This is a genomic window from Agrobacterium rubi TR3 = NBRC 13261, from assembly GCF_000739935.1.
Classification (GTDB): Bacteria; Pseudomonadota; Alphaproteobacteria; order Rhizobiales; family Rhizobiaceae; genus Agrobacterium; species Agrobacterium rubi.
This window is the reverse complement of sequence record NZ_BBJU01000028.1, coordinates 57,100-114,770: the sequence shown is the minus strand read 5'-3', so window position 1 is coordinate 114,770 and position 57,671 is coordinate 57,100. Positions and strand designations below refer to the sequence as shown.

Below are 57,671 nucleotides of genomic sequence, written 5' to 3'. Positions count from 1 at the left end.
AACATCGACGGGTGGACCATCGCTGGGAACACGCAGAAGGCCGATCTGGCCCGCAAGTTCATTGAATGGTGCCTGGATGCCAAGCGCCAGGCCGCCTATACGGACATCCTTGCATGCGGTCCGACGAACATGAAGGCTTATGAACACCTGAGCGCTGAAAAGGCGCAGCTGCTGCCGACGGCTCCGGATAACATCAAGGGTCTCGCAGTTCTGAACGCTGGCTACTGGTCAGAAAACCAGGATGCTCTGACCCAGCGCTTCGAGCAGTGGATTTTGAGCTGATTTCCAGCGGGACCAACCATCTGAGCTTAAGCCCCGCTTTTCGGCGGGACTGCATGTCTGACAATGGATGGCTCGGTTCTGCCCTATGCAGAACGGGTCATTTCAACAAACGGGATTTTCATGGCTGAATTTGCCGCCCAAGATACCTTCTCACGGAAGCGCCTTCGGGCGGATAGCCTCTGGCTGACCCTGCCGGGGCTCGCCTACATGGCTCTCTTGCTGATCCTGCCGGCTGGCGCGCTGATCTGGCAATCGTTCGTCGATCCGAAGTCCGGCGCTTTCGACCTGAGCGTTTATCGGCAAATGTTTTCCGCTGGCGTTTACGTGAAGGTGCTTGCCAATACCTTTTCCATCTCGGCGCAGGTAACCTTCGTCTGCCTACTGGTCGGCTACCCGATCGCCGTCTGGCTCGCCGGCATGGACGAGCGTCGTCGGCGTTTGGCCATGTGGCTCGTGCTGCTGCCCTTCTGGGTCAGCCCGCTCCTAAAGAATTTCGCCTGGATAGTCCTGCTTGCGCGTAAGGGCATCGTTGCGCAGATGCTGACTGGCATGGGTTTTGATACCCAACTCGACCTCCTCTACGGCCGCGGCGCGGTCATCTTCGGCATGGCCCATGCCATGCTGCCTATTGCGATCCTCACCATGCTGCCCACAATGTTGTCGATTGATGGTCGCCTGATTCCTGCCGCCATGACCATGGGTGCCAGCCGAAGCCAGTCCTTCTGGCGGATCTTCGTGCCACTCTCGATGCCGGGCGTTGCGGCCGCTGGCCTGTTGATCTTCGTGATGGGACTCGGCTTCTTTATTACCCCGGCTCTTCTGGGGTCGCCACGAGAAACTGTCATCGGCCAGATGATGATTACCCAGGTTCAGCAGCTGTTCAACCTGCGGCTTGGCGGCGCCCTTGCAGCTCTTCTCCTTGGCGTGACACTGATCACCATAGCCGTCTATGATCGCTTCTTCGGCATGTCGGCCGCTTCAGGCCATGGGGTGGCAACCAGGCGCGGCGGCGTTATCGGCGCCATTGGCGGCGCGGTCATCGAGATCGGTGCTGTTGTCAGTGATTTCGTCGCCAACCTGTTTCCCGCCCGCCTTGGACGTGGCGTCTTCACGACGTTCGTCTGGATCGTTATCGCGATCCTGATCGTGCCAGTGCTGGCATTTCCACCCATGGCTTTCTCAGGCTCGAGTTTCCTCGAATTTCCCCCGAAGAGCTTCTCGCTTCGCTGGTTCCAGACCTATCTGAGCTCCGACCAATGGATGGGAGCAACCACCCGTTCAGCCGTGATCGCAATCATCACCGGTGTCGTCGCCACCATAATCTCGGGCATGGCAGCCTACGGGCTGGCACGCACGCAGCGAAAGGCTGGCGGCCTGATCTTCCTGTCGTTTATGCTGCCGATGATTGTTCCCAATATCGTTATTGGTGTGTCGCTGTTCTACGTGCTGGCAAAGGTCGGCCTGATCGCGAGCAATACCGGCATCATTCTCGGTCACACGCTTTCGGCCATGCCGATCGTCTTCGTCATACTGTTGACCACGTTCCGCAGTTTCGACTGGCGTCTTCTGCAGGCGGCGGGAACGCTCGGCGCGAACGGCTGGCAGCAGATCCGTCTCATCCTCTTGCCACTTATCAAAGGTGGAGCCATCGCAGCCTTTCTGTTTGGCCTGCTGCACTCGTTCGAAGAGCTCACCATCGCGCTATTCGTCGGTGCTGGCGTCAAGCAGACGCTGCCCAAGCAGATGTGGGACGATATCATTCTCAGCATTTCCCCGACCCTTGCTGCGGCTTCGGTCTTCATCGTGGCGGTGGTGACAGTACTCTTCGTCATCGCTGAAAAGGCGAGGCCGCGCTGACATGCGCAACGCCTCCGATCCCAACACGACAAAAGGAACCACATTCAACATGTCAGCTGCCCTTGCCAACACTTCGGAACTCAAGCTTCAGGTCAACGGCCTTGCCAAGCTCTACGGCCAGACTATCGCGCTCGATCATGTCGATCTTGACGTCCGCAAGGGTGAGCTGCTCACCCTGCTCGGTCCATCCGGCTCAGGGAAGACCACGCTTTTGCAGTTGATTTGCGGCCTGCAGGAGCCCACATCGGGCACCGTTATAATCGATGGGAAGGACCAGACCCACGCACCGGTCAACAAGCGTGACATCGGCGTCGTCTTCCAGAATTACGCGCTCTTCCCGCATATGACGGTCGCCGAAAATGTCGGTTTTGCTTTGAAAATGCGCAGCCTGCCGAAGGCCGAAATCGACGCCAAGGTGACCAAGGCGCTGGAAACCGTAGGCCTCGCGCATGCTGCGGCGCGGTCACCCTCGCAACTCTCCGGTGGCCAGCAGCAGCGCGTCGCGCTTGCCCGCTGCCTCGTCTACGATCCCGCAATCATCCTCATGGACGAGCCGCTGGGCGCACTTGATGCCAAGTTACGCGAGGTGATGCAGATTGAGATTAAGCGGATTCACCGTGAGACGGGTGCGACGATCATATTCGTAACACACGACCAGCAGGAGGCTTTGGCGCTTTCGGACCGCATCTGCCTGATGAACGACGGCAAGATCGCGCAGCTTGGCACGCCGCGGCAGATGTATGACGAGCCCCAGAACCTGTTCGTTGCGGATTTCATCGGCGTGTCGTCGATCATCCGCGGCACGGTAAAGGCAGGTGTGTTGGAAACGACCATCGGCAAGCTGCCGATCGTAGGCGAGTTGCCTGCCGATGGTACGAAAGGTGCGATCGTCGTTCGGCCGGAAGTCATCACCCTTGGTGAAGGCTTCTGCGAAGGCCTGGTCCGTGAAACCGTCTATGGTGGTTCGGAACTGCGTGTCATCATCAACGCCGGCGAACAGGAAATCATTGCCCGCGCGCCTGCGACGGCAGCCGACGTGGCTGTCGGTTCTACCGTGCGTTTCGGCTGGGCACCAGACGCCGCCCGGTTCCTCGTCGATGGTAGCTGAGGACCATGAGAGATGGCGGCCCTGTGTTTCTTTTACGATTGCGACCCTGGCGCTGACGATGCGCTGACCATGTTGCTTGCACTGAGCCGGCCAGACGCGCTCCACCGAATCTAGCCCCATTGCGGTTAATGCGTATAACCAACCGTGGCTGTTTATCTTCTTAGAATAAACTCACTTCTACCGCAGCCGCACTTCGCGAGATCTTTCTGTTTTGTTCTGATCGTATAGCTGGAGTGATGGCTCGCTTACCAATTGAAAAATAGAGGGAGGGTGCGAACTCTGCTCAGCGGAGATTAAGTGTAAATTCTGCCTGACCTCGGCCTAGACGCCGTGAAATCCGGACCAACCCTTCACCGGCAGACGTCCCATCGAGCCTGCTTTGACGCGCTAGAATTAGTAACGATCGCGACATAAACAACGAGGAATTTGGCGTGGCGAAATGCCGCAAACTGTTCAGGCAAACACAGCCAACTTTGCTGGCATGCCTTCGTTACCCTATCATAAGCCAACTAATTTCTGAAAAAATATGCTGCCGCCATCGTCTCACTTGCTGTTTACGCAGTTTAATCTAGTGGCCTACAAATTATAGAGATTGCCATTTGAAGCTATCGCGCGGGGCATCGCGTTTCTGTGATGCTTTCATATCATTTTATGTAAGGAACAGATTCCACATCTGTTAGTATCGAGCAAGTCCCATCCAAATATTCGAAAGGTGACGGACGGCTAAAAGACCAGCAGTACTTCCTATGTGCAGACTAACAGTTTCGTGGCATGTTCTCCTCCACCGCAAATACCCTACGTCAAGGCTTAGGCTTTCGGGCCGGAAAACCCGACCGGCAGCTCTCCACCAGAGCACTTGTTTCGCGCGCGAGTATCCATGTGTCCGCGCCTACAGCGACAAAACCCGCTCCCTGGCCAATGGCTCTAGTCGTCGCCGCGTGGCCGTAGGCGAGCACGCCAGAACCTTTGCCTGCGTTGTTTATGCGCGTTATCGCTTCGCCGATCGCGCGCTGGACGGGCTCTGCATTAGTCTGACCGAGATAGCCCATTGATGCAGCCAAATCGCCGGGTCCGATGAAGATCGCGTCAATTCCCTCAACCGCAGCAATCTCCTCAATGTTTTCCAAGGCCAGCGGCGTCTCAGCCTGCACTATCACGCATATTTCGGTAGATGTACGCCCGACATAGCCCGTGTCTCGACCATAATTTGAGGCTCGGACCACACTCGATATGCCCCTTTTCCCTTCCGGAGGATATCGAGTCCAACTTACCGCTGCACGGGCCTGCGCTGCGGTATCTATCATAGGAAACATCAACGTTTTAACGCCGATATCTAACAAACGCTTTGTAATTACCGGTTCTGAGGTCGGTGGGCGAACTATGACAGAGGCGGCTTCACCAACTGCTCGTAACTGATCCGCAACAGTCGAGATCTCGTTCGGCGCGTGCTCCATATCAACTAGAAGCCAGTCTGCCCCGGAACCGGCCGCGATTTCCGCCGAGGCTGCGTTGCACAGGCTTACCCACAGGCCTAGTTGCGGATCACTCCTGCTAAGTCCTTCTTTAAAACGGTTACCAATCATCCTAAAACACTCACTTGCAGTCTATGGCACCCTACATACGCCGACGCACGTAAATCGTAAATCTTCTCATTTGCTGACTTCGAGAAAGCGGACACCTTACTACGCAATCTCGGTAGCCTGTTTCTCGACACGACGGATTTGTTAGAAACGAAAAACTGCGGTAGATTTGCGCGGTATTCAACGCAGGTCGCACTTCAAGCTTGAACCCATCCTTCAGGCGTTTTGCGCGCCCATAACTGGCGGTGAAAGCAGCGTCTTTCACCATTTAGCGAACAGCAACTTAGGGATCGAAGATCAGTCAACCAAGAAGCGACGGCTGGTCGAAGTAGCCGATCATGCGGTCGTCTGGCGCAGTCCAATATCCGTCAATGCGGCCCCAAACCCCACGTTCGCCTCCGTGACTTAGACCAGTCGCTGACGATGTTTCATATTACTGTTTTTGTGAGATAATTTTTGGTTGAGCGAAGCGACCGTAGCCGGGTCGCCGGTTCGATTCCTCTCCAGGCGGAAGAACGCGCACAATTACCCGTTTCCTTCTCATAGCACGACTTGAAAATGCTATCATTTCCGTGGTAGTGATATCACAACAAAAATATAGATAGGATCGGATAAATGGCGGCGGTGACCATACGAAACCTCTCTGATGAAACTCATCGAGCGTTACGCGCAAGAGCAGCTTACCACGGTCGTAGTACCGAGGCCGAAATTCGTGACATTCTCGAAGCCGCTGTTCGTCCATATGGACGCGTGAAACTCGGCTCGCTTCTCGCGGCCATTGGCCGTGACGCCGAAATGTCAAACAGCGACGTCGAAGCGCTGCAACAACAGCGCGACAGCACCCCGGCAGTCCCGATGACTTTCGAATGATCTTGCTCGACACTAATGTAATATCTGAGCCTTGGAAGCCGGCTCCTGATACCGCTGTGCTGACTTGGCTGGATGCACAGGCCATCGAAACGCTATTCATTTCCGCGATTTCAATTGCCGAACTTCGTTTCGGGATTGCCTCAATGCCATCGGGAAAGCGTCAGACAATTCTCCACGATCGCCTTGAAGGTGAAGTTCTACCAATTTTCGAAGGGCGCATTCTGCCCTTTAATGTAGGTACCGCCCAATTCTACGCGGACCTGATGGCCAGCGGGCGAACATCCGGAAAGGCGATCGGGAAGGCTGATGGATATATTGCTGCTACGGCTGCAGAAAACCATCTCGCGGTCGCAACCCGAGATACAAGCCCATTTGAAGCTGCCGGATTGATAGTTATCAATCCCTGGTCCGCCTAAGTCTTTAGAATTACAGGTCGCTGGTTCGAGTGTCATCAAGAGCTTAGCTAAACACAATTGGTTTGCAGTCGCCCCGAAGCAGTCATCCAGTACCGCCCCTTTGCCCAGGCCACTCTCACGTCGCCATGTGCCGATCCCATATCTGCATCAATGCTGTCACAGCTTCGTTGATATCGCCGCCATCAGCACCGTCCCGTGCTTCAAATGCGATACCCATCAGGAAGGTATGAAACAGGGTCGCCAACCCACGTACATTCGTGGTGCTGACAAGCTCTCCTCCATCGACTGCACGCCTGATGCAGGTTTCGATGCCCCCACGATTTCGCATCCGATCCGCTGCGAGCACATCATCTACGTGACGATTTTCGGGCGCACAGTTGTTGGCCCCCAGGAGCATTAAGCATCCTGGCGGATGCGTCTTGTCGGTTTGCATCCTTGCGGAAAGCCTCAGAGCCGTCTCGATAGCTTCGCGTGGTGGCAGAGCCTCATTCTTTAGGCTTGCAGTTACGCGCCCGTAGGAGGCCTGATAGCGCAGGACGACCTCGTCGAAGAGGGCTTCCTTAGACCCGAAGGCCGCATAAAAACTTGCCGGAGAAATGTCTCCCATCGCGGCTTTCAGTTGATTGAGAGAGGTCGGCTCATAGCCCTGCTCCCAGAATAGGATCATCGCGGCATCCAGTGCCTTGTCTCTGTCAAACGCCCTTGGCCGCCCAGTTCGAGCCATATCGTGCCTCCGTGATTGATTCTGTACTATTCGATCCAGAATATCTTGCCAAGGGTGCTTGATGTCGATATCTGGATCGTCCGATCCATATATCGAGGTCCATGAAATCAATGAAAACTACCGAATCTGAAAAGGACACCCAACGATTGCCTGTTGCTGGGTTGCTGGCACTGGCGATGACTGGCTTTATTTGTATTCTTACAGAGACCCTACCCGCGGGGCTTCTGCCGCAGATCACTGAGGGTTTAGCCGTTTCTCCATCCCTTGCTGGCCAGATGGTGACTGTCTACGCCCTCGGTTCGCTGCTCGCGGCGATTCCTTTGACCATTGCCACAAGCAGTTGGCGGCGCAGGACAGTCCTGCTGTCCACCATCATTGGGTTTCTGATCTTCAACACTGTGACTGCGATTTCGTCCAACTACACACTCACATTGCTCGCACGTTTCTTTGCTGGCGTTGCCGCTGGTTTGGCTTGGAGCCTTTTGGCAGGCTATGCACGACGCATGGTCCCTGCACATCAACAGGGGAAGGCGATGGCGATCGCTATGGTAGGAACGCCGATCGCGCTGTCGCTTGGCGTGCCGATGGGGACATGGCTTGGTGCGCAGGTCGGCTGGCGAACCGCCTTTTGGATCATGTCGATATTGACATTGATCCTGATCGGCTGGGTCATAATGAAAGTGCCGGACTATCCAGGCCAGAAGAAGGGCGATCGACTGCCCCTGCTTCGGGTATTTTCTACCCCCGGCGTTCGATCGGTCCTTTCCGTTGTCGTTGCATGGATGCTCGCTCACAACATTCTTTACACCTATATCGCACCCTTCGTTCAGTCGGCCGGGATGCGGGATCGGGTCGACCTTGTTCTCCTGGTATTTGGATTGGCCGCGCTCATCGGCATCTGGATGGCGGGAAAGCTGGTCGACCGTCACCTGCGAGCAACCGTGCTGACCAGTCTAGCCGTCTTTGCACTGGTATCCCTGCTTTTCGGGATCGTTTCGATGTTGCCTTGGGTGGTATATGGTGGCGTTGCCATTTGGGGCCTGACATTCGGCGGCGCCGCAACGCTCTTGCAAACCGCCCTGGCCGACACCGCGGGTGATGGTGCGGACGTTGCACTGTCGATGAACGTCGTCGCCTGGAATGGCGCCATCGCAGGTGGCGGAATCATTGGCGGTATCCTTTTGGATGCGTATGGGCCCACGGCGTTTCCCTGGGCGCTGACCGTTTTGCTGATCATCGCCCTTCTGATCGCTTGGTCCGGGCGGGTGCGCGGATTTACTCCAGGTGCACGGACCTCCAACGCAAAGGTGGGGGGCCACTGACGCTTCACGAAGACATGGATCGGTCCTATCGTTGCAGCGATGGGGCCGACACGACCGCGACCGAAATGCGGAGCCATGTCTCCCATTGGCGCGTAGTAACAACGGGTCAGCGGTTCGATTCCGTTCAAGGCGAATGCACTATTGGATGCCAAATCGTTGAACATCAGAGCACAGCAGTACCCCTGAATGACTAAAGGCGCAGTCTTTGAAGACCACGCCTAGCCAAATTCCGTTTAGACTCTCCAAGTGCCATGGTAAGGCCATGGGCTCGCAACACCATTGTGCCACCACTCAGCGAGTAGCTATGTTATAGGGAAAACAGACTCGCATTGCAAGGGGAAGCAAGTGTCCAGCATCACCAAGCGGCATGTGCCGACATCACAGCTACTGGGTGAATACCTGACATTCGTCCCCACCCCGCAGCAGGTGGATCACTTCAAGGCTGATATGCGCACCCTCAACCCCACCCTGTTGCGCGATAGTATCCGCGAAGGGGTTCAGGTCCAAGCTCTACAGCAGATACCCATACCTGAGCAGAGGCTGGTGATCCACAGGATCTATACCCGCAAGGTGAAAGAGTTTTCGTCGATCTATCCCTTCGTGTTCGCGGTGGAGAACGCTCTGCGCTCGGTGCTTGCCGATTATTTAGAAGAACGCTTCGGGCGGATGGACTGGTGGACGCTAATCCGCAATGCTCGGCAGAACGGCCAGACCTATACTGCCTTTCCCAACATTCTAGGTACGCCCGTCAATCCAGCTTTCGTGAAAGCTGTCTGGCGAGTTTTCGACAATATGGTCAATCAGCAGCATATCAACAATGCTACCGGAAACAACAAAACCGACGAGTTCTACTATTGCCTTACCCTGGGTGACCTCTGGTCGATTATGCAGGCGGATTGGCCCCTGATCCGCGACATGTTCGCCACGGACTCTGTCCTCGGCTTCAGTTTCACGAAAACCATGTTTAACGACACGATGCGCGTCATCAAGGAGACACGCAACGAGCTGTTTCACAGCAACCCGATTAAGGACCGCAAAAAGATCGTCGACTCCTGTGAGCGGATCCTGAACGGACTGCAGTTCCACCTCGGCGACTATGATCATGATCTTGGGGTCGCGCAATATGTGCGCGTGCCGGCGACCGTCGCCAGGGCGCAGCGCCACGTCATTCCGGCGCGCTAACAGACGGATGCGTTCCCGTCTTGCGCCGGAGGCGTAGCTTAAAGCGGAGGGCCTTAATTGCGTTTGGATACAGTGGTTTGTTCGGACAAGCCCGGCACACCGGTTCATATCCTTTCAAGGCGCTCTCGTGCAAAAGCGCTACATTGAATCAGGACGCCCCCGTCGCCACTACCCGCAACTGATGATGCAAGGGATCGGCTCGGGGGTGCTGCTGCAATTCGTTTGGCCGTGCGGTCTCAACGCGATTCCGCCCAAGGGCTTTCGCGCGGTACAGCGCGCCATCGGCGCTTGCAAGCATCTCAGCGAGGTCGTGGCAGTCTGGTGCCGCAAGGCCGATACTGACGGTGGCCTGGGTTTTCAGGCCCTCTGCCCGCGCGGTTGCATTGGCGAACCGGCTTGCGATCGCGAAGCCGCGACTGAGAGCTTGGGAATGGTCGCACCGTGGCAGAAGCGCAGCGAATTCCTCACCGCCCAGCCGGACAATAAGCGCGTCGGGCCCCGCTTCTTCGCGGGCGGTTTCGGCGAACAGCTGCAAAACTTTATCTCCGGTTGGATGTCCATGACGGTCGTTGATCGCCTTGAAGTGGTCGAGGTCGAAGGCGAGCAGTGAGACGGGGTCACCATGCCGCTCCCGGAGGATCCGAGATGCCTGCTCAAAAAAGGCGTGACGGTTTGCAAGCCCGGTCAACTGATCGGTTTGTGACATCCGGAGCAGGTGGAGCTTTTCCTCCTCTCGAATAATCATCAGAAAGGACATCGGCATCGCTACCGAGTACAAGACGGCCTCGTACATCGTCGCCTTCCCGACGATGGAGATAACATCTTGCCCGTACCGTTGAAGGAGAACAGGGGCAATGAACGCTCGGCCAAGGTAGAACACGGCATGGAAGGCCGAGACCGATACTGCGATCGGACGTGAGCGCAATCGTAGAACCATGCGACTGCGTAGAAGTATCCATGCTGTTAGGCCGCAGGTCAGCGCGATGGGTATAGACGAGACATGGTTCCAGAAGGCCGCCGGGAAGTGCGTGCCAGCGATCGCCCAGGCGATGGCTAAGAAGCTTAGCGCCGCGACGGACGACCAGAGATACCGGTGACCGTCGAGACCGGCGACGGCGTTAAGGACCAGAAGGTAGCCCAACATCATTAGGATGTTGATCGCCGCCATGCCGAGCGCGACCGGAAAGTGGCTGCGGTTCATTGCAAGTATGCAGCCGAGAACAAACGCGAAAAGTGCCGCGGCCAGAACACCGAGCACGCGTGCGCGACCTGGATGAGCCTGCCTTTCCCAAAGGAGAAGCGATGCTGACACCAGTAGCGTTCCGACGGTTAAGTACCAAAGGGTTTGTAAATCGATCTGCATTGCTCTGCCTGCCTTACGTCAAAGCCTACAGGGTGTTTTTTATAAGATTCTTTACGTCGCCTCTCATATTGCCGATATGGTTGGCGTAGCGTTAAGCGTGCTGTTGAGTGCCGGCACTGAAGCTGAGGGTGCGTTCCGCAAAAGGGTTTGCCGGCTGATCGAATGCGACGATATATGAACCGCAAGGTTGTGATCGTGATGGTTGACGTGCCACCTACTACGGCAATTCATGCTACCGACCAGCTCGTCGAACCGCGCCAACCTAATGACATGCGCATAGTTGAGGAAGTAGCTGCGGAGGTTGAAGCCATTTCAGACATCCGTGCGGCGGCGAAGTCCATTATCTTAGGTTTGAATATTATCGAACGCTGCGCTAATGGGCATTCTTTTCCAGAAAGTTGTCAGGTTAGTGATCGATAACATCGACAGATCTAGGACGTCACGTCAGGCTCCACAAGCATGATGGTGAGCCTGAGTACGACATGTCATTTTCGGTGACTTGGCACTGGGTGGCGCTGAGTACGGAGTCGGCGATTGGGTCATAGTCCCGGTGGGAGTCGACCATTTGTGGGTGCGCGACGTTAGCGGGCTACCTCATGAGCCGCAAATGTCCCTCGCCTGGGAGAGCCTATTGCTTCTAAGTGACTGAAACGAGAGCCTTTTGATAGAAACAATCGGTAAATCGTTGGTCCGAATATCAAACTGGTCAGGGGTTCAAGTCTCTCAAGAGCATCAAATTTGAACACGTTGGAACATGTTTTTGTCTCAGCGTTTTTACGGGCCAAGCTACGTGGCAGAACTTTGACTAGATGCGGTAGAGCGGAGCTGTGATTATTTAAGTATGGTGCTGCGCGGCCGACCAGACACGGACAACAAGACCGCGCCCAGCACTCCCGAGATCACCGAGCCCGCGAGAATTCCGATCCTGACCCAGTCCTGAACCGTCTGAACTATTGGACCAAACAAGGCAAGGACAGTGTTTCTGTTTCCGCTCAAATTCAAATGCCTGTCATTATACGACTGCATCTGGTACCGGAACTGAACGAATTCCTCCTTGAAGGCTCATTCTCTTGATGTCTGTTTCCGATACGAATGAGTCTCCAGTCGAAATACTGAGTGAGACGCTTGCCGCTGACCGTGTCAGTCCGACGGCCCTGCTTCAAGCTGTACTCTCCGCCTCGGACGATTGAATAGCCCCGAGTTTCGTAGACACCCTCGGGTTAGGTTCTCTGCTGCTTCTCGAACTCGACGGGCGACAGCATCCCGTTTCTAACGTGCTTGCGTTTGGGGTTGTAGAACATTTCGATGTAGTCGAACACGTCCTGGCGAGCTTCATCGCGTGAACGGTAGACCTTGCGACGTATCCGCTCCCGCTTCAGAAGATTGAAGAAGCTCTCAGCCACTGCGTTGTCATGGCAGTTGCCGCGTCGGCTCATCGAGTGAACCAGATTGTGGTGTTTGAGGAACGATGACCAGTCCATGCTGGTGAACTGCGAGCCTTGATCCGAGTGGACCAACACCTGGTCCTTCGGCTTGCGTCGCCACACCGCCATGAGCAGCGCCTGCAGCACGACGTCGGTGGTTTGACGGCTCTGTATTGCCCAGCCGATCACCCGGCGGGAATAGAGATCGATGACGACCGCGAGATAGGCGAAGCCCTCTACTGTCCGGATATAGGTGATGTCCGTGACCCATGCCCTGTCCGCAGCCTCGACGTCAAATTGCCGGTCGAGCGCATTGTCGACAACGACGGAAGGCCTGCCGCCATATTTGCCAGGACGACGCTTGTAACCGATCTCAGCCTTGATGCCGGCAAGCCTTGTCAGACGCGCGACGCGGTTCGGGCAGCACATCTCTCCCTGATCGAGCAGATCGTCATGAAGCTTGCGATAGCCATAGACCTTGCCACTCTCTTCCCAAGCCTGAAACAGGAGATCGGTCTGTCGTTTGTCTTCGCTGGCGCGTTTGCTCGACGGGTTCTTCAGCCAGGCGTAGAACCCGCTCGGGTGAACATGGAGAAGCCGACACATCGTCCGCACCGAGAAACTCAGGCGATGCAGGGCGATGAACGCGTACTTCACTTTGCATCCCTGGCGAAGTACGCGGCCGCTTTTTTTAGGATGTCGCGCTCCTCGGTGACGCGAGCTAGCTCCTTCTTCAGCCGCCTGATCTCCTCGGCCTCATCGCTAGATTTGGCGTTCAACGTGCCGAACTTCTTCTTCCACTCGTACAATGAATGCTGGCTGACACCGAGCCGCTGCGAAACCTCCGCCACCGGGTAGCCACGCTCGGTGATCTGACGCACCGCGTCACGCTTGAACTCTTCCGTGAAATTGCCTTTGCCCATGTAGGCCTCCTGCCTCAGATTTAGGGGAGAAGACGTCTAAAAATCTAGGGGCTATTCAGGGTACCAGCCGGAACTAAGCTGGTTAGGCGCACAGAACTAGATGCGGAAACTTGGAGCACCCAAGAGGTAGTTCATGTATTCGCGCTCGGACGCTGGCGCAAAGGTGTGGCGGTGTTTCATGGATGGGGCACCGCTCATGACCGAGCGGCTCATTCCCCCAGCTGTATAACGTCGGGTGGCATAGACGTAGCCGATCGAATACTTCGTGGTCAATTCCTCTCCACCGCAAAGAGCAAGGACCGCGACTTGCTTCAACCGGTCGGATAGTCCGGACGGCAGGATCGACCGACCATTGAAGTCCTCGTTTCCGGAAAAAACTCTCGAACCCATGCATTTAAAGTCCAACGACCTGGATAAGCCAGCGCACTTATCGTCGTTGAGATTTAGCGGTGATAAGTGCGGCAGTGCTCAAGCGCCGCCTGATTCTGGGGCTCTTAAAACCTCGGTGCGCGAGCCATCAAACCAATACGCAGCCACCTGGTGGTCCAAGTTTTCATCCGAGTCCCTTCTTTGCTCGATCGGATTAGTCCTCGACGGCAATCGAGATGCAAGGCTCTTCTCTGACTTTTGACAGTGGTAAAAATGCAGATCAAGATTGTTACTTATCGCTTCTAGCTCGTGCAGCCCTTTGGCAAAGGCTGCGTTCCTACCACTACGAGCAGTAAAAACAGGATTAAGTGCCACGAGCAATCCGGCCTTCGCTCATGTAGAGGTGCCCCATTACCCTCATCCCAGATAAGGCTGTCACCTTCCGCGTCCCGATGGACCGGAACTCTTCAGACACCGGCTCGATCTTGACCGGCGCATCCATTGTCAATTCCCGCAACACACGGCCGGTCATTGTCCGCGGCTGTGGAATGCCGAGCAGCGACAGGATGGTTGGCGCGATGTCGGTGATGGCACTTGGCGTAGTGGAAACCCTTCCTCGCCCCAGTCCTGCCCCGTATCCGGCCAGAACCGCAGACAGTTCGCCCCGATGTAGACCGCCGTGGGTGCCGCCGCCCGGGCGCAGATCATAGTCTCCAGCATCGTAATATACCGAACCCATATCGCCGACCACGTCATCGTCTACCATATTCCCGAGATGGACGAACAGATCGGGCGCACGGGCACCGCCGGCACCGAGCAGCTCCAAAGCCAAGCTTCCCTCGACACGACCGTGGTTGCTCGCAGGCGCTCCCGAGCAGCTGAAGGCTCCACCGAACCATGCCTGCTCCGTCACAAAGCTCGCCACCTCTTGCAACAAGATGGGATCGTCTTTCCTCAGCCAGATGCCGGCGGCACGCCCTGGTCGCACCAGCATGTCGGTAGCCGGGTCTGCAAATGAAGCAGCCGCCTTGAACCCGGCTGCACATAAAGAATCAGCGACGGAAATCAGACCGCCGATCGTGACGTGACCATGGTCGGAGACCACCAAAAGCGCAATGCTGTCGCGTTCGGGCTGCGCCTCGCGCCAAGCCATAAGTGCGCCGACGACTTCATCGCAATGCTGCATCTTCTCGCGCAGCTGATCGGATCCCAGTCCGTAGAGATGCGCCGCGCTATCAACTTCAGTGCACCACAGAATGCTGACTGCCGGTTTGCTGTAAGGCCATACTTCCTGCTCGAAGACCTTCAGAGCGGCCTTCGGGCCATCTGCGGACACGCCCCCTGCTGGAATCCTCAGTGAGCGGTGGACGCGCGCTGCAAACGCATGCGGATGAGCAGTCTGAGGATGGCGGACATTAAACCCGACTTGATCGCGCTTGGCACCTCTCCAGTTCAGGGCGGGCAGCACGCCCGGCCCGCTCGACGCGATGACCGCGAATGGTCTGCCAACGCGGTGGAGCGTTTCCGACAGCGAGATCGCCTCAACCAGCTTTCCTTCAAGCCGCTCATCGGCCGCATACCAATCATGCGTCGTCTCGGTGAATATCTGCTCGGGGAACCCGTCACGTACATAGAACTGATTTCCGGCGATCCCGTTGATCTCAGCGGCAGAGCCTGTTGCTAGGGCGGTTAGCGCACCGCGGGTCTCGCTCGGAAACACCGTCTTATGATGGGTGCTCCACGTGCCGGCCCGCGCCAAGCCGACAAGGTTGGGCATAGTTATGTCATCGACCAGATCCGGTCGCAGTCCGTCGATCCCCATGACCACGACGTGGCGTACCTCATTGGGCATTTTTGTAATCCTTAAAGGTTGCGGGATAGATCACCCGAACGCCAGCCTCGTTGAAGGCTTCGTCGAAAACGGGCGGGGGTGGCTCATCGGTGACGATCGTCCCGATTTCGGAAAGTGGTGCCGAGATGTAGGAGCCGGGCGCTCCGAACTTGCTGTGGTCCGCGACGACAATACAGCGGTGGCTGCGCTGGAAGAGCAAGCGCTTCATGTACTGCAGGTATTTTCCAGACTCAACCAAACCATGCACTGGATGGATGCCATATGCGGCGATGATCACGGTATCGAAAACACATTCAGAAATCGCGTCCAGCACCTGTTGGCCAGTAAGCGCCCCGTCGGCGTAGTCGTATTCTCCACCCGTCAGCGTGACACGATGTTGCACACCGCCATGCAAGGCCTCCGCGATAGCAGGCATGTTGGTCATAACCGACATCGGACTGCCCTCGTTCAGGGCTTTGGCGACGGATAGGGTCGTACTGCCGTGCGTCATGAAGATCCACCCGTCTCGTCCGACCAGCTTTGCCGCCAATTCCCCGATTGAGGCCTTTTGGCTACTCAGGCTGTTGACGCGCATCGATATAGGCGCGGCCCGCGCCGTCGGTATTGCGCCACCATGGACACGGGTGAGAAGCCCGTTCTTTTCCAAGCTCGCGAGATCACGGCGAATGGTCTCCATGGAGACCGAGTACCGCTCGGCCATCGCAGCGATACTGACACCATCTTCTGCTTCCAGAAGGTCTGCAATGGCTTTAATGCGACTTGCTGCCGGTATTCTCGCCACGGGCCCTCCCATTCCCAAACAATCCGAGTGTAAGTATCGCTGGGTGTTCATAGTGTGATGTTTTGTGGATTAATCGAGACTAAGATGCCTGTCAATCCACTACGGCAGCATCGACTTTAAACATGTGTCGCACCGCTGAAATCAATAGGATTTTTGATGCGTTACGCTGTATCCAATGGGTTGGTCTAGCGATTGTTCCGACCGGGCAATGACTTGCACGATATCGGAATATCAATTAAAACCAAATTTAGCCTCGCAATGTCACATTTCCGTTAATAGCCGTGCCTATACCGATTTGCGATCGGCTCCTTGCTCGTGGAGTAACGCGCCGAGTTTCAAGAAAGGAATTTAAATGAACTGGAAGAGACTGGCATATTGTGGAGTAGCGTCCTTGATCGGGCTGCCTTCCATCGCACAAGCGGCAGGCATGGATGAACTCGTCGCGGCGGCAAAGGCCGAAGGTCAGCTTACCGTGATCGCCATGTCCCATGATTGGTGCGGCTACGGCGCGCTGATCCAAGGCTTCAAGGACAAGTACGGCCTCACCGTGAACGAACTCAATCCGAACGCTGGTTCAGGTGAAGAGTTGGCAACGATCAAGGCCAATATGGACAATAAAGGTCCGCAAGCCCCAGATGTTATCGACATTGGCCTCGTCTTTGGCCCCACCGCAAAACAGGATGACCTCCTGCAACCTTACAAAGTGCAGACCTGGGACGAAATTCCAGACGTTGTCAAAGACCCTGACGGCTATTGGTACGGCGACTACTATGGAGTGCTGGCCTTCATCATCAACAAGGACATAGTTACAAAGTCGCCTGGCGACTGGTCCGATCTTCTCGATCCAGCCTATCGGAAAAGCGTATCGATCCCCGCCGATCCCCGCACGGCCAACAATGCGATCCTGAGCATCTACGCTGCCGGTCTGGCAACAGGTGCCCAGCCCGGGGCGGAAGCCGCTAGAGCCGGTCTGGCATTCTATCGTAAGCTGAAGGACGCTGGCAATCTTGTTGCCGGCTTTGGGACGGCGGCGTCGATCGCCAAAGGCGAAACTCCGATCACGACGCGATGGGACTTCAACGGCATCACCTATGACCAGAACTTTAAGGGTAACCCGCCCCTCGACACAATCGTGCCGAAAGGCGTAACAGTCGCCGGCGTCTATGCGCAAGCCATCAGCAAATATGCGCCGCACCCGAACGCCGCCAAACTCTGGATGGAGTATCTGTATTCTGACGAGGGTCAAGGCGGCTTCCTCAAGGGTCTATGCCACCCGATCCGCTTCGACGCGATGCGCAAATCGAACAAAATCACCGATGAGATGATGGCGAAGCTGCCACAAACTGGATCAAACTTGGTCTTCCCGGAGCTGCGGCATCTTGTGGAGGCAAGCGACGTGATCGCTAAGGAATGGACCGCGACCGTTGGTGCAGGAAGCAAGTAACTTGGACCAGACGTCGACTAAGATCACCTCCGGTGCGGGACTTTCCCGCTCCGGAAAGCCGTCAGAGCAACGACGAATACCACGTATACCCCGTCCAGATTGGCCAGCGCTGGTCGGCACGCTGCCTTTCTTGGTGTTTGCGGTGGTTATGATTATCATGCCGACTGTAGCATTGCTCGCCAATGCATTTGTCGATCGGCAGGGCCGTATCACGCTGGCCAACTTCGCAGACCTCGCGACCTCCGAAATCGCAAACGCTTTCCTGACTTCGATCGAGATTTCGGCGGCGACAGCGGTGCTCGGCGCGCTCCTTGGCCTAGGCCTCGCCTTGATCGTGGGCCGCGGTATCGGCAACCGGAAGGCTAGAACGATCATCATGACTTTTTGCGGCGTTGCGTCGAATTTCTCGGGGGTTCCGCTGGCCTTCGCGTTTATCGCCACCTTTGGCAGACTGGGGTTGGTGACTGTAGTGCTGAGACACGTATTTGGCATCAACCTCTACGCGTCCGGCTTTGACCTTGCCAGCTTTTCTGGATTGGTGCTCACTTATCTGTTTTTTCAAGTGCCCATTGCCCTCACTATCATGATGCCCGCCGTCGACAAGCTCCCTCGGGAGTGCAGGGAAGCGGCCGAGATGCTTGGTGCCACAGCTTGGCAGTATTGGCGGCACATCGGCCTGCCGGTGCTGTGGCCAACGCTGCTCGGAACGCTTGCTCTGCTGTTCGCCAACGCCTTTGGTGCCATTGCGACCGCCTACGCATTGACGGGCTACGCGGTGAACATTGTTCCGATCCTGCTCTACGCGCAAATTCGCGGCGACGTGCTGCACAATGAACAGCTGGGGGCCGCCCTCGCGCTTTGCATGGTCTTGGTGGTTGCACTTGCTATCACGGCCTATCTTGTCCTGCGCGCACGTGCGGAAAGGTGGATGCGATGAAGACCGTCCTACGTCTTCTACTTTGGACGGCGATCGCTGTAGCCGGAATCTATTTCGTACTGCCGCTGATCAGCACCGCTGAATTCTCGTTAAGCATCCGGCGAGACGGCTACTCGCTAGACGCCTACCGCTCCGTCTTCTCCGATCCAGAATTCTTTGCGACCTTGGGGTACTCGGCAGTAATCGCCCTATGCACCATCATCTTCGGTGTCGTCCTCGTCGTTCCCATGGCCTACTTCGTCCGTCTACGATTGCCCTGGTTGAAGCCGGTGGTTGAGCTCGTCGTGATGCTCCCACTGGTCGTGCCGCCGATCGTACTTGTCTTCGGCTATCTCAGGCTCTTCTCGTCGTCGTCGGTCCTGCCGTTGACGAGTACGGAGATGGGTTCAAATGTACTTCTCGTTTGCGGTTACATGACTCTGTCGCTGCCCTACTTCTACCGCGCGGTCGATAGCGGGTTGCAAGCGATCGATGCGCGGACGCTGACGGATGCAGCCACGATCTTGGGGGCCAGTCCAATCACCGTGATCCGGCTGGTTATCCTGCCCAACATCCTTGTGTCGGTACTGTCGGGAGCGTTCCTGACCTTTGCCGTCGTCATCAGCGAATTCGTGATGGCCAGCCTCCTTACACGGCCGGCCTTCGGCACATACATCCAAAAAGTCGGTGTCGCACAAGCCTATGAGCCTGCCGCACTCGTCATTTTGTCGTTCGCCATCACATGGGGCGCGATGGGCATGATACAGCTACTGGCACGCTCTGCACCCCATCAGCACGAACGATAGAAAAAGCGTGGTACGATCACTATATAATCAGACCTTCTCGCGACGGATTTCTGGGAAAGGTAAAGCACGAGTGATCCTATCTTAGATAGCCATCTTCCTAGCGACTAAAGAAGGTGTTTCATTTGATACCGCTTGGACCGCGCCCTTCCATCAAGACATCAAGTCTGTTCAGGGCAATATTGCGGTTCAGATCAATCTCGCCGCAGCAGCATCGAGGAACCAATGAACGTTAGCATGGGTGGCAAGTGGACACGCATCCGTCGGCTTTTCCGAACAGCTTCTGGTTTGGCTTCCCCGGTCGCGGGAAGGACAATCTCACGCGCGTCGACAATATCGGCAATACCCATCGAATTGGCGCGCGTCGGCAAATTCTCAAGCTCGATAAGTGTCCGCAACTTGGCGATGCGTGTTTCTTCGGAAAGTTGAACAACTCAACCCCACTCGTTTGGGCCGATCTCGGTTCATTGAGACCGATGCTTCCATTCGCGCGATCCGCGTCATTGTCTTGAGAAAAGCGCGTAGGACGAACGCACATGCGCCAGCATTACCATGTCCTTGCGCTGCCGACGACTTGCTGGCCGGTCTTTCTAGGTAGAATAGCCGCTCTGACTAAGGCCGAGAACTTTGCAGAGACAGGATGAGGGGAATCGTGTTTTCGCCTGGTCGATGAAGCGGAACTTCATTGACCTCCATCCTTGGCGAAAAAAGTCGCGGCACGCTTCAGTACCTCGCGTTCTTGCCGCAGGAATTCATTTTCCCGCGTAACCGTTTCAACTCGGCGGCCATGTCTTCGGTCGCAGCGGACACTGCCGGAGCATCGATCGCCCGATCAAGGCTACGACCGATCCAGCGCACCAGCGTCGATAGGCCAACCTCGCATTAGGGTTTCAGCGTGCCAGGATGAGTGCCAAAACCAATGCACATGTTTTGTCGTGACAGAACGCAGTCACGTGGCGGAAAGGATCCCTGCGGCTCTCTGTCAAGATTCCCCCCGCCGCTCTCAGAGCGACCATACTAGAAAACCCACCCGATCAAACCCATGCGTGAAGAGCCAGCGAGCATACTTCACGTTCGATTTTTAGGGATACAGGATGGACACCTTTTGCGACGCTGCGACCCAGTAACGCCATTTGCTCCAGGCTGAGTGACTGGAGCGCAAGTCCAAGATCCATGATTTCGATCGGATTTCCATCTCCCGCTGCGAGATTGACGAGGTTTCCGTCGGTCAGCAGAAAGACCCGTCTTCCGCCATCAAGCTGATATTCCTTCACGCCATCGCGGCAGTCCTTCACAGAGATGGCGGCGCTTTCCAGGCTGTCAACCTCGATCTCCGAGGAAAAATGCCCCGCATTGGCCAGAATGCAGCCGTCGCGAATCCTCATGATCGCGTCGAGTGTCAAAGCACCGTCGCGACCAGTCACAGTGACTAAGATCTGCGCCTGGTCGAGGCATTCATCAAGATCGGCAGTCCTGAAACCTTCGAGATGGGCTTCTAGGCGGTGCATGGGATCACGTTCGACGACGATGACATGGGCACCCATGCCGCGAAACCTCTGCGCTACGCCAGAGCCGCAGTAACCATATCCAACAACGACCACTGTTTTGCCATGCAGCATGACATTCGTTGCTCGCATCACGCCATCGACAACCGAACTGCCGACACCATACCGATTTTCGACGATCCTTTTCGCCTGAGTGTCATTGATGACCCAAGTGGCGAAATCGAGGTTCACATTATTTTCTCTGAGGCGGTACGCACCCGTTGTCGTTTCTTCGGTACTGCCTCTGATCGTGGTGCGCAGCGCTTCGAATTCCGGTTCAGTCGCGAGCAAAGTCAGAAGATCCGCGCCGTTGTCAGCGATAATATCCGGTTTCGAGCGGAGGACATCCCGGCAATGTTGGTCATGCGTATCACGACTGTCAGCTTTAGCGCCCAATACTGTAATCGACGGGTGCTTGTTCAATGCTTTGGCGACATCATCTTGCGTCGAGCCAGGGCTACCAGTTATGGTAATTTCTGCGCCACCTGCTGTAAGTGCGTCGAGCCAGACGCCTGTTTTTGCTTCAACATGCAGACATATGCCGATACGAAGACCTTTAAACGGCGTCTCGCGTGCGAAGCGGGCCTTGATGTCCGCAAGGATCGGCATGTGAGAACGCGCCCACTCGATCTTGCGATGTCCGCTCTCATGTTCTTTGGTTGAAGAGATGGTCATGTCGTTCAATATAAAACTCCAATTCATGTTTCATCTGGATCTGGTCAAAGAAACTGCTGCCCCGGGGCAGGTACGGTATGTCGGGCACTGTAACGTTAACCCTGGATCAAGCAAACTGTGAGATCTGGGTGCATGACCAGATCTGCCCGTGATCCTCTTTATCGTCGTCATCGATTCCAGCGGAAGTGATTGCTCATGCCGTTTGGCTGTATTCCCGGTTTCCGCTAAACCTGCGGATTGCCGTAGATCTGCTGGCAGTGCGACGGCTCAAAGTTTTGAAGCCGTGCGTGCGAACGGCGTTCGTAGATCCTGCTACAGGTGTTATGCCATTCCTATTTGGATGCCACTCTGAGGCCGTTTCGCCACCCGCTATGAACGCAGGACAACCCAATTCAAAGGGTTCCTACTTCTCGCCGCTATCGTGATTAGATTCGGTGGATGTCGATCCGTCCTAACCCGTGTGCCACTTGCTGACACATCTTCAACGTCTCGTTTAACGAAGAGAATGCTGGGAACTTGATGGTCAGGCGTTCGTGTCCGTACAGGGAGGCCTAGAGAATCCACGCGAGTCGGGATTGCCTTGCGACGATCCAAACCTTATCACGGCAGGGCTTTTCCAACGCCAATATTTGCTACCTGACCTCAAAAGGCAAAGCTCTTCTCCGGCCATCTCGCTAGTGCCTCCAAGCTTGACCCGCCGCCTAATCTCAGCGCATTTTTCCCATTACAGCCATCCTTCCGCATCTGCTCCGTGCCTGAACGCTGTTCCGCAGCCCAAGTGGCTTGTGCATCCGAGTATTGAGATTCAGCACTCGAACGTATTCCAAAATCATTTGATCGCCATTCGTAGAGTGATGAGTACCGAGGATCGTCGTGGCGGCAGGCGATCTAAAGTGATCGAGATTGAATGAACAAGATTTGCGCCCGTGTACCTAGCAAAAGGGTGAACCAGGCCGAACCAGAGCTAACAGCGGTTGTTCGTAAACAGAGGCTCGGGCTCAGGCGCGCACTAGCTGGGTCTGCCGGAGCGGCAGGGGCAATCAAAAGGGTCACCAGTTGAGCCGCTGGTGTGATGCTGCTGTATGGGAAAGCCTTTTGATCCACTGACGGCGACTGACGATGATACCTCGCAACGCCGTGAGTGCGCATCATCAGGGGAGCGACTGAAAAGTAAGCAAAGGGGCAACTGATGCTAGACATCATCGGCAGACAATACTGTTCGACAAACTCGCTTTGAAATGATTGTGTTCACTCATCGGCTTGCAGAAAACCTGCTTGAAATGAGATGACTCTGTCGCGAGGTGGGAATGAAACGACCAACTATCACGGATGTTGCCAAAGCTGCCGGTGTAAGCGTCGCGACAGTGGACCGCGTCTTGAATGGCCGCCTGCCCGTTCGCGAGGAGACGTCAAAGAAGGTGTTTGCTGCCGCGGAGCGGCTAAGCTTTCATGCAACCAATATAATTCGTCAAAGGATGCTGGCTGACCTGCCGGTATATTCCTTCGGCATTATCCTCAGGAAGGAACGGCAGGAATTCTATCAGTCGTTTGCTTCTGAACTCCAGATGGCGGCATCCACCGTAAAGGACAGCCATATCCAACTCACCATACAGTATTTGAAAACAGGCGAGCCAACGGAGTTGTCGGAGATGATGTTGGGCCTGTCAGGAAAAGTATCAGCCATTGCAGCGACGGGCCCAGACCACCACGACGTTACCGCTGCTGTTTCGGCCTTAAGATCCAAAGGTATTCCCACATTTTCTTTGTTGACGGATCTCGCCCAAGGAGTTCGAGAAGCCTATTTAGGAACAAACAATATGAAAGTCGGCCGCAGTGCCGCATGGATGATATCAAAACTCTCGCCGAACCCCGGCAAAGTTCTACTGTTTCTAGGAGGTCACCGTTTTCATGGGCATTCTCTTAGAGAAATGGGGTTTCGGGCTTACATGCGTGAATTTGCCCCGGATTTTCAAGTGTTGGACGCACTTATCAATCTAGAGACGCGACAACTCACCTACGAGATGATGATGGATACGCTTTCACGTCATCCGGATCTCGTGGGAGTCTATTGTATTGGTGGGGGTATGGAGGGCGTGATCGAAGCGCTAAATCAAAATCCACGCTCCGAACAGATCGCTTGCCTGGTCAATGAACTGACGCCGCAATCACGGCAAGCCTTGCTCGAGCGCAGGATTTCCGGTGTTTTCCAAACTCCGCTGCGCGAATTATGCAGTGATTTGATCTCCACTATGATCCACACAATCGAACACGGTATGGCGGAAAGCCCAGGACAGAGATTTTTCCCCGCTCATTTGTGGGTTCCTGAAAGCCTATGATAGTTTGATAGATAATATCAGGCATTATTGGTCTATTTCTATCATGGCTGAAAGGTAAAGTCGTTACGGAACGGTTGACCATATCCTCTCTCTCAGACAATTGTGCCTTGCGACGGTGGAGACAGGAGGCCGTCGCCCAGAACTCAATAAGTAATGCATCGCTCTCGTTCCCGATTTCATCTGGTCCACCGGTTGAGAGGAGGATGAGTGCTGCGTTTCTGAAGAGCCATGGTGACCGTTGGTATTTTTGAGGAGGAACTTAAATTGAAAAAACATCTCATGGTCGTGGCATTTGCAACACTGCTGGCGACATCTGCCTCTGCGCAAACAATTGGCGTCTCCATGGCGCTTTTCGACGATAACTTTCTCACCGTGCTGCGAAATGGCATGACGGATTACGCAAAGACAAAGCAGGGTGTTACCCTTCAGGTCGAAGATGCGCAAAACGATGTTGGGAAGCAGCTCAGCCAGGTCCAGAATTTTGTTGCCTCCGGTGTAGACGCAATCATCGTCAACCCAGTCGACACGGATGGAACCGCTGCGATTTCGCAGGCCGCCGCCGCCGCTGGAATTCCACTGGTCTACGTCAACCGTCAGCCGGCCAACGTTGACCAGCTTCCCGAGAAGCAGGCATTCGTCGCTTCCGACGAAAAGGAATCTGGAACACTTCAAACCAAGGAAGTCTGCCGCATTCTCAAGGAAGCCGGCAAGAAAGAAGCCAAAGCCGTCGTGATGATGGGTGAACTGTCCAACCAGGCAGCGCGCATGAGAACCCAGGACATCAAGGACGTGATTGCGACGCCGGATTGCAACTTCATCAAGATCGTCGAAGAGCAAACAGCTAACTGGTCGCGCACCCAAGGTGCCGATCTTATGACCAACTGGCTATCCGCTGGCGTTCAGTTCGATGCGGTCATCGCCAACAACGACGAGATGGCAATTGGCGCTATCCAGTCGCTGAAAGCAGCGGGCAAGGATATGAAGTCCGTCGTCGTGGCGGGCATCGATGCGACACAGGATGCCCTCGCTTCCGTGGCTGCAGGCGATCTTGATGTGACCGTCTTCCAGAACGCTGCCGGGCAGGGCAAGGGCGCCGTGGATGCTGCGCTTAAGCTTGCAGGCGGCGAGACGATCGAGAAGAAGGGCTATGTGCCTTTCGAACTCGTCACTCCGGCAAACCTCAAGACCTACCAGGCCAAGAACTAAAATAGCTCTGCGTAACGGAGGGAAGGCTGTGCCTTCTCTTCCTTGCCAGAGCGACGGAGGATAAGCCATGGTCAGTCCCACAACAGCGGCGGCTATCAAGCAAGTGCTCGATGCCACCGAAGCCGACGGTCTGCTTTCGATCGAAGGAATTCGCAAAGAGTTTCCAGGCGTAGTTGCACTCGATAACGTCAAGCTGCGTGTTCGACCCGGAACGGTCCATGCACTCATGGGCGAAAACGGTGCGGGCAAATCGACGCTCATGAAAATCATTGCTGGAATATACCAGCCTGACGCAGGTGAAATCCGCATTCGAGGCGTCCCGACAGTGTTGCAATCGCCTCTCGATGCGCTCGAGCAGGGGATCGCGATGATCCACCAGGAACTTCAGTTGATGAACTGGATGACCGTGGCGGAAAACATCTGGATAAGGCGAGAGCCCAAAAACCGCTTCGGTCTCATTGACCATTCAAAAATGGTAAAGATGACGGAGGAGCTTTTCGCTCGCCTGAACATCTCGCTCGATCCGCGTTCGCAAGTGTCGGAGTTGACGGTGGCTCAAAAGCAGATGGTCGAGATTGCTCGCGCCGTCAGCTACGAGTCGTCTGTCCTCATCATGGATGAACCGACCTCGGCTTTGACCGATCGGGAAGTACAGCATCTCTTTTCCATCATCCGCAGCTTGCGCGAGCGCGGTATTGGTATCGTTTACATCACACACAAAATGAATGAACTCTTCGAGATTGCCGATGAGTTTACGGTTTTCCGCGATGGCAAATACGTCGGCACACATTTTTCGAAGGATGTTAACCGCGACGATATCATTCGCATGATGGTTGGCCGAGACATTACCGATATGTTCCCCAAGATCGATTGCCCTATTGGCGATGTGATCCTTGAAGTGAAGAACCTCACGATCCCTGGCGTTTTCCACGATATTTCCTTCACGCTGAGGCGAGGCGAAATACTGGGTCTGGCGGGCTTGGTGGGTTCCAAGCGATCGAACGTCGCCGAAGCCATTTTTGGTGTCACGCCCGCAAAAACGGGTGAAATCCTGATTGAAGGCAAGCCGGTCAGCATCGGCAGTCCTAGCGCTGCGATGGCACAGGGACTTGCTTTCCTGACAGAGGATCGCAAGGAAACGGGTTGTTTTCTTATCCTGAATTGCCTTGAAAACATCCAGTCCGCTTTGATAACGCGTTCCCATGTGAAGGCGGGATTCGTCGACCAGTCGACGGTCACCAAGTTAGCCGAGGATATGGCGGCAACGCTTCGAGTAAAAACCCCAAACCTCTATGAGGCGGTCGAGAACCTTTCAGGCGGCAACCAGCAGAAGTTGCTGATTGCACGATGGCTGCTGACCAAGCCGCGCATCCTCATTCTCGACGAGCCGACCCGCGGCATCGATGTGGGAGCGAAAGCGGAAATACATCGACTGATCACCGGTTTGGCGGCTGAGGGGGTCGCCGTGCTTATGATCTCGTCGGAACTTCCGGAGGTCTTGGGAATGAGTGACCGGATAGTCGTCATGCATGAAGGTCGGGTTGCTGGTGTTCTCGATCGCGCCGAAGCAACTCAAGTCAAGATAATGGACCTAGCTGCGCGCTAATCGTGCACCGTGGGAGGAATATTGCATTATGAATACGACGACACAGATCAGTACCCAAGACGCGCCAGCACGGCGTCGCTTACCGTCCGAGTTGACAATCCTTCTTGTCCTTGTCGGCATCTCGTTGACGTTCGAACTTCTTGGCTGGATCCTGCAGGGACAGAGTTTTCTAGGGAACACGCAGCGTCTGTCGATTATGATTTTGCAGGTCTCGGTTATCGGGATCATTGCAATCGGGGTAACGCAAGTCATCATTTCAGACGGCATTGATCTAAGCTCCGGTTCCATCGTCGGCGCAACAGCGATGATCTCCATGAGTTTGGCGCAGGTCGGTACTTATGAAAGAGCGCTTTATCCAGGCCTGACCGACCTCCCGGTCGTCGTGCCGGTTGCTGCCGGTTTGCTTGTCGGCCTCATTTGCGGTGCGATCAATGGCCTGCTGATCGCCTATACCAAAATTCCTGCGTTTATTGCGACACTGGGCATGATGGTTACGGCGCGGGGCTTTGCCAAGTGGTACACCAAGGGCCAGCCCATCAGCTTTCCGACCGATGGCTTTGCGGCGATCGGCAAGGGTCTCGCGCCCGTGCTGATTTTTCTGGCAGTGGCAGCGGTCATGCACGTTGTCTTGCGCTACACGCGGTATGGTAAATTTACCTATGCGATCGGAGCCAATTCGCACGCCGCGCGCGTGTCCGGTATTAACGTCGAGCGTCATACGGTGAAAGTCTATGCTGTCGCTGGTCTGTTATCCGGTCTGGCCGGGATCGTCGTGGCTTCACGCGGTCTTACTGCCCAGGCAGGCATGGGCATCAGCTACGAACTCGATGCAATCGCAATGGCCGTCATCGGGGGTGTGTCGCTGTCGGGCGGACGGGGATCGGTCGTGGGAACATTGATCGGGATGGTCATCTTCGGTGTCATCATCTCCGGTTTTACATTCCTGCGCCTCGATGCCTACTACCAGGAAATGCTCAAGGGCGTGATCATTGTCGCAGCCGTCGTGGCTGACATGTACAGGCAACGCAAGCGGGTGAAATCCTGAATCTGTAACTTGCACCAATCCCACGTTGCTGTGATGCCGCGTGGGAATCGAAGACCAGATATGTGAGTAAATTCAATGAAAAAGCTTTTCATGACGGCAACGCTTTGCCTGATCGGTCTGCCTGCCATGGCCGAGACCCGTATCGCGGTTAGCATGACGTCGTTCGACAACCCGTTCCTCACGATCCTGTTGAACGGCATCCGCTCTGGAGCGGAGCACGCCGGAAGCATCGATCTGGTTGCGGAAGATGCGCAGTTGGACCCTGCAAAACAGCTAAGCCAAGTGCAGAACTTCATAGCGAACGGCGTCGACGCGATCATTGTCAATGCCGTTGACGGTGACTCGACGGCGGCGATTACGCGGGCGGCGGCTGACGCCAAGATCCCACTCGTTTATGTGAACCACCCGCCGGCCGAACTTGATTTCGGTTTGCCCGCAGGAGCTGCCTTTGTTGGCTCCAACGAGACGGATTCCGGCACCATGCAGGCACAGGCCGCCTGTAAGTTGATGGGCGGCAAGGGCCGGGCCGTTATCCTGATGGGACCACTCGAAAATCATGCGGCTCTGGTTCGTACCAAGGATGTAGAAAACGTTTTTGCCGCTCCCGACTGCAAGATTGAAGTCGCCGAAAAGCAGACCGCCAACTGGAACAGAACACAGGCGCAAGATCTGGTTTCTTCCTGGCTCACGGCTGGCGTGAAGTTCGACGCGGTGATTGCCAACAATGACGAGATGGCCATTGGCGCGGTTCAGGCCTTGAAGACTGCAGGCGTCGATATGAAGGACGTCGTCATAGCCGGTATCGATGCGACGCCAGATGGCCTGGCGGCGATGAAGGCAGGCGATATCGACATTACCGTCTACCAGAATGCCACGAAACAGGGCGAGGTTGCAGTACAGGCTGCCGCCAAAATGGCGTCCGGAGAAAATGTCGAGAAGACGCTCTGGGTGCCATTCGAACTCGTCACGCCCGACAACATGTCGACCTACAAGTAATGCGGCAGGGTTCAGACCTATCTAGGGGAGTTTGCAATGAAACATACACTTGACCCACACATGTTCCGGCACCTGTCGCTTGAAGACACCTGCCGGAAGGTCGCAGATCTTGGATATGATTACGTCGAGCTGTCACCGCGTCCCGACTTTCTGTCCTGGTGGACGAGACCAAAGGTCTATCCGTTGCGCATTGCCTCCTTCAAAAAGGCTTTAAAAGACCATGGCGTCGGTCTCGCAACGCTCCAGCCGATGTACCGTTGGGCCAGCCCCTATCAGGATGAATGGGACAACGCGATAGACAACTGGAAGCGTGTCATCGAAATCGCAGTCGAGATGGATTGCCCGATGCTTGTTTCGGAGTTCGGACGCGGTGGCTCGCCGGAACGAAGCTTGAACGACCGTTCTGGTCTGCATCGCCCCGAGACCTGCGAAGCACAGTTCTTCCGCGCCATGGACATCCTCGTTCCCCTTCTCGAAAAGGAGGGGCTGATCCTTTCGCTCGAGGCACATCCTGAGGACTGGATAGAACAGATCGCGCCTGCCATCGATATCATCAAGACGATCGATTCGCCGTCCGTGAAAGCGTCTTTCATCGCGCCACATACGTTCTTCTACGGGCCAGACATGGTCGCCAATCTGCGCGCCACCGAAGGTCATCTGGTGCATGTGAGGTTGGCTGACACTTACGACCATAACAAGTCGTCTGAGCTCCGCTACATCGTCAATCCGCCAGGCTCGAAGGTACGTGTCCATCAGCACACCGATTTTGGCCAGGGTGAGATCGACTTCGACACACTGTTCGCGACCCTCGCGGACATGAAATTCGACGGCGTTCTCTCAAACTGCGTTTTCGCATGGGAAGACCGCGTCGATGAAAGTGCGCGCTTTATGCTTGATGAAACTCGGCGCTACGTCGCCAAATATTGGAATGAGGCTTGAAATGACTGTCAGAATCGGTGTCATCGGCACGGGTGCCATCGGGCGCGACCACGCTCGCCGCATCAATAACGTCCTTAGCGGCGCAAACATCGTTGCTCTCAGCGACGTCAACAAAGCCTCGGCCGAGGCGGTCAAGAACGACGTAGCCCCAGACGCAACGGTCTTCGAAACAGGGGAGGCTCTCATTGCTTCGCCTGATGTCGATGCGGTTCTCGTCACCTCGTGGGGCGCGACGCACGAACAATATGTTCTTGCCGCGATTGAAGCTGGCAAGCCATGCTTTTGCGAAAAGCCCTTAGCGACGACCGCCGAAGGTGCAAAACGTATCGTCGATGCGGAAGTGGCTCATGGAAAACGGCTTGTGCAGGTTGGCTTCATGCGCCGCTATGATGCGGGATATGTTGCCCTCAAGCACGCAGTCGACACCCAGATCGGTGCACCGATCATGGTTCACGCTGCGCACCGTAATCCCGCCGTGCCGGAGCAATACGTCACGCCGATGGCCATCCATGACACGATGATCCACGAAATCGACGTGCTGCGCTGGTTGCTTGATGATGACTACGTCTCGGCAAGAGTGCTTTTTCCGCGGTCTTCCGCGCGTAGCCACGCCAAACTGCGCGACCCGCAGATTGTGATCCTGGAAACCGCCAAGGGAACGATCATCGACGTCGAGATTTTCGTGAACTGCCATTATGGCTATGACATCCAATGCCAAGTCGTCGGCGAAGACGGTATCGCGAACCTTCCCGATCCTATGGCGATCCCGCTGCGTCTCGGTGCCAAAAAGCAGAGCGAAATCCTGACAGACTGGAAAGACCGTTTCATCGCCAGCTATGACGTGGAACTGCAGGATTTCATCAAGGCTGCTGCAAAGGGTACGGCGTCCGGACCAAACTCCTGGGACGGTTATGTCGCGGCCATCACATCCGATGCCTGCGTAACGGCACAGGAGTCCGAAGGCGCGGCGATTGCCATCAACCTTCCCACTCGTCCAGCTCTTTATAACTGAGGTCCGTCATGCGTTTCGCTATCAACCACATCACAGCGCCAAAGCTTTCGCTTGTGGACTTCTTCGCGGCAGCCCGTAATCTCGGGCTGACCGAGGTCGAGATCCGCAACGATCTTCCCGATATCGTCAACACAATACCGGCTGCCGAAGTCAAGGCTGCGGCGCAGAAGGCGGGGGTGGACATCATTTCCATCAATGCTCTCTACCCCTTCAACGTCTGGTCCGGCGAACTGCCGAACAAGGCGATCGCCCTTGCGGACTACGCAGCTGCGAGCGGTGCAAAAGCGTTGGTCATGTGCCCGTTGAACGATGGCACCAAGGTCTCGTTCGATGATCTCGTTGCCGCGCTAAAGGCCATGAAGCCCATACTTCAAGAGCGCGGTCTGATCGGTCTCGTGGAGCCTCTCGGCTTTCCGATCTCCTCGCTTCGGACCAAGAAGGAAGCGCTGCGTGCTATTGATGCAGCCGAAGGCGGCGATGTCTACAAGTTGATGCACGATACGTTTCACCATCATCTTTCGGGTGAAACCGAGTTTTTCCCCGACCGGACTGGTCTGGTCCATATTTCGGGTGTCGTGGACCCGGATGTCTACGTCAACGATATGCTCGATGCGCATCGCGTCCTTGTAGATTCACATGACCGATTGGAAAATATCGCTCAGATCAAGGCGATGAACGCCGGTGGTTACCAAGGCCCCTACAGCTTCGAGCCGTTTGCCGATGAGGTCCACGACCTTTCCGATCCTGAAGTGTCCGTTCGCGAAAGCATGGACTACGTGTCGTCCAAGCTTTGACATAACAACCCGTGCCTGCGCGAGACGTGCAGGCACGGAAAGGCTCATGAACTGCCGCGTTGCCGGAGAATAATATGAACAAGTCACTGGATGTCATCACGATCGGACGATCCTCCGTCGATCTTTACGGGGCTCAAATCGGCGGCCGTTTGGAGGACATGGGATCTTTCAACAAATATATTGGCGGATCTCCCACCAATATCGCCGCAGGCACCGCCCGCCTTGGTCTGCGTTCTGCTCTGATCACACGCGTCGGCGACGAGCATATGGGGCGCTTTATCCGCGAGGAACTCGCGCGCGAAGGCGTCGATGTGACGGGTGTAAAGACCGACCCTGAGCGCCTGACGGCGCTTGTCCTGCTTGGTATTCGTGACGAAGAGAAATTCCCTCTCATTTTCTACCGCGAAAATTGTGCCGATATGGCGCTTTGCGAAGACGATATTGACGAGACGCTGATAGCCCGTTCGCGGTCGGTTGTCGCGACCGGCACACATCTCAGCCACCCGAGCACCGAAAAGGCTGTGCGGAAGGCTCTGGAGTTGGCGGGCAAGCACGGCGCACGGACCGCGCTCGATATCGACTATCGACCGAACCTCTGGGGTCTGGCGGGCCACGGCGATGGCGAAAGCCGTTTTGTTGAAAGCGGCTCGGTCACGGCCAAGCTACAGGCGACGCTTCACCTGTTTGACCTCATTGTTGGCACCGAAGAAGAGTTTCACATCGCAGGCGGCTCGACAGACACGATCGAGGCGCTGCGCGCAGTGCGCAATGTTTCGAAGGCAACGCTCGTTTGCAAACGCGGTGCTGACGGAGCCGTCGCATTTCGTGGCGCTATTCCCGATACGCTCGACGACGGCGAAAGCGGTCCGGGTTATCCCATCGAAGTTTTCAACGTGCTGGGCGCGGGCGACGGTTTCATGTCTGGCCTTATCAAGGGCTGGCTGGAAAACGCATCATGGCCACGGGCGCTGCAATACGCCAATGCTTGCGGCGCATTTGCGGTCAGCCGCCATGGCTGCACGCCAGCCTATCCCTCGCTGGAGGAACTCGATTTCTTCCTGAAGCGCGGCGTCAAAAACAAGGCGCTGCGTCACGATGCAGAACTAGAGCAGATCCACTGGGCAACGAACCGTCATAATGACTGGTCGACGATGCGGGTCTTCGCATTCGATCACCGTGTCCAACTGGAAGCCATGGAGGGTGCCACGCCGCAGAAGATCGGTCGTTTCAAGGAATTGTGCCTTCAGGCTGCGCTCAAGGTTCAGAACGGACAGCCCGGCTACGGCATTTTGTGCGACAACCGGCTGGGACGCCGCGCTTTGCATGCAGCATCTGGCACCGGCCTGTGGATCGGTCGGCCCGTCGAATGGCCAGGCTCCCGTCCGCTGACGCTTGAGCCCGAAATTGGTCCTGACTTTGGGGGATTGGATGAATGGCCGCTGGAAAATGTCGTCAAGGTTCTGTGCTTCTGCCATCCTGACGATACGCCTGAAATGTTTGACGCCCATGAGGAAACAATCAAGAGGCTGTTTGCTGCTGCAAGGCGCAACCGTCTTGAGTTCCTGCTGGAAATCATCCCGTCGAAGGTTGGCGCTGTCGATGACGACACCAACGCCACGCTGATCCGTTGGTTCTATGACATCGGCATCTACCCGGATTGGTGGAAGCTAGAACCGATGGCAAGCAAAGCGGCATGGGACAACGCCTGCAAGGCAATCACTGACAATGACCCCAACACGCGGGGTATCGTCGTGCTGGGGCTTGAGGCGCCGGAAGCCGAACTTGCCGCCAGTTTCAGGGTCGCTGCCGGGTTCCCGCTGGTAAAGGGTTTCGCCGTGGGACGCACCATCTTCGCCCAGGCTGCCCGCGACTGGCTGGCCGGAACGATTTCCGACGAAGAGGCAATCGAAGACATGCAGGGCCGTTACCAGCGGCTATGCACCATCTGGCAAGAAGCGCGCATCGCAAGCCAGGACAATGACGCGGCGTTAGCGTCGCAGGGAAGGGTATGATATGACGGAGACCATTCGCCTCACCGCCGCGCAAGCCATGTTCCGCTGGCTTTCCGTTCAGATGACCGAAGATGGAGAGCGTTTCATCGAGGGTGTATGGGCCATTTTCGGCCATGGCAACGTTGCCGGCATCGGAGAAGCGCTGCACGGCATTGGTGATGCCCTGCCGACCTGGCGCGGACAAAACGAACAGACCATGGCGCATGCGGCAATCGCCTATGCCAAGACGAAACGCCGCCAGAAAGCGATGGCGGTAACGTCGTCCATCGGACCCGGCTCGACCAACCTGTTGACCGCCGCAGCTCTTGCCCATGTCAATCGCTTGCCAGTTCTCTTCATTCCCGGAGACGTCTTCGCCAATCGAAGGCCGGATCCGGTTCTTCAGCAGATCGAGGATTTCGACGACGGTACCATGAGCGTGACGGACTGCTTCAAGCCAGTCAGCCGCTATTTCGATCGGATTACGCGCGCCGAACATCTTCTGACTGCGCTGCCTCGGGCCATGCAGGTGATGACGGACCCGACCAATTGCGGCCCGGTGACGCTCGCATTTTGTCAGGACGTTCAAGCCGAAGCCTACGATTATCCGCAATCTTTCTTCGAACCGAAAGTATGGCGTATTCGCCGGCCGGAACCCGACCCCCGTGAAGTGGATGATGTCGTTTCAGCTCTCAAGAAGTCTGTCAATCCTGTGATCGTTGCAGGTGGCGGGGTGCTTTACTCTAGCGCTGAGAACGATCTGCTCGATTTTGTAAAGAAGCATAATATTCCCGTTGTGGAAACGCAGGCAGGCAAAGGTGCTATAGACTGGCAGGAAACGCTGAACTTCGGCTCACCGGGGGTCACTGGTACCGATTGCGGTAACCAGATTGCCGCAAAGGCAGATCTCATACTCGGCGTCGGCACGCGTTTTCAGGACTTTACCACCGGCAGTTGGGCGATCTTCGGCAATCCGGCGCGCAAGCTCGTCTCGGTCAACCTTACCGGCTATGACGCCGCCAAGCATGGCGCTATTCCGCTGGTTTGCGACGCCAAGGTTGCGTTGTCGCGGATTTCCGCCGGACTTGGTTTGCACCGCTTTGCGGACCCGGACTTCGCGGCACGGGAAGCCTGGTTCAAGGCGACCGATGCTGTCACTGCCGCACCGGGTTCGCTGGCATCCAACTTCCTCCCATCCGATGCTCAGGTAATCGGGGCAGTACAAAGGGTTGCTGGGCCTAACACTGTTGCCATGTGTGCGGCAGGAACCATGCCGGGTGCTTTGCAGATACTCTGGCGGGCTGCCGCTGGCGGATATCATATGGAATATGGCTATTCCTGCATGGGCTACGAAGTCGCAGGTGCCTTTGGCATCAAGCTCGCGGCACCAGAGAAGGAGGTCGTGTGCTTCGTTGGCGACGGATCCTACATGCTGGCGAACTCGGAAATCGCGACAGCCGTGATGATGCGCGTTCCCTTCACCATCGTGCTCACGGACAACCGTGGTTATGGCTGCATCAACCGCCTTCAGCAGGAATGCGGCGGTGCCGAGTTCAACAACATGTACATAGATAGCAACATTGAAACCCAGCCGGACATCGATTTCGTGGCACATGCGGCTTCGATGGGTGCCTATGCGGTCAAGGCGAGCGATATCGGCCAGCTTGAAGCAGAGATCGTGCTGGCACGGGACCGCTCCATACCATCGGTGATCGTCATCGATACGGAAGCGGAAACAGGAGCCGGGATCGGTGGCGCCTGGTGGGACGTTGCCGTGCCGGAAGTCGGTGATACCGAAAAACTTAAACTGGCGCGCAAGCACTACGAGGCGAATGCCGCTCGACAGCGCATCAACTGATACCCTTCGACTGCCCGAAAGGATTGACCATGATACTCTACGGAACAAACCCCATTGCCTGGTCCAATGATGACGATCAGACGATCGGCGCGCATCTATCACTCGAGGATTGCCTGTCGGATTGCCGCAAGATCGGCTTCGACGGCATCGAGAAGGGCCACAAGATGCCAAGCGAAGGCACGGCGCTGAAGGCCAAGCTTGGCGAATTCGGCCTGCGTTTTGTCGGCGGTTGGCATTCCACCAACCTTCTCGTGAATGATATCGAGACCGAGAAGGCCGCGTTGCAGACGTTCATCGACATGACGAAGGCTGCCGGCGGCGATCATATCAATGCCTGCGAATGCTCCAACACCGTTCACGGAAGCGAGGGCACACCCGTCAACGACCGGCCGATCATGACCGAGGAACAGTGGACGCGCTTTTCGGAAGGCTACGAGGTGCTCTCGAAGTTCGCTTTCGATCAGGGCGTCAAGATGGGCTACCACCATCACATGGGAACGATTATCGAAAGTGCTGACGATATCGACCGTTTCATGCGTATGGCCGGGCCTTACACCCGCCTTCTGTTGGACACGGGCCACTGCACATTTGGCGGCGCAAACCCTGAAAGCGTCGCTGCGAAATACATGGACCGCGTGACGCATATCCATGCCAAGAATATTCGGCCAGAAATCATGAAACGTGTCCGCGCGGAGAACCTGTCGTTCCTCGACGGTGTGCGTCTGGGCGTATTCACCGTCCCTGGCGACCCGGAAGGCTGCGTGGATTTTGCGCCGGTACTTAAGATTGCGGCCGAGCATCGCTATTCCGGTTGGCTGGTGATCGAGGCCGAGCAGGATAGTGCAGTGCGCGAACCGTTCTACTATCAAAACATGGGTCTGATAGCGCTGAAGTCTGGCGCGCGCGATGCCGGGCTTGACACAGCAACCACCAAAACAACCGCATAGGAAGTCGTCATGAGCATTCTCAAGCGCAGTCCCTTTGGCACGCACGGCAAAGTTCACGAGATTACGCCGCAATCCGCTGGCTGGCGTTATGTCGGCTTCAGCCTTTATCGGTTGCGTGAAGGCGAGACCATTGGCGAGGCGACGGGGAACTCGGAGGTCATCATCGTCATGGTGGAGGGCAAAGCCCGCTTCAATGCCGCTGGCAAGGACTGGGGCGAACTGGGCGAGCGAATGAATGTCTTCGAGAAAACTCCGCCACATTGCCTCTATGTGCCCAATGGTGAGCAGTGGGAAGCAACTGCGACGACCGATTGTACCGTCGGTGTCTGCCTCGCTCCAGGTATCAGCGGGCATGAGGCAAGACGTATCGGCCCGGACGGTATTACGCTGACTCCACGAGGTATCGGTGCCAATCAGCGGTTCATCAATAATATCGCTATGGAGAACGAGGATTACTGCGACAGTTTGCTGGTTACCGAGGTGTTCACACCCGCAGGCAACTGGTCTTCTTATCCAAGCCACCGTCACGACGAGGATGATTTCCCCCGGATCACCTATCTGGAGGAAACCTATTATCATCGCATCAATCCCGAGCAGGGTTTTGGCTTGCAACGGGTCTATACGGACGACGGCTCACTCGATGAGACGATTGCCGTGAAGAACCACGATGTGGTGTTGGTTCCGCGTGGTCATCATCCGTGTGGTGCACCGCATGGGTTCGAGCTTTATTACCTCAACGTCATGGCAGGTCCCTTGCGCAAATGGCGTTTCGTGGCCGATCCAGCCGTCCAGTGGATCATGGACCGTGATGCTCGCTAGATGAAGAGTCAGGATGCCAATATGGCCATCCTGCTACAAAAGGAGGCTGTCTATGCCGCTGATCAAAGTAAATCTGAGGAAAGGTCGTTCGAAAGCCGAGCTAAGATCGCTGCTCGACAAGATACACGATGTCATGGTGGCTGCTTTCAATGTTCCAGAGCGTGATCGATATCAGATCGTCTATGAACATAAGTCTTCACACATGCATGCTCTGGACACGGGTCTCGGTTTCGAGCGAACGGATAAATTTGTGCTCATCGAGGTCGTCTCGCGCCCCAGGAAGCAAAGCGAGAAGTTGGCTTTTTATCGAAACCTTGCGGCGGGTTTGGAGTCGGAGTGTTCAATCGCAGCGTCTGATATCATGGTGTCGTTCGTGGAAAACACGGACGATGATTGGTCTTTTGGGGGAGGGGTTGCCCAATTCGTTACGGGTGAGCTTTGAACCTGAGGCGCCACGCGAGCGAATGAACGGTGCCTGCCGATAAAATGGACCACCAACAGCCAGATCCTCCAGTCGATTTCGACAGCCTGCGCGCACTGATAAAGGCGAAACACACGGCGTTTCCCAAACGCCTGTCCCAGGTGGCACGCTATCTGATCGATAATCCCGACGAAACTGCCCTCGGCTCAGTCGGTTCTATAGCCGAAGCTGCGCAAGTGACTCCTTCAACCGTGATGCGGTTCGCGCAGCTTCTCGGCTATGACGGCTTTACCGCACTGCAGGAAATATTCCGAAGAAACATTCGGGCAAAACTCTCCTTACACGACGACGTGACAGGCTGGAAATCTCCCGAGACGGAAAGGTCATTGCCAAGTCACCCGCTTAGTCAGACAATTGACGCCTGCTGCACCGCTCTGTCTGGGCTGACCAACATGGTTACAACGATAGAGATCGACGGCGCTGTCGAAATCCTGTCACGGGCCCGCTGCGTGTTTATCCAGGGATCACGTTCGACCTTTCCGATGACGGTTGCGCTTCAGCAAGCACTGACGCGAAAAGGTATTCGATGCACGTTGTCGATGGACCTCACTGGCGGAGATGACGTTCTTGCCCTTGCAACTCGTGAAGATGCCGTAATCTTCATCTCACGATCCGCTGATGCCGAACGTGTGTTCCATGCTTCACCTCTGGCGGCAAAGGGCGTTCCGATCATCGCCATCGTCGACTCCAGTCTCAGTCCATATACGGATGTCGCATCGATCAGCTTCAAGCTCGGTAGGCCGGGTGATACGAATGTCCTTATGCCAACGCGGGCGATTGCACTCACTGAGGTGTTGGTAACGCGGTTGGAGCAGAGCCGCGCATGAATGCCGCCTTGGTGACAGCATACCCGCATTCATTCGGCCAAGCCTGCTTGTGCAAATGAAAGATTGATCGTGGTGCGGATGGAATCAAGCGTCTCCATGGTAGCAAGCGTATCCTGTAGCGGCCGACATGGGCTTTCCAATCGTCCGTCGCAAATCGCCCAGGCGACGTCCGCAGCTTCATAGAACAGCCCCTCGAAATGCGCGCCTCTTGGTTCTTCGTAGCGAAGCCGGACCGACCCATCCAGTGACCAGACCTCGAATGCGCCGGGCAGGTGGAATTCCGTATCGAAACGGATCGACCCCTTCGTTCCGACGATGGCGGCATTTGTAGATGTGAATCCGTAGAGCGTTGTCGACATGGTGCCAAGCGCTCCGCTGGTATTGGCGACAACGACCGACAACTGACCATTGACCCCCGCAGGATCGGCCTCACCGAGGCCGACAACGTTGTCCGGCACGCCGAGAAGTTTGACCAGCAGCGAAACCGGATACGTGCCCAGGTCAAGCAACGGTCCACCGGCAAGGCTCGCGTCGAAGATCCGGTGATCGCGGGGGAGATATTCGCCATATTCGGTGTAAACGGACCGTATCTCGCCAATTGTGCCTGCGTCCAGCACCTGCTGGAGCACATCGAATTTCGGCAGAAAATAGGTCCACAGCGCTTCCGCGACGAAAACACCCTTTCGGCGGGCCGCTGAAACCATGGTCTGCGCCTGCGCGAGGTTGAGCGCCATCGGTTTTTCGACAAGCACATGTTTGCCCGCCTCGATGGCGAGCAGTGCATGATCGCAATGCATATTGTGCGGCGATGCGACATAGATGATGTCTATGTCGTGTGCGTTGACGAGACCTTCGTAGCTATCATAAACGCCCGGAATATCCCAACGTGCAGCGAAAGCCTCCGCCGACGCCCGAGATCTTGACCCAACGGCGGCAATGTCCTGCCGTGTATGCGCCTTGACGGATTCCACGAACTTGTCAGCAATCCAGCCTGAACCCAGTATGCCCCATCGCAGAGGCGGCGCTTCCATGACTGACCGGGTGCGTGCGGGAGGTAGGGCTTGGGGAAAAAACATATTTCCTTATCCTTTCATGATGGGCGAATGCCCGTCGCTTAACGGGCGATCGTCTGCCATGTCTTTGTTTCCAGAGACAGTTCCATGGCATCGATGATGCGTTCGTTGGCAAGGCCGAATTCGAAATTTGGAAAGCAGTCGTCGTCGTTGACGATGCCTTCGATCAGATCTCGCACCTCAATCACCTTGACGTCGAAGTAACCAAGGCCGCCACCCGCGAAATCGAAGCCGAAGAAAGCGGAGAACTGCGAGACCTGGCTTCCGGCATAGATCGTCTTGAAGCCACGGTCCGGCTTGGGATCGTTGAAGCGCGAGATTTTCAGTTCGTTGAAACGCTCTCCGTCCATCAGGATGGTGCCTTCCGTGCCAGACACCTCCCAGTAAATGCCGAAGACCTTTCCGGCGGCAACGCGTGACGCTTCGATTGTTCCGCCAGCGCCGCTTGCGAAGCGAACAAGCGTCTGTATTTGGTCCTCGTTTTCGACCACCGCACGCGGAGCTTCACTGCCAGCCTTTGCACCATAACCCGATCCGCCCCGTGGAACGGGCCGTGTTGGGAAAAACGTCTGCGTTTGAGCGATGACGCTTTCAAAATCGCCCATCAAATATTGTGCGACGGAGATCACATGGCTGCCGAGATCGCCAAGAGCGCCGGAGCCTGCGTCTTTGCGTGTGCAACGCCAGGAAAACGGCAGCTCAGGATCGGAGAAGAAGCCCTGGTCGAACCAACCACGGAAGCGCGTCGGCGTGCCGATGTCACCCTTGTCGATCAACTGCTTGGCCAGCATAGCGGCAGGCGTCTTGATGTTGTTGAAGGCCACCATGGTCTTGACGCCCTTGCTTCTAGCGGCGGCGGCCATTTCCTCAGCCTCCTCCAGCGTTACCGAAAGGGGCTTTTCGCAATAGACGTGTTTACCGGCGGCGATTGCTGCCATTGCCATTTCATGGTGCATGGAATTCGGCGAGGTGATGTCGACAACGTCGATTTCAGGGTCTTCGACCAGCTTGCGCCAGTCTCCCGTGCTTCTCTCGAAGCCGAATCGAGCGGCGGCATCTGCGGCCAGCTCGTCCGTCGCATCCGCCAGAAGGCATAGGCGGGGAACGGCAGGCAGATCGCGGTACAGCATACCCGCACGGCGATAGGCATCCGAGTGCGCCTGACCCATGAAGCCGGATCCGATCAGGCCAATATTGAGGGTTTTCTTATTCATGATTTTCATCCTGATGAACGGGGGTATTGGCAAAAGTGTCAAGGACGTGGTTGAAGGCAGCGGTGACGGCGGGGAGTGGCGGGGTAAGTGCCGGATCCTGTTCCGCTTCGACGACCAGCCAGCCACGATAGCCGCTTTGCCGAACGAAGGTGGCCAGCGGGGCAAAATCGATGATCCCGTCGCCCGGCACAGTGAACATGCCTTTCCGCACGCCGGCATTAAAACTCAGATCTCCGCTGCGGACTTCGGCCATCACTGGCCCACGCACATCTTTCAGGTGAATATGAGCGATGCGGTCGTCAAACCGTTCAATCAGACGGGTGTAGTCGAACCCTGCGGCAGTGGCGTGGCCAGTGTCGAGAAGAAGTCCGACGGACGCGCCCGAATTGTCAAACAGGGACGAAATCTCGTCAAATGTTTCGGCCACCATCATCAGGTGATGGTGATAGGCCAGCGCCAGACCATATTCCCCCCTCAGTCGCATACCGAAATCTGTCAGCCGCGCTCCATAGGCGGCAAAATCTTCCTTCGGCATCAGACGTCGCGCGGACATCTGTGCATCCAGCGGGGCACCGGGCGTCATCATGGCCACTTCGCCATAGACCATGACCGACGAACCCATGTCGCGCAGCAACTTGGCGTGATCTGCCACGGCTGCCATCTCTGCATCGACATCGTATTCCGCCAGGCTTCCAGAGTGCCAGCCGGAGGCCAAAGCCAGTCCGCGGTCACTCAGAAGAGGTGCCAATGTCTTGAAGTCGCGGGGCAGCTTGCGCCCGAGTTCGACGCCCTGATAACCGACACTCGCTGCATCATCTAGGCAGGTTTTAAGCGATATGTCGGCACCCAAATCTTCCAGCACGTCGTTGGCCCATGAAAGCGGGCTTACCGCGAGACGAACGCCGCTCGGCAGGTTCGATAATTTTTCGTTCATGATAATCTCCTGCGGAAAACGCTGCAACTAAGGTCGCCAGTCTGGTCCGATGTGAATGGGCATACCGTTCTGCATGGAAACAATCGCCGCCTCTGCAATCCTCTGCGCTTCAAGTCCGTCTCGAATGCCGGCAAGAGGTTCGCGCCCCGTCTCGATCATATCAACGAAGGCCATCATCTCGTGGCGGTAGGCAGCCGCAAAACGTTCGATGAAATAATTCATCGGTGGCGAGGCGCGAAAGCCGCTGACGTCTGCAATCGTGACGCCACGCTGCGGGCGGTTCTCCACATACAGCACCTCTTTCGAGCAAAGCACCTCTAGCCGCTGATCGTAGCCGAAGGGCGCGCGGCGGCAGTTTATCATCTGCACAAACCGGCCAGACGCAGATGTCAGCGTCACCATGGCCGTATCGATATCTCCGGCATCGCCGATCTCCTTGTCGATCAGGCAATTGCCGACCGCATAAACGGTGACGATCTCCTCGCCGAGAAGATAACGTGCCATGTCGAAATCGTGGATCGCCTGATCACGGAACATGCCGCCGGAATGGCTGATATACGCTACAGATGGTGGCGATGGATCGCGGGTGTGCATGACGATATGTTCGAGAGTACCTGCGTCGCCACTCACGACGCGATCACGCACAAAGCGAAAGTCGGGGTCATAGCGGCGCTGGAAAGCAAGAAAGCAGGCCACGCCGGATACCTCTACAGCATTGGTGACCGCCTCCACTGTCGCAAAATTCAGGCTGACAGGCTTTTCGCAAAAGATGGCCTTGCCGGATCTAGCCGCTTTCAGTAGCAGTTCGGCATGTGTATCGGTCGAACTGGCGATGATGACACCGTCGATTGACGAGTCTGAGAACACCGTGTCTGCCGAAACGCTTTCTGCACCGAGCCGAGCCGCAAGAAGCGCCTGATGCTCACCAGCAATTGGGTCGACAAGATATTTGATCTGCACCGAGCCCAGGCCGCTCGCATTTATCGCGTGCACATGCCCAATACGACCCGCGCCGAAGACAGCGAGATTGATCATTGATAGCCTCCCATTCCTTCCCGGTGCTGTTATGGCTTCATCCGGGTTGTGGGCAGACTAGCCTGGTGTTACTGATGGAAAACGTCAATTTTTGAAGAGATATCTTCAAATGGAGATGAACGATGAGCAAACCTACTGCTCAGGATCTAGCATCTGCAGCAGGCGTGTCGCTGTCGACCGTCGACCGTGTTCTTAACAATCGTGGCGGCGTGAGCGAGGACAGAGAACGCCGTGTGCTCGAGCATGCGCGCAAGCTCAAGATCGACAGGGCGCTGAACCAGCGGGCAGCACGCACCCTTCGCATCGCGGTTCTGCTCCAGCCGAGATCAAACCCTTTTCATGCGTTGGTTCAAGATCATTTTGAGGCAGCAAACCGGAATTTCGCTTTCTATAATCTCCAGTTCCAAGTGCATCATATCAACCCCCTGCGTCCTGCTGTAACGGCACAGTTGATAAATTCCCTATCTTCACGCTGCGATGCACTTGCCATAATCAGTCCGCAAAATGCGGCAGTCGCGGCGGCGTTGAGGGCATTTGGTCAAGGTGGAAAGCCCGTCGTCACCATGGTAACCGATCTTCGCGATGCTGAAAGATATGCCTATGTCGGACCAGACAACAGGAAAGCGGGCCGTGTCGCGGGCGATTTAATGGGACGTTTGCTCGGCCGGGACGGCGGGGAAATTGTCGTCATCGCGGGTCTGATCAGCATGATAGGCCATGAGGAGCGCGAGATGGGGTTCCGGACCGTTCTGCGTGAGCGCTATCCCCAGTGCAAGGTGACCGAGGTGCTCGAAAGCATGGAGCGCGGAGATGTGGCAGGTGACCTCGTTTTCAACGCGTTGAGAAAAAATCCAGCTATACGAGGCATCTATAATGCGTCTGCGGGCGCTCAAACGGTGGTCAACGCCATGACGAAGCTTGGCAAGAACAAAGACGTGATTTTCATCACCCATGAGCTCACGAAAGACCGTCGTCATTTGATGCGAGATGGAATGATTGACGCAATCATCGATCAGGATCCAGAGACGGAGGTGCGGACTGCGGTAGAAGCGCTCGCCGCTTATTTTGGAAGAACGGAAAAGTGCCTTCTGTCCCTTATCACTCCCATACAGATACATATGATTGAGAACAGCTAGAGGCATTCGTTTAGGGTAAGAACCTTGACTTATGTGCAGATCAACACCGCTAAGACCTCTCTTCTACCTCGCTAAAATGACGGTCTGCTCGGCCGATTTTTCTAAATGAGAGCAAACAGAAAATCGCTAAAGTGCGGTTTTCGTCGTTTATCAATGTGCGTCACAATTCTCCAAATTCCTATATGTGTTGCTGGAAAGTAGACGTGCTTGCCCTCCGAGCAGATTAGGACTTCATTACTTGTCACCAAAATCTATTATTGTGCACTTCGGCGGAATAAGAATTCTCCAAAATAAAAAATCGGAATTATTATTCCGATACATTATAATATATTCAATTTATTGTTCCTGGTAATGATTATCCTCGTGAAATTATAAGGGGAAATTAACCATGCATAGCCTAAATTACCCTTGAATAAAGGGGGCTTACATAAATGCGATTATCTGTAGTTGTTACATCAATCTTATTGTTGGGGACGAGCTGTGTTGAGGCAAAGACACTCGGAGTGTCGATCGCCAACGCGAATGACGCTTTTCTTCACAGCCTGCTAGGTGGCATCAAGAATGCCGCCGATAAGATGCCAGACATGAAATTGCGTGTCGAAGACGCTGGTGGCGATCCTTCGCGTCAAATGGAGCAGATCAGTAAGCTGGCGGCCGACCGCGTCGATGCAATGATCGTCATCCTTTCGGATGGCGACCTCGGAGCAAAGATTTCGCAGATTGGCACCACCGCCAGCATACCCGTTGTCTATGTCAACAACGTTCCAGTCAATTCCGCCGAGCTTCCCGCTCATCAAACCGTGGTCGCCTCAGATGAAGTTGAAAGCGGAACGATGGAAACCCAGGAGGTTTGTCGCCTTCTAGGAGGCAAAGGCAAAGCTGTCGTTTTGATCGGAGAGTATTTCCATCCTGCAGCACGCACACGCACGAAGGACATCGATAGCGTTTTGTCCACCGATGCATGCAAGGGAATTTCCATACTAGAGAGGCAATCGGCGAACTGGTCACGTGACCAGGCTGATAATCTGATGCAAGAATGGCTGACCGCTGGCGTGAAGTTCGATGCCGTTATCGCAAATAACGATGAAATGGCTCTTGGTGCGATCCGGGCCATGAAGCGAAACAACATGCAAATGGATAAGGTTGTGGTGAGCGGCATCGATGCGACGTCGGATGCGCTTGACGCGATGGCTGCGGGCGACCTCGATGTCAGTGTCCTTCAAAATGCCCCTCAACAGGGTTCCAAGGGCGTCGAGGCGGCCATTAAGCTTATGGATGGCGGAACCGTACCTGCTTTTATTAAGGTGCCTTTCGAGCTGGTTACTCCGGTCAATCTGAAATCCTACTTGGTTAAAAGCCAGTGATCCGCGCAAACAAAGATATTGGAAGGGACTAAGATGACTTTCTGGAAAAAATCAGGAATCAGGACGCAAATCACCCTCGGCTTTCTGCCGCTCATCTTGCTTATGAGCGCTCTCACCTTCGTGGGAAATGATGGACTGGGACGCTTGTCGAACGTGTTCTCCAGCTTCCGCTACACAGCAGCGCAGAGCCTGGCCATTTTTGACTATAACGTACAGCTGCAACGTATCCGTCTCGCGGCAGAGGCTTATCGCTCTAATCCGTCCGACTCAATCGCATCACAGCTTCAGGACGCCGTGAAAGCGTTTGCGATAGACGATCCGCGCATGGCGTCTGACGCTGACCTTCAGTCTGGTTTGAATGTAGTGCGTCGCGATGTTGCAGATTACAACACTGCCTTCGGAAAGCTGGTCGATCTCCAGAAGAAAAAAGAAGTTCTTCTTGGCAAGGTCACCGAATTCGGCCCGTGGACCATCATCGCGCTGAAAGATATCCAGCGTTCGGCGTGGCGCAAGAACGACACGAACGCGCTTTATAAAACCGGCGAGGTCATCAACCTTATGAACCAGAGCCTGTATTATTCCGAACGATTTGTTCACTCCGGTGATCTCTCGGCATATGGCTCGGCCCAGACTACCCTGAATGACGCGCTCAAGGGCGCGGATGCCGTGGTGGCGTCCAGCTCCGATAAGTCTCAGGCAGGGCGTGCTGATGCCGCACGACGTTTGATGCGCAACTACACCAATCGCCTTGATGAAGTTCGCGATGCTTGGCTTCAGAGCAACGAGATACGATCGACACAGATAGACGTTCTGGGTCCGAAGATTGCATCGTCATTCGATGCCCTGCTTGCCAAGGTGACGGGCAATCAGAACAGTTTGGGTGAAACAGCGAAGGCGACCGCAAGTGACACTGCGTCCAAGACCTTCATAATATCGGCAATTCTCATCGTTATCGGCCTTGTACTAGCGTATGTTATCGGCCGTCTTATATCCGCCGCCGTAAGCCGGATGGCCGTCACCATGGAGCAACTCGCCCACGGGAATGACAATGTGTCGATCCAAGGAACCGAATATCGGCATGAGCTTGGCGCCATGGCGCGTTCGTTGCTCGTGTTCCAGGAAACGGGGCGCGGCAAGGTCGCAGCCGAGCTGGCGGCTGAAAGAACGCGGCTTGCTGCTGAAAACGAGCGCTTGGCGCAAGAGCGTGACAAGGCAGAAGAGGCTGTGCGAATGGCACACGCGTTCGAACAGATATCGCTTGGTCTCGATGCCCTCTCGCGCGGCGATCTTACAGTGCGTATCGGAACCGTTGACGAGCGGTACGAGCAAATACGCAACCACTTCAATACGTCGGTTGCCTCGTTGGAAGAAACCATCGGTACGGTAGCGACAGCCGTCAGCACGATCCGTTCCGGTCTTGAAGAAATCTCGTCTGCCTCCAACGATCTGGCTCGTCGTACAGAACAGCAGGCTGCATCTTTGGAAGAAACTGTCGCAGCTCTGGGTGACGTATCGCATCGCGTCCATGGAACAGCAGAGGGGGCTGGACTTGCGCAACAGACAGTTGCTGCTGCCCGCAACAACGCGACCAGAGGAGGTGAAATCGTGGCAAGTGCCGTGCAGGCGATGACTGCTATTCAGGACTCTTCCACGAAGATCGGGAACATCATCGGTGTCATCGATGAAATCGCCTTCCAGACCAACCTTCTGGCTTTGAACGCTGGTGTCGAGGCCGCGCGTGCAGGTGAGGCGGGCAAGGGCTTTGCCGTTGTCGCGCAGGAAGTGCGCGAACTGGCGCAACGCTCCGCAAACGCAGCCAAGGAAATCAAAACATTGATCTCCACGTCAAGTGCACAGGTACAGACAGGTGTTGATCTGGTCAGCGCCACAGGCTCTTCATTGAGTGACATCGTTGACCAAGTTGTGAAAATGAGCTCGACGATTACCGAAATCGCGGACTCCGCCCGCGAGCAGGCCATGAGCCTAAAAGAGGTGACAGGTGCGGCTGACCAGATGGACAAAGTAACTCAGCAAAACGCTGCGATGGTGGAAGAGACAACAGCCGCCGCGCAAAACTTAACTCAGGAAACGGAGAGCCTCGCTGAGCTGATGCGGCGGTTTCGAACTAGCGCAAAGACTCACGCAGGTAATCAGGGTCGAAGATACGCAGCTTAGCTATGGTATTTTGGTGGGTCGGCAGCGCTACAGTTGCCGACCCACCACAAGTTCCATAGTAAGCTTCGCCCCTGTTAGATCGCGCCGGACGGAAAGCAGGAGTTGGTTACAGAGGTCAGGCGAGAGTGTATTTGCATTTCGGAAGTTCAGATTCTTTCAAGGTGGTCCTGAGTGTGATGGGAGTCCTATTCGCCGCGTTTCATGTACTAATTCGAAAGCGTCGCATCTAACTGGGTGCCGTCATCAGCTCAGACTGCAGCCAGCCTGCGAACTCGCGGGCAAGACGTCGTTGGCTCCCGGATTTTGGGTAGGCAAGGTAGTGGCCAATGTAACGGTTGTCGCGACTTTTGCCGCTGAACGGCCGTACCAGCCGGCCGCCTTCGAGGCCACGTCGGGCCAGTACGTTTGATTCCAGCGCGATGCCGAGCCCGTTGGCGGCGGCATCGAGGGCGAGGAACGACCGGTCGAAGGACATCGCCGGCTGGGGTGGCGGGCCTAGATCATTGGCCTCGAACCAGTCCACCCATTGGATCCGCTTCAGGTCGCTGCGGATGAGTGGCGACAGTGTCAGATCGCGCATGGACTTGAGGCTCGCCGCAAATTCCGGCGAACACAACGGCGACACGATTTCCTCCCCGAGTGGGATCACGATGAGATCTTCTCGGTTGAGCGGTTCGCCGTAGACGATATCGACATCGAACAACCCGTCGACAAAGCGGGCATAGGCGGTGCTCGCCGCAATCCTCACCTCGACACCCGTATTCTGCCTGAGGAACGACGGAAGCAGAGGGGACAGGACCTGTGCGGCAAAGCTCGGAGCGCTGTGAACTCTTAACAAATGCGCCCGGTTCGATGAGATTGCCTCAATACCCCGCCGAAGCTCTTCGAAAGCGCTCGATGCATGTGTCAGCATCGTCTGACCCGAATGCGTTAGCGTCACATTGCGCGTCGTGCGCTCAAACAGTGCGACACCCAGGCTCTTTTCCAACCCCTTTATCGCGTGGCTGACGGCGCTGGGTGACAGGTTCAACTCGTCTGCGGCAGCCCGAAACGATCCAAGGCGGGCAGCCGATTCGAAGATGCGAAATGCAGACAGGGAGGCGATGTTTAGCATTCAATTAGTGAAGCAGATTCACCTGCCAGTGTAAATAACCCGTTTGTGGCGAGGCCAGCGTTTTGGCAAGCTGCTGATATGCGGTGCCAGTCGTCGTTGAGGAGCAGACCGGTGTCGAGGAGGCATCGGGAGGAGAACAGATATGTTGTTGCAAGGGAAAACCGCAGTCATTTCTGGCGCGGCAAGCAAGCGCGGTATTGGCCGCGCGACAGCCGAATTATTTGTCGAGCACGGTGCGCGCGTCGCTATTCTCGATATCGACGGCGATGCGGCGGAACAAGCCGCAGGCGAATTACAGCCGGTGCCGCATGGCAGCCATCTCGGGATGCGATGCGATGTGTCGAACAAGGCATCCTGTTTGGCTGCGGCAACCAGGGTCGAGTCTGCTTTCGGCAAGATTGATTCACTCATAAACAATGCCGGTATCACCCAGCCGGTCAAAACGCTGGATATCACGGAAGGCGACTGGGACCGCATCATTGCCGTCAACATGACCGGCATTCTATTCCTCAGCCAGGCATTCATTCCAGGCATGCGCGACAATGGCGGCGGATCGATCGCCTGTATCTCCTCTGTTTCGGCGCAGCGTGGCGGCGGCATCTTCGGCGGTCCGCACTACTCTGCCGCCAAGGCCGGCGTGCTGGGCCTCGCCAAGGCCATGGCCCGCGAGTTCGGGCCGGTCGGTATTCGCGTCAATTCGGTGACACCCGGCCTGATCCAGACCGACATTACCGGCGGCAAGCTGACCGACAATATGCGCACCGAAATCATCAAGGGTATTCCGCTCAGCCGGCTTGGAGATGCGCGCGACGTCGCCAACATTTACCTTTTCCTGGCGTCCGACCTGTCGGCCTACGTCACCGGTGCTGTGATCGATGTCAATGGTGGAATGCTGATCCACTGATCGGCGGCATCGCCAATGTAATTTCGAGGAGATGCCATCCGATGGCAAAAATGGGTCACAATATCAGCCTGTGCGAGCGCGCTCGGCGTATCAGGCGCCACGCGCTCAGGATGGGCGAAGTGCAGGGGCAGGGCTATATCGCCCAGGCACTCGGCGTTGCCGACGTGTTGGCGGTTTCGTATTTCCATGCAACAAATTACCGTGCCGACGATCCTGAATGGGAAGGGCGCGATCGCTTTCTCCTGTCGATCGGACATTACGCCATCGCGCTTTATGCCGCCCTGATCGAAGCCAAGATTCTTCCCGAGGACGAACTCGAAACCTACGGCACGGATGAAAGCCGGCTGCCGATGTCCGGCATGGCAAGCTATACTCCGGGAATGGAAATCACCGGCGGATCGCTCGGACATGGGCTTGGAATTGCAGTCGGTATGTCGCTTGCGCTCAAGCGCAAGAAATCGGATGCCTTCGTCTACAACCTTTTTTCCGATGGAGAACTAGACGAGGGATCGACGTGGGAGGCGGCGATGTCGGCAGGCTCCTACAAGCTGGACAATCTCATCGGTATCGTCGACGTCAATCAGATGCAAGCGGACGGCCCCTCGATGGGCGTTCTCAATTTCGAGCCGCTCGGGCCGAAGTTCGAAGCATTCAACTGGTTCGTCCAACGGGTCGACGGCAACGATCTCGATGCTCTGGTTGCCGCCTTCGATGCTGCCCGCCATCACAAGGGAGAGCAGCCGAGAATGATCGTCTGTGATACGAAGATGGCAAAGGGCGTGCCCTTCTTGGAGGCGCGCGAGCGAAACCACTTCCTTCGGGTTGAGCCGGACGAGTGGAAGGAAGCAATTAGGATTATCGATGCGGGGGCAGGGGAATGAGGCGTTCAAAATACATCCGGCCGGATTTTTTGACCCATGGTGGTGACCGTCCGCGCCTGACCACCTCGGCGATGATCGCCTCGATCGCCGGACCGGAACAACCGACAAAGCCAGCGCCGTTTGGGAACGCGCTTGCTGCGTTGGCGGAAAACAACGACCTCATCGTCGGGATGTCTGCCGATCTTGCGAAATATACCGACCTACACGTTTTCCGTGCCGCCCATCCCGACAAGTTCTACCAGATGGGCATGGCCGAGCAACTGTTGATGATGGCTGCTTCGGGAATGGCGCGCGAGGGTTTTCAGCCCTGGGTCACCACATATGCTGTCTTTGCAGCGCGTCGCGCCTACGACTTCATCTGCCTGGCTATCGCCGAGGAAATGCTGGACGTCAAGGTCGTCTGCGCTTTGCCCGGCCTGACGACCGGCTATGGTCCCAGCCACCAGGCGACCGAGGATATCGCCATGTTCCGCGGTATGCCGAACTTGACGATCGTCGATCCCTGCGATGCAAGCGAGATAGAACAGGCCGTGCCTGCCATCTCCGCCCACAAGGGGCCGGTCTATATGCGTCTGTTGCGCGGTAACGTGCCCCTGGTGCTCGACGAGTACGGCTACAAGTTCGAACTCGGCAAGGCAAAGCTCATCCGGGACGGCAGGGATGTTCTGATCATCTCGTCCGGCCTGATGACTATGCGCGCGCTGGAAGCCGCAAAAGACCTGCAGAAGGATGGCATCGATACCGCCGTTCTGCATGTGTCGACGATCAAGCCTCTCGACGAGGCGACGATCCTGGCGGAGTGCCGCAAGCAGAACAGACTTGTGGTCGTGGCGGAAAATCACACCGTGATAGGCGGGCTGGGAGAAGCCGTCGCCGCGACACTGATGCGCTCTGAAGTCAGGCCTGCCGCATTCCGGCAGATCGGGCTTCCCGATGAATTCCTAGAGGCTGGAGCGCTTCCGACACTGCACGACCAGTATGGTCTTTCGAGGCTCAAGGTTAAGGCGGCGATAAAGTCATGGCTGGATGAGTAAACGCATGTAACGACCCGGATGGGAGTGCGGGTCGATCAATTCTTGCGAGCACATAATGGAGGAGAACATGAGCTTGTTTATCAACAGACGCGCATTTTTGACCGTCGCGACCGGTGCCCTGGCGGCTCCGGCGGTGGTTTTCGGTATCCGACCGGCACAGGCGGCGACTACATTGACCCTTGGTCACGGTGCAGCCCCTGGAAATCCGCGCACTGTGGCGGCGGCAAAATTCGCCGAACTGGTGGCGGAAAAGACTTCTGGTCGTGTCAAGATCAACGTCGCGGGTGCCGAAACACTGGGTAGCGACTCTGCTATGCTGACAAGCCTGCGGACGGGCGCACTCGATTTTACGGCAAACAGCCAGGGCGCGACGTCGGCCCTCGTTCCGGAACTGGCGGCGCTTGGCCTGCCCTTCCTGTTTGCCGATACGCAAAAGGCGATGGCGGTTCTCAACGGACCGGTCGGCGAAGACCTCTACAAGCGGTTCGAGGCGGTCGGTGTCGTGCCCCTCGACTGGTGGGATAATGGCATTCGCCACCTGACCAATTCCAAACGGAAGATTTCTGCGCCTGGCGACCTCAAGGGGCTGAAAGTGCGCACCCCGGCCGACCCGATGACCATCGACATCTTTCAGGCCCTTGGTGCCTCGACCGAACAGATCGCATTCGGCGAACTCTACATCGCGCTGCAACAGGGCGTCGTTGACGGGCAGGAGAACCCGCTGGCCAATATCGAAAGCTCCAAGCTGTTCGAGGTCAACAAGCATCTCAGTCTGACCGCGCACAAATGGGAATCGACACCATTCCTGATGTCCAAGATCGCTCAGGCCCGTCTCGGTGCCGATCTTGAAGCGGTCAAGGCGGCGGCCAAGGAGGCCGGCGACCTGCAGCGCAAGCTTTCGGCGGAAAAGGATGCCCAGGTTCTCGCCAGTTTCAAGAGCAACGCCTCGGTCGAAGTGACGGAAGTCGAGCGCGATGGGTTCGTGAAGGCAACGGCGGGCGTGGCCGAGAACTGGAAAAAGAAGCCGTTCGGCGAATTCGTCAGCAAGATCGAAGCGGAAGCAAGAGCGTAAAGCCCTAGCACTGATCGGAGCCATCCATGCAAATCTTGTTGAAGGGTGTTGACCAGGTGTCGCGCGCTATCCTCCTGTTGTCCCGTTTCGTCGTCATCGCTAGCGGCATCGCGCTGACGGTGGTGATGACGGCAAACGTCCTCGCCCGCTATACGCTTGAAAGCGGCGGATTTTCTTTCTCGCAGGAATTGCCGATGCTGATCTTCCCCTGGTTCATTATCGCTGGAATCGTCTTGGCCGCCCATGCGGGTGGGCACATGGCCGTCGAGTGGCTTTACGACAAGCTCGATGGCACCGCCCGGCTTGCGGCATTCGTCGTCTCCAACGTCATCAGTGTCGTGGCCTTCCTGGCGCTTGCCTATCAGGCGGTTGTGGTCGCCGAGATTGCCGGGTCCGAACACAGCCCTGTTCTGCAACTGCCCAACAGCATTGGTTACTACGCGCTGGCTATCGGCGCAGTGCTTGTGTCCTTCGTAACCGTGGCGGCAACGCTCCGTGTACTGCGCCTCGGTTGGGATTACCGGGTTGAAATCAAGGCCGAGGAGATACCGCTATGACACTGATCATGATCGTCTCCTTCTGCATCCTGATGGTGCTGGCTGTGCCTGTCGGCTACGGCCTGATCATTGCGGCAGGCCTCGGGATCGTTTTCAACGGGTATGTGCCGCTATCGGTCGTCGCCCAGCAGGTCTATGACCAGACGCAGTCCTTCCCGATGCTGGCTCTGCCATTCTTCATGCTGGCGGGTACGTTGATGCTCGGCGGCGAACTGGGCAAGCAATTGCTCGAGCTTGCATCCAAAGCCATGCAACGCTGGCGCGGAGGACCGCTTTCAACGACAGTTGTCTCCTCGGTGGTGTTTGGTGGTGTGTCCGGGTCTGCCGTGGCGAATGCCAGCGCGCTCGGTTCCGTGCTGATCCCCTGGCAGAAAAAGCAGGGATTTCCGCCAGCACTCTGTGCTGCAACTAACGCGACGTCGTCCGTCATCGACGTTCTGATCCCGCCATCGATCCCTATGATCCTCTATTCCTTGGTCAGCGGTGTCAGTGTCGCCAACCTGTTCGTCTCGGGCATTCTCCCCGGGCTGATCATGGCTGCGAGTTTCGTTTTTGTCTGCTGGTTCATCTCCGTGCGCCGCGGCTATGCCGCCCAGAAGGTGAAGATGAGGAAGCGCGAGCTCGCACGACTTGCGCTGCAGAGTGCTCCTGCAATCCTGCTGCCCTTCCTCATCATTCTTCTGCTGCGCTTCGGCTTCGCAACACCAACCGAAGTCGCAGTCCTTTCGGTAGTCTATTCGCTGCTGTTGAGCCTGCTGGTCTATCGCGATCTGACATGGCCGCGCTTTTGCGAAAACATCGTCGAGGCAGGCGTGGCCACCGGCGTCGTCATGCTGGTGATCATGGGCAGTGCCGCCGTCGGCTGGGTTCTCACCTTCGATCAGGCACCGCAACAGATGGCTGAATGGGTCGCGGCCAATATCTCTAGTCCCATCGTCATCATCCTAATGATGAACATCCTGATGCTTATCGTCGGTATGCCGCTCGACATGCCACCGGCGATCCTTCTTCTCGGCCCGATCTTTGTGCCGCTTGCCGATGCGATCGGGCTCGACCGGGTTCAGTTGGGGCTGATGATGGTGATCAACCTCGGCATCGGCCTCTACACGCCTCCGATCGGCACGACGCTGTTCATCTCCTCGTCCATCGCCAAGGCACCGCTTGGTGCCACGACGCGCGAACTCTGGCCCTTCTTCGGCATGGCGATGCTGCTCCTGATGGCGGTGAGCTTCATTCCGGCACTGACGATCTATTGAGGAGAATGTCATGGCTGACCTATCGCAACCGGTTCTTTCCGTCAGGGGGCTAACCAAGTCCTACGGCGCGACGTCCGTCCTCAAGGGAGTGGATTTCTCGGTCGCACGCGGCGAAGTCCATGCCCTGCTCGGGGGGAACGGTGCCGGTAAGTCGACGATGATCCGGATTATCACCGGACTGGCCGCAAAGGACGCCGGCGAGATCAGATTCCATGATGCGGCTGGCAGTCTGCTATCCGAAGCTGAGGGGCGTTCGAAGGTGGCTGTGGTTCATCAGGAACTCGCCCTCCTGCCGCATCTGACCGTTGCAGAAAATCTCATCCTGCCGCGGTTGCCGAACGGTTTCAGCCTTTTTGACAGGAAGCGCGCATGGAGTCAGGCGCACGAGGCCCTGTGCCTGATCGATCGGGAATTTGCGGATACATCCTTGAACAACCTTGTCGGCGACCTCAGCCTTCATCAAGGTCAGATGGTCGAAATCGCCAGGGCACTATCATCGGGAGCGGAATTGTTGCTGCTCGATGAGCCCACCGGAAACCTGACGGCTACCGAAACCGAACGCCTGTTTTCGGTTTTGCGCCGGCTGACAACGGAAAATGGTCTTGCTGTTGTCTTTGTCTCGCACCGGATGAAGGAGATAAGGCAGATCGCCGGTGTCTGCACGATCATCAGAGACGGGAAGACGGTGCTCGACCGGGTTCCGACCGAGAGCCTGACGGATGCCGCGATCGTCGAGAAGATGGGGCAGCTCACAGCAAGACAGGCGGAAACCGGTTCGCCTTCTCATGCTGTAGCCCGGAATGGGAACGCTGCTGAGGACATCCTGGTGATCCGCGAGGCGGACCTGCAGATGGAGCTGACGCCCGGAACGATCCTCGGGGTCGCCGGCGCACCGGCTGGACCGCAGGCACTGATTTCGGCTCTGGTCGGTGCGGCCAAATCCCGGCGCTGGTTGATTGGGCGCACCGGCTGGCCGGAAGCGTTCATGTCTCCACGCCAAGCCGCCCGCAACGGAGCCGGGTTCGTCACCGGAGACCGCTCGCACAAGGGCATTCTCGCAAACCTGCCGATCATCGACAACGTCATGGCCTCCAGGCGTATTGTCAGCGGTAGCTTCTTCACCACTGCGCGTGAGAGGACGGAATGCCTGGATCTGGTGCAGTCCTTGAAAATTAAGGCGGCATCGATTTGGGACCTGCCCGAAACCCTCAGCGGAGGCACGCAGCAGAAGCTTCTTCTGGCTCGCTGGCTCGGCCTTCCGTCCCGCCTGCTCGTGCTGGAGGAGCCGACGCGCGGCGTCGATATCGGCACCAAGAAGGAAATCTACCAGCTCATCCGTCAGATGGCTGCAAGCGGAACGATCATCGTCTGGTGGTCGACCGAAAACGCGGAACTGCTGGAAGTCTGTGATCGCGTCGTCGCCTTCGACACGGACGGACGCTGTGTAGGAATTATCGAGAAAAAAGACCTGAGCGAAGACACGCTCGCCAACATGACGGGAATGGCAGCATGAGCTACTTGCCTGAACGATCTTCTGCCGAGGTTGCATTGCCTGTTGCCGTGCGGCAACGCGAAAGCCTACTTGGCGCCTATCGTACCGAGATTGCCATCGCCCTTGCCATCGTCGTTGTGGCACTCGCGGTTGGCTCGCAGGTTCCGCAGGCACTCAGTTGGGGCAATTTCGCCAACATTACCCAGGCCGGCGCTCCGCTGATCATCATGTCGCTCGGGGTCTTGCTGGTCGTCATTACCGGCGGCATCGATCTATCCGTCGGCTCGGTATTTTCGCTGACAGGGATGGTTACGGCCCAGGCGATGGCCATGGGGTTCGGCGGCGCAAGCGCCGGCTGCATAGGCCTAGCGGTCGGGTTGGTCTTTGGCTCCGTCAACGGCTTTCTGGTGACAATCGTCGGCTTGGCACCTTTCGTGGTCACCTTGATCACGTTTGCGGTAGCCGGCTCGCTTGCCTTCATCGTCACCAACGGCCGCTCGATGCCGATCGGCGATCCCGATTTCTGGCTGCTGAACAGCGGCAGCCTGATCCCGGGCGTTCCGAACTACATCCTGTTCTGCATCATATTGCTGATCGCCATCGAGTTCTTCCTAAAAAAGATGGTGGCCGGTCGGTGGTTCTATGCGGTGGGCAGCAGCTCGACGGCAGCCTACCTGCTCGGCATTCCGGTCAAGCGGACGAAGTTCATGGCTTACGTCGCATCGTCCCTGCTGGCGTCGTTCTCCGGTCTGCTGACGGTGTCCTATATTCTCAATGCAGAATCGACGGCAGGGTCGAGCCTGATGCTGCAGGCAATCGCCGCCGTCGTCATTGGTGGCGCGAGCCTGCTTGGCGGCACCGGCACGGCGGTCGGCGCGGTACTCGGTGCCCTGATGATCACCGTCATCCAGAACGGCGTCAATCTGATCGGCATCAACAGTTTCTGGCAGGGGTCCGTGACCGGACTGGCAATTCTCGTCGCGGTTCTCATCGATCGCTTCGGCAAGGCCCGGAGAGGCAGGCACTGAAAGTTCGGGCCGGAAACATCCGGTCCATTGGAGGAGGAGGAAACGAGAATGAACATGACATGCAGAACAGCCCTGGCATTTGCGGCCGGTATCGCGTTCGCCGCAATCACGGCGACCAATCCTGCGATCGCCCAGGACAAGAAAACGGTGGCGTATATCGCGCCGTCACTCGATATTTCCTACTGGCAATGGGTCGGCTACGGCGTCAAGCAGAAGGCGACCGAACTTGGCATGGATTATGTCGAGTACACGTCCGAGAACTCTCCGGCCAAACAGATGGACAACGCTCGTACGGCGGTGACCAAGGGCGTAGACGCGGTCGTCATCGGGCCGGTCAGTTCGACAAGCACGCCACCTCTGCTTGCCTATCTGAAATCGCAGAACATTCCGATCGCTTTCGCCGGCATTGGCCCGCAGCCCGGCCAGACCTACTACACGTCTTCGGTGACTGCGAACAATTACGAGACGGGCAAAGCCCAGGGAAGCTTCGTCTGCAAACTTGCTAAGGAGCGTGGCGGAAACGAGGTGGGAATGCTGTCCCTGCCGCAGGATCGCGAGAACGCCCAGAAATACCTCAAGGGTGCCGACGAGTCCTTCAAGGCGGATGGCTGTAAGCTTGCCCAGATGCTGGAGACTAGAGGGCTAACCGTCAACGAGGCGGTCACCCAGGCGAACGACATGTTGACCGCACATCCGGACATCAAGGCCATCTATGGGATGTATGACGAGGCCGGAACCGGAGCGGCAAAAGTTCTGCAGACGCGTGGCCTAACCGGCAAGATCGGCATTGCGGTGGCCGATGGCAGTCCGACCACGATCGCGCTTCTCAAAGCCAGCGCAATCCAAGGGATCTTCTTCCAGGAAGCGGTCGGGCAGGGGATCGATGGCACGCAGCAGGTGTTCAACGCCCTCACGATGGCTCCGGTGAAGAAGGATCTCGCGCTGGTCATGCCGTTGGTGACCGCCGACAAGGTGGATTCACCCGAGGCCAAGGCGGTAATCGCCCGCGTCTTCCCGCCGTCCAAGTAACCCTCAGACAGACAGCGGTCGCAACCGGCCGCTGTTTCATCCTCCACCGTAGAAGACGGATTACTCGCATGGACGATCTGC

The 57,671-nt window shown here is 56.4% G+C and carries 51 protein-coding genes and 2 pseudogenes (2 of these 53 only partly in view); 39 read left to right on the top strand and 14 right to left on the bottom strand.

All coding sequences use genetic code 11. The features are described 5' to 3' along the window. The 3 genes from RRU01S_RS21605 to RRU01S_RS21595 all read left to right on the top strand — a co-directional run. Positions 1–282 carry the 3' portion of an ABC transporter substrate-binding protein gene (locus RRU01S_RS21605; protein ID WP_045232287.1) on the top strand. Its footprint begins 789 nt before the window's first position, so 282 of the gene's 1,071 nt are visible here — the last part of the coding sequence; its start codon lies off the left edge, out of view; its stop codon occupies positions 280–282. A gap of 120 nt (positions 283–402) precedes the next feature. Next, on the top strand, positions 403–2,139 hold the full coding sequence (locus tag RRU01S_RS21600) for an ABC transporter permease subunit (protein ID WP_045232318.1): 1,737 nt from the start codon (positions 403–405) through the stop codon (positions 2,137–2,139). Positions 2,140–2,188: 49 nt separating this feature from the next. Further along, positions 2,189–3,247: an ABC transporter ATP-binding protein gene (locus tag RRU01S_RS21595; RefSeq protein ID WP_045232317.1), complete on the top strand. Its 1,059-nt coding sequence runs from the start codon at positions 2,189–2,191 to the stop codon at positions 3,245–3,247. Between the two features lie 800 nt (positions 3,248–4,047). Here the strand turns inward: RRU01S_RS21595 and RRU01S_RS21590 are convergent. Next, the gene (locus RRU01S_RS21590) at positions 4,048–4,830 is read right to left on the bottom strand and encodes an HpcH/HpaI aldolase family protein (protein ID WP_045232286.1); all 783 of its coding nucleotides are present in this window, start codon (positions 4,828–4,830) and stop codon (positions 4,048–4,050) included. A 612-nt stretch (positions 4,831–5,442) separates the two neighbouring features. Between RRU01S_RS21590 and RRU01S_RS21585 the strand changes: the two genes are divergently transcribed. Beyond that, on the top strand, positions 5,443–5,697 hold the full coding sequence (locus RRU01S_RS21585; protein WP_045232285.1) for a FitA-like ribbon-helix-helix domain-containing protein: 255 nt from the start codon (positions 5,443–5,445) through the stop codon (positions 5,695–5,697). Continuing rightward, complete coding sequence (locus tag RRU01S_RS21580) at positions 5,694–6,113, top strand: type II toxin-antitoxin system VapC family toxin (protein WP_045232284.1); 420 nt, start codon at positions 5,694–5,696, stop codon at positions 6,111–6,113. The genes RRU01S_RS21585 and RRU01S_RS21580 overlap by 4 nt, the downstream gene beginning before the upstream one ends. 115 nt (positions 6,114–6,228) lie before the next feature. Here the strand turns inward: RRU01S_RS21580 and RRU01S_RS21575 are convergent, their stop codons facing one another. After that, positions 6,229–6,837, bottom strand: coding sequence for a TetR/AcrR family transcriptional regulator (locus RRU01S_RS21575; protein WP_045232316.1), 609 nt, complete (start codon positions 6,835–6,837; stop codon positions 6,229–6,231). Positions 6,838–6,947: 110 nt separating this feature from the next. Here RRU01S_RS21575 and RRU01S_RS21570 point away from each other — a divergent pair, with 110 nt between their 5' ends. Beyond that, positions 6,948–8,159, top strand: a complete 1,212-nt coding sequence (locus RRU01S_RS21570) for an MFS transporter (protein ID WP_234936235.1) — start codon at positions 6,948–6,950, stop codon at positions 8,157–8,159. Positions 8,160–8,504: 345 nt separating this feature from the next. Then, positions 8,505–9,341 (top strand): hypothetical protein, encoded by an 837-nt coding sequence (locus RRU01S_RS21565; protein ID WP_045232282.1) that lies wholly within the window; start codon positions 8,505–8,507, stop codon positions 9,339–9,341. A gap of 148 nt (positions 9,342–9,489) precedes the next feature. Here the strand turns inward: RRU01S_RS21565 and RRU01S_RS21560 are convergent, their stop codons facing one another. Beyond that, positions 9,490–10,704 (bottom strand): GGDEF domain-containing protein, encoded by a 1,215-nt coding sequence (locus tag RRU01S_RS21560; protein ID WP_045232281.1) that lies wholly within the window; start codon positions 10,702–10,704, stop codon positions 9,490–9,492. 174 nt (positions 10,705–10,878) lie between these two features. On the opposite strand from RRU01S_RS21560, the gene RRU01S_RS21555 reads away from it, so the two are divergent. Further along, positions 10,879–11,124 carry a hypothetical protein gene (locus RRU01S_RS21555; RefSeq protein ID WP_045232280.1) on the top strand — a complete coding sequence of 82 codons (246 nt, stop codon included), beginning with the start codon at positions 10,879–10,881 and terminating at the stop codon, positions 11,122–11,124. Positions 11,125–11,924: 800 nt separating this feature from the next. Here the strand turns inward: RRU01S_RS21555 and RRU01S_RS21545 are convergent. From RRU01S_RS21545 to RRU01S_RS21525, 4 genes are all read right to left on the bottom strand, one after another. Beyond that, a protein-coding gene (locus RRU01S_RS21545; protein WP_108722707.1) for an IS3 family transposase occupies positions 11,925–13,051 on the bottom strand; the annotation gives its coding sequence in 2 pieces (ribosomal slippage) (positions 11,925–12,823 and positions 12,823–13,051; 1,128 coding nt in all). Positions 13,052–13,147: 96 nt separating this feature from the next. Then, on the bottom strand, positions 13,148–13,441 hold the full coding sequence (locus RRU01S_RS26855; RefSeq protein ID WP_045232276.1) for a hypothetical protein: 294 nt from the start codon (positions 13,439–13,441) through the stop codon (positions 13,148–13,150). A gap of 343 nt (positions 13,442–13,784) precedes the next feature. Next, positions 13,785–15,272 carry an alkaline phosphatase family protein gene (locus tag RRU01S_RS21530; protein ID WP_045232275.1) on the bottom strand — a complete coding sequence of 496 codons (1,488 nt, stop codon included), beginning with the start codon at positions 15,270–15,272 and terminating at the stop codon, positions 13,785–13,787. Further along, the gene (locus tag RRU01S_RS21525; protein WP_045232315.1) at positions 15,262–16,053 is read right to left on the bottom strand and encodes a DeoR/GlpR family DNA-binding transcription regulator; all 792 of its coding nucleotides are present in this window, start codon (positions 16,051–16,053) and stop codon (positions 15,262–15,264) included. Before RRU01S_RS21525 ends, RRU01S_RS21530 begins: the two co-directional genes overlap by 11 nt. A 352-nt stretch (positions 16,054–16,405) precedes the next feature. Here RRU01S_RS21525 and RRU01S_RS21520 point away from each other — a divergent pair, with 352 nt between their 5' ends. The 3 genes from RRU01S_RS21520 (at position 16,406) to RRU01S_RS21510 (ending at position 19,219) form a co-directional block, all read left to right on the top strand. Continuing rightward, positions 16,406–17,497 (top strand): ABC transporter substrate-binding protein, encoded by a 1,092-nt coding sequence (locus tag RRU01S_RS21520; protein WP_045232274.1) that lies wholly within the window; start codon positions 16,406–16,408, stop codon positions 17,495–17,497. A gap of 76 nt (positions 17,498–17,573) precedes the next feature. Beyond that, positions 17,574–18,434, top strand: coding sequence for an ABC transporter permease (locus RRU01S_RS21515; RefSeq protein ID WP_045232314.1), 861 nt, complete (start codon positions 17,574–17,576; stop codon positions 18,432–18,434). Next, entirely contained in the window at positions 18,431–19,219 is a 789-nt protein-coding gene (locus RRU01S_RS21510) for an ABC transporter permease (protein WP_045232273.1), read from the top strand. The genes RRU01S_RS21515 and RRU01S_RS21510 overlap by 4 nt, the downstream gene beginning before the upstream one ends. 512 nt (positions 19,220–19,731) lie before the next feature. On the opposite strand, the pseudogene RRU01S_RS26545 reads toward RRU01S_RS21510, so the two are convergent. Then, positions 19,732–20,092 (bottom strand): annotated as a pseudogene (locus RRU01S_RS26545) (IS3 family transposase); the annotation flags it as partial. Positions 20,093–20,250: 158 nt separating this feature from the next. Then, positions 20,251–21,435, bottom strand: a complete 1,185-nt coding sequence (locus tag RRU01S_RS21500; protein WP_045232271.1) for an adenosylhomocysteinase — start codon at positions 21,433–21,435, stop codon at positions 20,251–20,253. Positions 21,436–21,567: 132 nt separating this feature from the next. Between RRU01S_RS21500 and RRU01S_RS26540 the strand changes: the two are divergent. From RRU01S_RS26540 to RRU01S_RS21430, 15 genes and pseudogenes are all read left to right on the top strand, one after another. Beyond that, positions 21,568–21,710 (top strand): annotated as a pseudogene (locus RRU01S_RS26540) (IS6 family transposase); the annotation flags it as partial. Between the two features lie 1,032 nt (positions 21,711–22,742). Further along, positions 22,743–23,771: a substrate-binding domain-containing protein gene (locus RRU01S_RS21495; protein WP_045232270.1), complete on the top strand. Its 1,029-nt coding sequence runs from the start codon at positions 22,743–22,745 to the stop codon at positions 23,769–23,771. Positions 23,772–24,050: 279 nt separating this feature from the next. Then, positions 24,051–24,977: a sugar ABC transporter substrate-binding protein gene (locus tag RRU01S_RS21490; RefSeq protein WP_412674304.1), complete on the top strand. Its 927-nt coding sequence runs from the start codon at positions 24,051–24,053 to the stop codon at positions 24,975–24,977. A 67-nt stretch (positions 24,978–25,044) separates the two neighbouring features. Then, a complete protein-coding gene (locus tag RRU01S_RS21485) occupies positions 25,045–26,583 on the top strand; it encodes a sugar ABC transporter ATP-binding protein (protein WP_077106978.1) in 1,539 nt (512 codons plus the stop codon). A gap of 28 nt (positions 26,584–26,611) precedes the next feature. Beyond that, on the top strand, positions 26,612–27,628 hold the full coding sequence (locus RRU01S_RS21480; RefSeq protein WP_045232269.1) for an ABC transporter permease: 1,017 nt from the start codon (positions 26,612–26,614) through the stop codon (positions 27,626–27,628). A gap of 75 nt (positions 27,629–27,703) precedes the next feature. Continuing rightward, complete coding sequence (locus tag RRU01S_RS21475) at positions 27,704–28,624, top strand: substrate-binding domain-containing protein (protein ID WP_045232268.1); 921 nt, start codon at positions 27,704–27,706, stop codon at positions 28,622–28,624. 36 nt (positions 28,625–28,660) lie between these two features. Next, positions 28,661–29,563 (top strand): sugar phosphate isomerase/epimerase family protein, encoded by a 903-nt coding sequence (locus RRU01S_RS21470; RefSeq protein ID WP_045232267.1) that lies wholly within the window; start codon positions 28,661–28,663, stop codon positions 29,561–29,563. Between the two features lies 1 nt (position 29,564). Next, positions 29,565–30,575, top strand: coding sequence for a Gfo/Idh/MocA family protein (locus RRU01S_RS21465; protein ID WP_045232266.1), 1,011 nt, complete (start codon positions 29,565–29,567; stop codon positions 30,573–30,575). Positions 30,576–30,583: 8 nt separating this feature from the next. After that, positions 30,584–31,369 (top strand): TIM barrel protein, encoded by a 786-nt coding sequence (locus RRU01S_RS21460; protein ID WP_045232265.1) that lies wholly within the window; start codon positions 30,584–30,586, stop codon positions 31,367–31,369. 74 nt (positions 31,370–31,443) lie between these two features. Then, the gene (locus RRU01S_RS21455) at positions 31,444–33,381 is read left to right on the top strand and encodes a bifunctional 5-dehydro-2-deoxygluconokinase/5-dehydro-2-deoxyphosphogluconate aldolase (protein ID WP_045232264.1); all 1,938 of its coding nucleotides are present in this window, start codon (positions 31,444–31,446) and stop codon (positions 33,379–33,381) included. Position 33,382: 1 nt separating this feature from the next. After that, positions 33,383–35,218, top strand: coding sequence for a 3D-(3,5/4)-trihydroxycyclohexane-1,2-dione acylhydrolase (decyclizing) (iolD, locus tag RRU01S_RS21450; RefSeq protein WP_045232263.1), 1,836 nt, complete (start codon positions 33,383–33,385; stop codon positions 35,216–35,218). Positions 35,219–35,247: 29 nt separating this feature from the next. Continuing rightward, positions 35,248–36,165: a myo-inosose-2 dehydratase gene (iolE, locus tag RRU01S_RS21445; protein WP_045232262.1), complete on the top strand. Its 918-nt coding sequence runs from the start codon at positions 35,248–35,250 to the stop codon at positions 36,163–36,165. 9 nt (positions 36,166–36,174) lie between these two features. Next, positions 36,175–36,984 carry a 5-deoxy-glucuronate isomerase gene (gene iolB / locus RRU01S_RS21440; RefSeq protein ID WP_045232261.1) on the top strand — a complete coding sequence of 270 codons (810 nt, stop codon included), beginning with the start codon at positions 36,175–36,177 and terminating at the stop codon, positions 36,982–36,984. A 52-nt stretch (positions 36,985–37,036) separates the two neighbouring features. Then, positions 37,037–37,426 carry a tautomerase family protein gene (locus RRU01S_RS21435; protein ID WP_042619145.1) on the top strand — a complete coding sequence of 130 codons (390 nt, stop codon included), beginning with the start codon at positions 37,037–37,039 and terminating at the stop codon, positions 37,424–37,426. A 29-nt stretch (positions 37,427–37,455) separates the two neighbouring features. After that, on the top strand, positions 37,456–38,292 hold the full coding sequence (locus tag RRU01S_RS21430; RefSeq protein WP_045232260.1) for a MurR/RpiR family transcriptional regulator: 837 nt from the start codon (positions 37,456–37,458) through the stop codon (positions 38,290–38,292). Between the two features lie 29 nt (positions 38,293–38,321). Here RRU01S_RS21430 and RRU01S_RS21425 read toward each other — a convergent pair whose 3' ends face one another. From RRU01S_RS21425 to iolG, 4 genes are read right to left on the bottom strand one after another with little or no spacing between them, the layout of a single operon-like run. Then, complete coding sequence (locus RRU01S_RS21425) at positions 38,322–39,368, bottom strand: Gfo/Idh/MocA family protein (RefSeq protein ID WP_045232259.1); 1,047 nt, start codon at positions 39,366–39,368, stop codon at positions 38,322–38,324. A gap of 38 nt (positions 39,369–39,406) precedes the next feature. After that, positions 39,407–40,579, bottom strand: coding sequence for a Gfo/Idh/MocA family protein (locus RRU01S_RS21420; RefSeq protein WP_045232312.1), 1,173 nt, complete (start codon positions 40,577–40,579; stop codon positions 39,407–39,409). Next, entirely contained in the window at positions 40,572–41,513 is a 942-nt protein-coding gene (gene iolE / locus RRU01S_RS21415) for a myo-inosose-2 dehydratase (protein ID WP_045232311.1), read from the bottom strand. Before iolE (RRU01S_RS21415) ends, RRU01S_RS21420 begins: the two co-directional genes overlap by 8 nt. Before the next feature lie 27 nt (positions 41,514–41,540). Further along, positions 41,541–42,548, bottom strand: coding sequence for an inositol 2-dehydrogenase (iolG, locus tag RRU01S_RS21410; RefSeq protein WP_045232258.1), 1,008 nt, complete (start codon positions 42,546–42,548; stop codon positions 41,541–41,543). 122 nt (positions 42,549–42,670) lie between these two features. Between iolG and RRU01S_RS21405 the strand changes: the two genes are divergently transcribed. From RRU01S_RS21405 to RRU01S_RS21395, 3 genes are all read left to right on the top strand, one after another. Next, the gene (locus RRU01S_RS21405; protein ID WP_045232257.1) at positions 42,671–43,684 is read left to right on the top strand and encodes a LacI family DNA-binding transcriptional regulator; all 1,014 of its coding nucleotides are present in this window, start codon (positions 42,671–42,673) and stop codon (positions 43,682–43,684) included. 431 nt (positions 43,685–44,115) lie between these two features. Then, a complete protein-coding gene (locus RRU01S_RS21400) occupies positions 44,116–45,048 on the top strand; it encodes a substrate-binding domain-containing protein (protein ID WP_045232256.1) in 933 nt (310 codons plus the stop codon). A gap of 33 nt (positions 45,049–45,081) precedes the next feature. Beyond that, positions 45,082–47,223 carry a methyl-accepting chemotaxis protein gene (locus RRU01S_RS21395; protein WP_045232255.1) on the top strand — a complete coding sequence of 714 codons (2,142 nt, stop codon included), beginning with the start codon at positions 45,082–45,084 and terminating at the stop codon, positions 47,221–47,223. Positions 47,224–47,449: 226 nt separating this feature from the next. Here the strand turns inward: RRU01S_RS21395 and RRU01S_RS21390 are convergent, their stop codons facing one another. After that, positions 47,450–48,337, bottom strand: coding sequence for a LysR substrate-binding domain-containing protein (locus tag RRU01S_RS21390; protein ID WP_045232254.1), 888 nt, complete (start codon positions 48,335–48,337; stop codon positions 47,450–47,452). Between the two features lie 142 nt (positions 48,338–48,479). Here RRU01S_RS21390 and RRU01S_RS21385 point away from each other — a divergent pair, with 142 nt between their 5' ends. From RRU01S_RS21385 to RRU01S_RS21340, 10 genes are all read left to right on the top strand, one after another. After that, a complete protein-coding gene (locus RRU01S_RS21385) occupies positions 48,480–49,241 on the top strand; it encodes an SDR family NAD(P)-dependent oxidoreductase (protein WP_045232253.1) in 762 nt (253 codons plus the stop codon). Between the two features lie 41 nt (positions 49,242–49,282). Then, positions 49,283–50,122 (top strand): transketolase, encoded by an 840-nt coding sequence (locus RRU01S_RS21380; protein ID WP_045232252.1) that lies wholly within the window; start codon positions 49,283–49,285, stop codon positions 50,120–50,122. Beyond that, positions 50,119–51,156: a transketolase family protein gene (locus RRU01S_RS21375; RefSeq protein WP_045232251.1), complete on the top strand. Its 1,038-nt coding sequence runs from the start codon at positions 50,119–50,121 to the stop codon at positions 51,154–51,156. The genes RRU01S_RS21380 and RRU01S_RS21375 overlap by 4 nt, the downstream gene beginning before the upstream one ends. 67 nt (positions 51,157–51,223) lie before the next feature. Beyond that, entirely contained in the window at positions 51,224–52,228 is a 1,005-nt protein-coding gene (locus RRU01S_RS21370; protein WP_045232310.1) for a TRAP transporter substrate-binding protein, read from the top strand. Between the two features lie 26 nt (positions 52,229–52,254). Further along, on the top strand, positions 52,255–52,785 hold the full coding sequence (locus RRU01S_RS21365) for a TRAP transporter small permease (protein WP_045232250.1): 531 nt from the start codon (positions 52,255–52,257) through the stop codon (positions 52,783–52,785). Beyond that, positions 52,782–54,041 carry a TRAP transporter large permease subunit gene (locus RRU01S_RS21360; protein ID WP_045232249.1) on the top strand — a complete coding sequence of 420 codons (1,260 nt, stop codon included), beginning with the start codon at positions 52,782–52,784 and terminating at the stop codon, positions 54,039–54,041. The genes RRU01S_RS21365 and RRU01S_RS21360 overlap by 4 nt, the downstream gene beginning before the upstream one ends. A gap of 10 nt (positions 54,042–54,051) precedes the next feature. After that, positions 54,052–55,554 carry a sugar ABC transporter ATP-binding protein gene (locus RRU01S_RS21355; protein WP_045232248.1) on the top strand — a complete coding sequence of 501 codons (1,503 nt, stop codon included), beginning with the start codon at positions 54,052–54,054 and terminating at the stop codon, positions 55,552–55,554. Next, positions 55,551–56,561: an ABC transporter permease gene (locus RRU01S_RS21350; RefSeq protein WP_045232247.1), complete on the top strand. Its 1,011-nt coding sequence runs from the start codon at positions 55,551–55,553 to the stop codon at positions 56,559–56,561. Before RRU01S_RS21355 ends, RRU01S_RS21350 begins: the two co-directional genes overlap by 4 nt. Positions 56,562–56,609: 48 nt before the next feature. Next, entirely contained in the window at positions 56,610–57,590 is a 981-nt protein-coding gene (locus RRU01S_RS21345; protein WP_045232246.1) for a substrate-binding domain-containing protein, read from the top strand. Positions 57,591–57,658: 68 nt separating this feature from the next. Further along, positions 57,659–57,671, top strand: the beginning of a protein-coding gene (locus tag RRU01S_RS21340; protein WP_045232245.1) for an amidohydrolase family protein. Its footprint extends 881 nt past the window's final position; the window shows 13 of its 894 coding nt (coding positions 1–13); its start codon is at positions 57,659–57,661; its stop codon lies beyond the right edge, outside the window.

Coding starts and splice junctions, on each gene's coding strand:
- RRU01S_RS21600 (WP_045232318.1), top strand. CDS start 403: ATGGCTGAATTTGCCGCCCAAGATACCTTCTCACGGAAGCGCCTTCGG.
- RRU01S_RS21595 (WP_045232317.1), top strand. CDS start 2,189: ATGTCAGCTGCCCTTGCCAACACTTCGGAACTCAAGCTTCAGGTCAAC.
- RRU01S_RS21590 (WP_045232286.1), bottom strand. CDS start 4,830: ATGATTGGTAACCGTTTTAAAGAAGGACTTAGCAGGAGTGATCCGCAA.
- RRU01S_RS21585 (WP_045232285.1), top strand. CDS start 5,443: ATGGCGGCGGTGACCATACGAAACCTCTCTGATGAAACTCATCGAGCG.
- RRU01S_RS21580 (WP_045232284.1), top strand. CDS start 5,694: ATGATCTTGCTCGACACTAATGTAATATCTGAGCCTTGGAAGCCGGCT.
- RRU01S_RS21575 (WP_045232316.1), bottom strand. CDS start 6,837: ATGGCTCGAACTGGGCGGCCAAGGGCGTTTGACAGAGACAAGGCACTG.
- RRU01S_RS21570 (WP_234936235.1), top strand. CDS start 6,948: ATGAAAACTACCGAATCTGAAAAGGACACCCAACGATTGCCTGTTGCT.
- RRU01S_RS21560 (WP_045232281.1), bottom strand. CDS start 10,704: ATGCAGATCGATTTACAAACCCTTTGGTACTTAACCGTCGGAACGCTA.
- RRU01S_RS21555 (WP_045232280.1), top strand. CDS start 10,879: ATGAACCGCAAGGTTGTGATCGTGATGGTTGACGTGCCACCTACTACG.
- RRU01S_RS26855 (WP_045232276.1), bottom strand. CDS start 13,441: ATGGGTTCGAGAGTTTTTTCCGGAAACGAGGACTTCAATGGTCGGTCG.
- RRU01S_RS21530 (WP_045232275.1), bottom strand. CDS start 15,272: ATGCCCAATGAGGTACGCCACGTCGTGGTCATGGGGATCGACGGACTG.
- RRU01S_RS21520 (WP_045232274.1), top strand. CDS start 16,406: ATGAACTGGAAGAGACTGGCATATTGTGGAGTAGCGTCCTTGATCGGG.
- RRU01S_RS21510 (WP_045232273.1), top strand. CDS start 18,431: ATGAAGACCGTCCTACGTCTTCTACTTTGGACGGCGATCGCTGTAGCC.
- RRU01S_RS21500 (WP_045232271.1), bottom strand. CDS start 21,435: ATGACCATCTCTTCAACCAAAGAACATGAGAGCGGACATCGCAAGATC.
- RRU01S_RS21495 (WP_045232270.1), top strand. CDS start 22,743: ATGAAACGACCAACTATCACGGATGTTGCCAAAGCTGCCGGTGTAAGC.
- RRU01S_RS21490 (WP_412674304.1), top strand. CDS start 24,051: ATGGTCGTGGCATTTGCAACACTGCTGGCGACATCTGCCTCTGCGCAA.
- RRU01S_RS21485 (WP_077106978.1), top strand. CDS start 25,045: ATGGTCAGTCCCACAACAGCGGCGGCTATCAAGCAAGTGCTCGATGCC.
- RRU01S_RS21480 (WP_045232269.1), top strand. CDS start 26,612: ATGAATACGACGACACAGATCAGTACCCAAGACGCGCCAGCACGGCGT.
- RRU01S_RS21475 (WP_045232268.1), top strand. CDS start 27,704: ATGAAAAAGCTTTTCATGACGGCAACGCTTTGCCTGATCGGTCTGCCT.
- RRU01S_RS21470 (WP_045232267.1), top strand. CDS start 28,661: ATGAAACATACACTTGACCCACACATGTTCCGGCACCTGTCGCTTGAA.
- RRU01S_RS21465 (WP_045232266.1), top strand. CDS start 29,565: ATGACTGTCAGAATCGGTGTCATCGGCACGGGTGCCATCGGGCGCGAC.
- RRU01S_RS21460 (WP_045232265.1), top strand. CDS start 30,584: ATGCGTTTCGCTATCAACCACATCACAGCGCCAAAGCTTTCGCTTGTG.
- RRU01S_RS21455 (WP_045232264.1), top strand. CDS start 31,444: ATGAACAAGTCACTGGATGTCATCACGATCGGACGATCCTCCGTCGAT.
- iolD (WP_045232263.1), top strand. CDS start 33,383: ATGACGGAGACCATTCGCCTCACCGCCGCGCAAGCCATGTTCCGCTGG.
- iolE (WP_045232262.1), top strand. CDS start 35,248: ATGATACTCTACGGAACAAACCCCATTGCCTGGTCCAATGATGACGAT.
- iolB (WP_045232261.1), top strand. CDS start 36,175: ATGAGCATTCTCAAGCGCAGTCCCTTTGGCACGCACGGCAAAGTTCAC.
- RRU01S_RS21435 (WP_042619145.1), top strand. CDS start 37,037: ATGCCGCTGATCAAAGTAAATCTGAGGAAAGGTCGTTCGAAAGCCGAG.
- RRU01S_RS21425 (WP_045232259.1), bottom strand. CDS start 39,368: ATGTTTTTTCCCCAAGCCCTACCTCCCGCACGCACCCGGTCAGTCATG.
- RRU01S_RS21420 (WP_045232312.1), bottom strand. CDS start 40,579: ATGAATAAGAAAACCCTCAATATTGGCCTGATCGGATCCGGCTTCATG.
- iolE (WP_045232311.1), bottom strand. CDS start 41,513: ATGAACGAAAAATTATCGAACCTGCCGAGCGGCGTTCGTCTCGCGGTA.
- iolG (WP_045232258.1), bottom strand. CDS start 42,548: ATGATCAATCTCGCTGTCTTCGGCGCGGGTCGTATTGGGCATGTGCAC.
- RRU01S_RS21405 (WP_045232257.1), top strand. CDS start 42,671: ATGAGCAAACCTACTGCTCAGGATCTAGCATCTGCAGCAGGCGTGTCG.
- RRU01S_RS21400 (WP_045232256.1), top strand. CDS start 44,116: ATGCGATTATCTGTAGTTGTTACATCAATCTTATTGTTGGGGACGAGC.
- RRU01S_RS21395 (WP_045232255.1), top strand. CDS start 45,082: ATGACTTTCTGGAAAAAATCAGGAATCAGGACGCAAATCACCCTCGGC.
- RRU01S_RS21390 (WP_045232254.1), bottom strand. CDS start 48,337: ATGCTAAACATCGCCTCCCTGTCTGCATTTCGCATCTTCGAATCGGCT.
- RRU01S_RS21385 (WP_045232253.1), top strand. CDS start 48,480: ATGTTGTTGCAAGGGAAAACCGCAGTCATTTCTGGCGCGGCAAGCAAG.
- RRU01S_RS21380 (WP_045232252.1), top strand. CDS start 49,283: ATGGCAAAAATGGGTCACAATATCAGCCTGTGCGAGCGCGCTCGGCGT.
- RRU01S_RS21375 (WP_045232251.1), top strand. CDS start 50,119: ATGAGGCGTTCAAAATACATCCGGCCGGATTTTTTGACCCATGGTGGT.
- RRU01S_RS21370 (WP_045232310.1), top strand. CDS start 51,224: ATGAGCTTGTTTATCAACAGACGCGCATTTTTGACCGTCGCGACCGGT.
- RRU01S_RS21365 (WP_045232250.1), top strand. CDS start 52,255: ATGCAAATCTTGTTGAAGGGTGTTGACCAGGTGTCGCGCGCTATCCTC.
- RRU01S_RS21360 (WP_045232249.1), top strand. CDS start 52,782: ATGACACTGATCATGATCGTCTCCTTCTGCATCCTGATGGTGCTGGCT.
- RRU01S_RS21355 (WP_045232248.1), top strand. CDS start 54,052: ATGGCTGACCTATCGCAACCGGTTCTTTCCGTCAGGGGGCTAACCAAG.
- RRU01S_RS21350 (WP_045232247.1), top strand. CDS start 55,551: ATGAGCTACTTGCCTGAACGATCTTCTGCCGAGGTTGCATTGCCTGTT.
- RRU01S_RS21345 (WP_045232246.1), top strand. CDS start 56,610: ATGAACATGACATGCAGAACAGCCCTGGCATTTGCGGCCGGTATCGCG.